The following is a 56,721-nucleotide window of genomic DNA, read 5'->3' on the forward strand; positions in this document are numbered from 1 at the left end:
CATCGGGGTGACGAACCGGCGGCCGTCCTTCTTCACGGTCAGCTTGTCGCCGTGGTACTCGTCGGTGACGGGGAGGATGCGGCGCACCAGGCGCATGAAGGCGTTGTTCGACGGGTCGCCGTGGTCGCCCTTGATCTGCTGGTAGGCCAGCACGAAGAGCAGGGCGCCGAAGAGGTAGAAGACCCAGGAGAAGTTCTCGATCAGGGCCGCGCCGACCGCGATGAAGCCGCCGCGCATGATCAGCGCGATGACGATGCCGATCATCAGCACCTTCTGCTGGTAGATCTTCGGCACCGCGAAGCCGGTCATGATGATGAGGAAGAGGAAGAGGTTGTCGAGAGACAGCGCCTTCTCGGTGAGATAACCGGCGAAGTACTCGCCGCCGTAGCGCCAGTCGGCGACGAAGCCGATGCCGACACCGAACAGCAGCGCGAGGCCGATGTAGAAGGCCGACCAGCGGGCGGACTCGCCGATGGTCGGCTCGTGCGGCTTCCGCACGTGCGCGAAGAACTCGTAGACGAAGAAGGCGATCGTCACGGCGATGGTGATCAGCCAGATGACGGGTGTGATCTGCACGGAGGTGCTCCAAGAGGGTCGGTCGATGAGGGACCAAGGTCTCCTCCACTCCGGCCGCGACCTCTTGGAGGTGGTGGCGGAGCCGATGGCCCGGGACGCTCATTCGCATCCGTCATGACGGGCTCACCGCAGTCGGGAGTACTCCCCTTGCTGTCTGCGATTCTACTCAGGGATCGCGAGCGCACCCTGGGAGAGTACCGACACGTCGCATCTGGATCCATACCGCTCTATATTGGATCCAGCGGCAGCGTGCCGCGCGGAGAGGCGTTGCATGGCGATCCAGACGGTCCTCGGCCCGATCGAGGCGGCGTCGCTCGGCGTCGTCTCGATGCACGAGCACCTGCTGACCGACGCGAGCGCGCTGCAGCGGCCCGGCGTCGAGGCGCTCGATCCCGACGCCCCCGTCACCGCCGAGCTCGCCGCCGCCATGCGCTGGAGCCAGCTCGCGCTCGCCGACAACCTCCGCCTCGACGACGTCGAGCTGCTCGCCGACGAGCTCCGCGCGGGAGCCGCCGCGGGACTCGCCCTCGCCGTCGACCTCAGCTCGCTCGGCTTCGGCCCCGATCGCACGCGGTTCCCCGAGCTGTCCGAGCGCGCCGGCGTCGCGCTCGTGGCCGGCTACGGCGCCTACCTCCCTCGCCTGCTGCCCGAGTGGTACCTCGCGCTCGACGTCGACGGCCGCACCGCGCTGTTCACGCGGGCGCTGACGGAGAGCGTCCCCGGCACCTCCTACCGCGCCGGACTGCTCGGCCTGATGGGCACGACCGGCGCCTTCGCGACTCCCGAGGGGGAGCAGGAGCGGATCAGCCTCACCGCCGCGGCCCGCGCGGCCGCCGCCACCGGCTCGGCGATCACCGTCCGGCTCGCTGCCGACGCCCGCAACGGACTCGAGGTGCTCGCGCACGTCGTCGCCGAGGGAGTCGATCCCGACCGCGTGGTCTTCAGCACCGTCGACGAGTTCCTCGACCTGCCCTACCTCCGCGACCTCGGTCAGGCCGGCGCCGTGCTCGAGCTCTGCTTCGGCAACGAGGGCGCGCACGTCGGCCGGATCCGCAACGCGAGCGACCCGCAGCGCCTGGACGCGCTGCTGGAGCTGCTCGGCACCGACCCCGGCATCCGCTGGGTGCTCGGCCACAGCACCTGGACGAAGGGCCAGCTGCGCCGCTTCGGCGGGCACGGCTTCGACCACCTCGGCGCGCGCGTCCTGCCGGGGCTCCGCGCGCTCGGCGTCGCCGACGACGTGCTGCTGCGGATGAGCGTCGAGGAGCCCGCCCGGCTGCTCGACCGGCACTGATCCGACCGGCCCTCACCGCCCCCTCCGGCCCCGACGACTCCGGCCCCGACCCGGCCCCCCCGACGAGAGAGACGCAGACCCCATGAGAGACACCCTCGCCCCCCTCGCGCCGATCGAGCCCTTCCTCGTCGACGGCGCGTGGCTCGCTCCCGAGGGCGCCGAGCTGCTCGACGTCGTCGACCCCGCCACGGAGGAGCTGCTCACCCGCGTCCCGCAGGCCGGCCCCGCCGAGATCGAGGCGGCCGTCACCGCCGCCCGCCGCGCACACGACGACGCGCGCTGGAGCGGGATGAGCCCGCACGACCGCAGCCGCATCCTGAACCGCGTGGCCGACCTCATCGAGGAGCGCCTCGAGGAGCTCGCGGTGCTCGAGACCCGCGACAACGGCAAGCCGATCGAGCGCTCCCGCGCCGACACCGCGACCTCGGCCCGCGTCTTCCGCTACTACGCGGGCGCCCCCTCGCGGCTGACCGGCACGGTCGTGCCCGTCGACGCGCAGCACCACGTCTACACGACGCTCGAGCCGGTGGGAGTGGCGGCGCTGATCCTGCCGTGGAACTTCCCGATCATGACGGCGAGCTTCAAGCTGGCGCCGGCGCTCGCCGCGGGCTGCACCGTGGTGGTGAAGCCGGCGGAGCAGACTCCGCTGACGATGCTGCGCCTCGCGGCCCTCTGCGAGGAGGCGGGCGTTCCCGCGGGAGTCGTCAACGTGCTCACCGGCGACGGCCGGGTCGGCGCGGCGCTCACCGAGCACCCGCTGGTCAGCAAGGTCTCCTTCACCGGCAGCACCGAGGTCGGCCGGAAGGTGATGCGCGCCGCGAGCGAGGACTTCACCCGCTTGACTCTGGAACTGGGCGGCAAGAGCCCGAACATCGTGTTCGAGGACGCGGACCTGGACGCCGTGGTGCTGACCGCGATGCGGGCGTCGTTCGGCCACTCCGGCCAGATGTGCACGGCGGGCAGCCGGCTGCTGGTGCAGCGCTCGATCCTCGAGGAGGCGACGGAGCGCCTGACCGCGGCGGTGCGGAAGGTCGCGCTCGGCGACGGGCTGGCCGGCGGCGTGACCGTCGGGCCGCTGGTGTCCGAGGAGCAGCGGCAGCAGGTGCTCGGCTACATCGCGCAGGGCGAGGCGGAGGGCGCGGTCGTCGCGGTGGGCGGCGGCGTGCCGGACCGGCCGGGCTACTACGTCGAGCCGACGCTGTTCACCGGCGTCACGAACACGATGACCATCGCGCGCGAGGAGATCTTCGGCCCGGTCGTCGGCATCATCCCCTTCGAGGACGAGGACGAGGCGGTGGCCCTCGCCAACGACCAGACCTACGGGCTCGCCGCCGGGGTGTGGACGAACGACCTGGCGCGGGCGCACCGGATGGGGCGGCGGCTGCGCGCGGGCACGGTGTGGGTCAACACGTACAACCTGTTCGACCCGGCGCTGTCGTTCGGCGGCGTGGGGGAGTCCGGGATGGGGCGCGACCTGGGCGAGGAGGCGCTGCGCTCGTTCTGCGAGCTGAAGAGCGTGGTCGTCGCGCTCTGACGCGGCGCCGGTTCGATCTGCCGGCGATCCGCGCGGGAACGCCATTTCCGCCGCGTCCGTGCGTCTCGTGCCGGCGTGATCGCCTGCACATCGGACAGCACGCCTCCGGAAGGGTGCTGGGCCGGCGTGCAAGTGCTCCTCCGTTGTGCAGGTGCTCGTCCGTTGTGCAGGTGATTCGGCGGGGAAGCCGCTTACCGGCGCGAGGGCGGGAGGGGCGGATCGCCTGCAGATCGGACGGGGTCGTGCCGGGCTCAGGCGTCAGATCCAGCCGATCTTGTGGGCCTCGATCACGGCGCGCTGACGGGTGTCGACGTCGAGCTTGCGCAGGATCGACGAGACGTGGTGGCGCACGGTGCCCGCGGAGAGGTGCAGCGCCCTGCCGATCTCGCCGGTGGTCTCGCCGCGGGAGCCGGCGCTCAGGACGTCGAGCTCGCGGTCGGTGAGCGGGCTGCGCGTGGTCGCGAGAGCGTCGGCGGCGATCTCGGACTCCTCTTCTGGCGCGGGTGGATCTCGATACGCCCTCTGCGAGGGCTACTCGATCAGCAGGAGAGGGGGAGCAGCCGGAGGCTACGTCGCCCTTCCGTCAGCCGCCCGCCTCATGCTGGTCGAGTAGCCGCGCAGCGGCGTATCGAGACCCGCCGTCACCAGAAGGGCGGGTCTGCAGACTCGTCCTTCTGACGGTGGTGGATCTCGATACGCCCGCTGTGCGGGCTACTCGATCAGCATGGAGTTCCCCGCACTGACGAGGTGGCCTCTCCTGGTCAGCATGGAGTTCCCCACTCACGAGGTGATCTCTGCTCGGAGCCCTCGGCGAGGATTCCGCGCCTGCGTCGGCAGCTCGTCCTCGGACTCCGGCACCCTCGTCACGTCTCCTCGTCGAGGAGAAGAAGAGGAGGGACGGAGCTGTGTGCATCGAGGAAGTCGGACCGGTCGAGGCCGTGCGGGCGTTCGTGACCGCCTACGACGAATGGGCCCAGCGGGGCTACACCCGGAGCGTTCCGGAGGAGCTGGCCGAGGCGGTGACCGAGAAGCTCTTCCCTGATCTCGACTCGGATGCTCGGTGGTACTCGCGGGGCAAGGTGAGGCAGGTCGGGAGCATGGTCGTCTCAGAGGTGGAACTGCTGTCGTACTCGAGCTCCGACGCCGTCGTCGGGGCGCTCCTGGACACGACGGGCATCCGCGTCCTCGCCAACGGCAAGGAGACGTTCCGCAGCACCGAGGAGAAGGATCTGATCCACCGCGTGCGGATCAGCCTCGTCTTCGACGGCCGCTGGCGGATCGACGTGATCGACACGGTGGAGTAGTGGCGGGCGCACGGCTCCGGCCCCTGCGCTCCGCAGAAGTCGTCGTAGTAGGTGGTCCGGTACGACGACTTCTGGAGAGTGAGGGCGGCGGCGGGGAGGCGCGCGGCCTCGGGTGCGCAGAAGTTGTCGTAGTGGGTGCTCGGGTACGACAACTTCTGGAGAGGGAGGGGGTCCGGCGGGCGGGGTCAGGGGGTCGGCGGGCGGGACGACGCCGTGAGGCGGCGGACGGCGTCTCCTGGGGCGTGGGCGACGCGGGGGGACTCCGCGAGGAGGAGGGTCGCGCGGGTCGGGGCGTACTCGGGCCAGTCGGGACCGGGGGCGCCGGTGGCGGCGAAGGCGGACCAGTGGCGGGTGAGGGCGTCGCGGAGGGAGGCGGGGGCGGCGTCGCCGACCTCGTCGCGGGCGAGGTCCGAGTCGTCGACGTGACGGAAGAGGAAGGGCAGCTCGAGGGAGTGGCCGGACCGCCGAGCGCCGGCGGCGGCGGGCTGCTCCCAGGTGAAGAGGTACGCGCGGGTGGAGCCGGTGGCGTCGGCGCGGGCGTCGAGGAGGCGCTGGCTGGGCTGCCGGTAGATCGTCTCGGCGAGGCAGGCCTCGAGCTGCTCGGCCGGGGAGGTCTCGCGGCCGAGGTCGGCGCGGAGGGCGGCGGCGAACGCCTCCGTCCGGCTGCCGCGTGACGAGGGCCACTGCGGCAGGAGCAGCGCCAGCTCGCGCTCGAGGAGGTCCGGCGACGGGTCCGGGCCGCCGGGGTCGACGAAGCCGGAGCCCTCGTTCACGTTCGTGCCGACGATCAGGTCCACCGTCGAGGACGCTCCGGCGGCGACCGCGTCCACCGGCGCCGCGGGCAGCACGCGGCCGTCGAGGCTCGGCCGGAAGGCGGGCGTCGGGTTCGGGTGGCCGGCCGAGCGGCGCTCGATCAGCCGCTGCTGGGCGGCGACCACCTCCTCCCACGGCAGCGTGAGCAGCCGCGACGGGTCGTCCTCGAGCCCCAGGAGCGCGAGCAGCTCGGCGGTGACGCCCTCGCCGAAGGTCCGCGTGCCGATCCGCTCCGGGTTCCCGCTCTGCAGCACCGCCCGCTGGAACAGACCGTCGGCAGCGGGCGCGGCGAGCAGCGCCGAGACCAGCACCGCTCCCGCGGACTGGCCGGCGAGCGTCACCCGCGACGGGTCCCCGCCGAACGCGGCGATGCCCGAGCGCACCCAGCGGAGCGCGCCGATCACGTCGAGCAGGGCGAGGTTCGCGGAGTCGGCGTACTCGGCGCCGAGGACGTGCTCGAGGGTCAGCAGCCCGAGCGCGCCGAGGCGGTGATTCACCGAGACGACGATCATCCGGCCCGCGGCGGCGAGGCGCGCGCCGTCGGAGAGCGGCTCCGCGTTCGATCCGACGATGTGCAGGCCGCCGTGCACCCAGACGAGCACGGGCAGGTCGCGGGCGGCGGGATCGGGCGTCCAGATGTTCAGGTGCAGGGAGTCGCGCTCGGAGACGGGCGCGTCGGCGAACGGCTGCGGCGCGACAGGTCCGCGCGAGATCGCCGGGCGCATCCCCGCCCACGGCTCCACCGCCGCGCCGGGCCGGAAGCGCTCGGCCACCCGCAGGTACGGCACGCCGAGGAAGGCGTGCACCGCGCCGTCCGGCGTCTCCAGCACCCGGCCGCGCACGTTGCCCCCCGGAGTCACGACCTCGGTCATTCGGGCTGGTGCAGCACGGGCCCGTGGCCGGGCGAGAGCGTGCTCTGCAGCACGAGGGAGGAGGCGCCGATCGCCGCGGCGTCGCGCGGGTTCGCCGACAGCTCGACGCTGATCGGGTGCGCGCGGCGGGCGAACCGGCGGCCCTCGAGCCGGGAGCGCAGCGCCCGCGTGTAGATCGAGCCGGCGATCGCGACTCCGGGGCCGGTGAGGACGAGCGCGTCGAGGTCGAACAGGTTGGCGAGGGTGACGGCGCCGTCGGCGAGGTGCCCGGCGGATCGCTGCAGCAGCGCCTCCGCGGCGGGGTGGCCGTTGATCGCGGCGAGGCTCAGCACGTCGAAGTCGCGGGCGTTCTGCTCCACCTCGAAGGTGAGGTCGAGGTCGGCGAACGAGCCGCGATCCGCTCCCGCGTCCTCGACCACGACGGAGGGCGCCGCGTAGCGCTCCAAGCAGCCGATGTTGCCGCAGAAGCACTCGCGGCCGCCCGGGGCGATGGTGATGTGGCCGATCTCGGCGGCGTTGGAGCTGGCTCCGCGGAAGAGCGCGCCGTCGAGCACGATGCCGGCGCCGATCCCGGTGCCGACGTAGATGCTGCCGAAGGTCTCGTGCCGCGAGACGCCGCGGCTCCAGAACTCGCCGATGGCGGCGGCCGCCGCGTCGTTGTCGAGCAGGATCGGGATGCCGAAGCCGGCACCGAGCTCCTCGCGCAGCGGGAAGTCGCGCCAGCCCTGCAGGGTGGGCGGGCCGAGGATACGGCCGGCGGCCTGGTCGATGGGGCCGGGGGCGACGACCGCGACACCGGCGATCGTGCGGCGGTCGAGGCCGGTGCCGCGGACGAACGCGGCGTAGCCGTCGACGATCCGCCGGGTGACCTCCTCCGGGGCCGCGAGGGCCGCGCCGCGGATCTGCTGGCGCGCGAGCACGCCGCCGCCGGCGTCCGTCGCCACGAAGGTGATCGACTCGAAGCCGAGCTGGACGCCGACGCCGATCCGCGCCCGGGTGTTGATCTCGAGCATCTGCCGCGGCTTGCCGCCGCTGGCGGTGGAGCCCGTCTCGCGGACGATGCCGTCGGTGAGCAGCTTCCGCACGATCAGCGAGATCGACGGCTGGGTCAGGCCGGTCGCCGAGGTGAGCTCGACGCGGCTGATCGGCCCGGAGGAGCGGATCAGGTCGACGACGAGGGCGCGGCTGCCCGGGGCCGCGGGGGTCGCCTCACGACGCGCCATGCCTGCTCCTCACCGCTCGACCGCCAGCGTACGGGACCGGGGGCCGCGGCCCGCGCCCGCGCCTACGCTGGTACCGCCCGTCCGAGAGAGAGCCGCCATGACCGATCCGAGACCGCCGCGGCCCCTCGGGCTCGCCCTCGTCCGCGCCACCGAGATCATGGGCGCCGAGCCCTACTTCCACGAGTTCATCGCGGGGGTCGAGCACGCGGTCCGCCCGGCCGGGCACTCGGTGCTGCTGAACGTGCTGCCCGACCGCGACGCCGAGATCGAGACCTACCGGCGCTGGGCCCGCGACGGCGAGGTCGACGGCGTCGTGCTCGTCGACCTGGAGGTGGACGACCCGCGGCCGGCGCTGGTGCGCGAGCTCGGGCTGCCCGCGGTGATCGTCGGCCCGCCCTCCGCGGCGCGGGAGCTGCGGGCGGTCTGGACGAACGACGACGACGCGATGCGCGACGCGGTGCAGTTCCTCGCCGATCTCGGCCATGAGCGGATCGCGCACGTCGGCGGGCCGGAGGAGCTGCTGCACACGCGGATCCGGCGCGAGTGCTTCCTCCGGGAGTGCGCCGACCGGGGGATCGAAGCGGTCGAGCGCTCGGGCGACTACTCGCGAGAGTCCGGCGGCCGCGCGCTGCGCTCGCTGGCGGCGGAGTCGCAGCCGGCGACCGCGGTGATCCTGGACAGCGACCTGATGGCGATCGGCGCGCTCGACGCGGCCCGTCAGCTCGGCCTCGACGTGCCGGGCGCGATGTCGCTGCTGGCCTGGGACGACTCCGCGCAGTGCCAGCTGAGCGAGCCGCCGCTCTCGGCGGTCTCGCACGACGTGCAGGTGATCGGCATGCTGACCGGCCAGGAGCTCCTGAGCGAGATCGCCGAGTCGGCGAGCGGATCCGTCGCCAGCCCGCCGGTCGTGGTGGTGGCGCGCGGCACGACGAGCGCCCTTGCGCAGCCCGCCGGGCACGTGGACTGACGCCCCGGGGGAGCCGCGACGGCGCTGATCCGTCATGCCTGATCTTTACATAAATTATTAATCTTTGTACTTGACGCGGGGCAGGAGCATCAGCGACTCTGGGCACGTCGCCGCGGTGATCGACTCCCGATCAGCTGCGGCGCGAGACACGTCACCGGTCGAAGGAGCCTGGCTAACCCATGACACGTGCCCACCCCACCCCCTCCGCGTTCTCGCGGGTCCCCCTGCGCCGCTCCCTCGCCGGAGCCGCGCTGCTGGCCGTCACGGCCGGCTCGCTGGTCGTCCTCGCGCCGGCCGCGGCGCCGACCGCCTCGGCAGCGGCGATCGCCGCCGACTGGACGAGCGAGAACACCGCCTTCGTCCAGCGCGACGGCAGCGCCCTGACCCTCGACGGCGAGCGGTTCCGCGCGAGCGGCACCAACATCTACTGGCTCGGCCTCGACGAGAACGTCGGCGGCGTCGACTACCCCACCTACTTCCGGATCAAGGACGCCCTCGACACCGCCGCGCAGATGGGCGTCACCGTCGTCCGCTCGCACATGATGACCTCGACGGGCCAGAACGACGAGGATCCGCTCGCCCTGATGCCGCGCCTCGGCGAGTACAACGAGGAGGCGTTCCGCACCATCGACTTCGCCGTCGCCTACGCGGGCACCCTCGGCATCCGCCTGGTGCTGCCCCTCACCGACGAGTGGGCGTACTACCACGGCGGTCACCGCGACTTCACGACTCCGCTCGGGCTGGAGTCGGCCGACTTCTACACCGACCCCGCGGCGATCGCCGCGTACCAGGACTACGTCGACGTGATCCTCGGCCACACCAACACGATCACCGGCACGCGCTTCGTCGACGACCCGACGATCATGGCCTGGGAGCTGGGCAACGAGCTCGAGGGGATGACCCTCGACTGGATCAACGCGCAGGTCGCCCACATCAAGGAGCAGGCGCCCGAGCAGCTCGTCGCCGCCGGCCGCCGCTTCGACATCGACCCGGACACCCTCGCGGCGCCCGACCTCGACATCGTCGACGTGCACTACTACCCGCCGACCGCCGAGCGCGTCTCGGCCGACGCCGCGACCGTCGCCGGCGCGGACAAGGTCTACATCGCCGGCGAGTACGCCTCGACGGCCGCGAGCGAGGACCTCCTCGGCGCGGCCGCGGCCGACCCGAACGTCTCGGGCACCTTCTTCTGGTCGCTCTTCGGCAACAACGACCGCGGCGGCTTCGTGCCGCACGACGACGGCTTCACCCTGCACTACCCGGGCGAGACCCCGCGCGAGCAGGAGAGCGTCGACGCGATCGAGCAGTACGGCACCGCGACGGGCAGCACGCCCGGCGAGCTCGAGCTCGGCGCCCCGCTGATCACCGCGATCGAGCAGGACTGCGGGATCAACGAGGTCTCCTGGCGCGGCACCGCGGGCGCCACCGGCTACCTGGTGCAGCGCTCGACCGGCGGCGAGTGGAGCGACGTCACGGACGGAGCCGTCTCCGCCTCGGCCTCGCCCGTCACCGACTACGACTCCCCGGCCGGCGCGCGCTACCGCGTCGTGCCGGTGGGTGACGACGACCAGCGCGGTCCCGCCTCCGACGCGGTCGCCGCCGCCGCCGGCGGTGCCGTGCTGGTCGACCCGCTGCAGAGCTGGCTGCTGACCGCCGGCCACGAGAACGCGGAGATCGCGCCGACCCCCGCCGGCGGCGTCGTCAGCGCGACCGGCGACGCGAGCGTCACCTGGCAGCGGGACGGGATCGGCGCGGCGGAGTTCGTCGTCTCGGACCCGTCCGCGGTCACCGTGGCGACGAGCAGCGACGGCGCGACCTGGACCGACGCCGCCACGACGACCACCGAGCGCGACGGCGCGAGCGTCGTCGCCGCGACCGGCCTCTCCGGCGACCGGGTGCGCGTCAGCTGGAGCACCGGCGTGCTGCAGCGGGCGACGATCACGAGCGCCGCCGCACAGGTCGCGCTCGTCGATCCGCTGGACGACTTCTCCCGGACGGCAGCCCACACCGGCAGCCTCTCCTTCGACACCGGAAACCCGGCGCTCTTCGGCGGCGACGCCTCCCGGGTCAAGCGCGACAGCGCCGACCCGGCGAGCCTCGAGTACACCTTCGACGACATCAGCGGCGCCGACATCACCGCCTGGTACTGGCCCGACCAGCCGGTCGTGCCGCTCACGGTCGAGGGATCGGCGGACGGCACCACCTGGGCGCCGCTCGCCGTCGAGACGCGCGGCGGCACCGGGAACTGGCGCGAGTACACCTACTCGGTCCGCGACCTGACCGGCGTGGACCGGCTGCGGATCTCCTGGCCGCAGGGCGCGGGCGAGGTGTGGACGCCGCAGATCGGCGCGGTGAGCCTCTCCTCCCCGAACGCGGCGCCGTTCGGTCTGCCCGCGGCCCCCGCGCTCGGGGCGCCCGTGGACGGCACGGCGGACGTCACCGCCACGCCGACCTTCTCGTGGGAGCCGGCCGCGGACGCCGCGTACTACCGCTTCGTCCTCTCCACCTCGAGCGACCTCGCGGATCCGCTGGTCTCCGCCACCGGGCTCTCGGCCACGAGCTACCGCCCGCCGGTGGAGCTCGACCCGGAGACGACGTACTACTGGCAGGTCTCCGCGGTGAACGGGCTCGGCGCCACGGCGTCGGCGACCCGGACCTTCAGCACGGCGGCGCTGCCGACCGAGCCGGTCGTGGTCGAGGACTTCGACGGCTACGCCGACGACGCCGCGCTGCAGGCCGCCTACGTCCGCAACACCGGCGGCGGATCCATCACGCCGACGCTGGTGCCGAGCCCCGCGAACGACACGAGCGCGGCTCGCTTCGACTACGACACTGGCACGGCCGGTTACGCCGGCACGGTGCGGACCTTCGCGGCCGCGCAGAACTGGTGGGGCTACTCCGGACTGTCGCTCACGGTCGACGCCGACCGGGCGGTGCCGCTCGCGGTGCAGTTCGTCGCGAACGGCGCGTTCTGGGAGGCGACGGTCACCCCGTCCGCCGATGGCGTGCAGCGGATCGAGATCCCATTCGAGGACTTCGCGCCGCCCTCCTGGGCGCCGCAGGCCGACCTCGACCTCACCTCGGTCACGCAGTACGCGCTGTACGTGAACGGCTCGGGCGCGGGCTCGCTGGTGCTCGACGACGTGGAGACCGTGGTGGCGGAGGCGACCACGCCGACGCCGACGCCCACTCCGACCGCTCCGCCCACCGCGACGCCGACGCCGACCGCGACGCCGACGGCCACGCCGACCGCGACTCCCACGGCCACCCCCACCACCCCGCCCACCGCGACCCCGTCGCCCACTCCGACCCCCGCGCCCTCCGTGCCCTCGTGGCTCGAGTCGCTGGTCAAGAAGTACCTGCCGAGCCTCTGGCAGTGGTGGCTCGGCCGCCACTAGCCGCGAGCCGCATCCCGCACCACCCCCGCACCACCCCTCCGTTCCCACCACCACCTCCCGTCGCCGAAGGCGGCGACGGCCCACCGAGGAGAACTCCTGTGCACCGACCCACCACCCGCCGCCCGGCGCCCGCCCGCCGCAGCACGCTGATCGGCCTCGCCGCCGTCGCCGCATCGGCCTCGCTCGTGCTGTCCGGCTGCTCCGCAGGCGCGAGCAACGACTCCGGCGAGCCCGCCGGCGAGATCACCGTGCTGACCAACCGCACCGACCTGGTCGACACCACGTTCGCGGACTACGCCTCGACCTTCGAGGAGCAGTACCCCGGCACCACCGTGAAGTTCGAGGCGCTCACCGACTACGAGGGCGACACCAAGATCCGCCTGAACTCGAAGGACTACGGCGACGTGCTGCTGATCCCGAGCTCGAACGTCACCAAGGACGACTACGCGGACTACTTCGAGCCGCTCGGCTCGACCGACGAGCTGTCCGAGAAGTACCGCTTCACCAACGAGGGCTCGTTCGACGGCACCGCCTACGGCATCTCGACCTTCGGCTCCGCGATGGGCTACGTCTTCAACCGCGACGTCTGGACCGCGGCCGGTGTCACCGACCCGCCGCAGACGGAGGAGGAGTACCTGGCCGACCTCGAGGCGATCAAGGCGACGGGCGTCACTCCCTATTACACGAACTACAAGGACGGCTGGCCGCTCGCGACCATCGAGGGCAACCTCGGCACGGTGCAGGGCGAGGACGTCCGCACCGAGATGATCGCCGACGACGCGCCCTGGACCGAGGGCAACGACCAGTACAACATCGACGGTCTGCTCTACGACACGGTCGCCGCCGGCCTCAGCGAGGACGACCCGACCACCACGAACTGGGAGGAGTCGAAGGACCTCCTCGCCCAGGGCGAGATCGGCTCGATGGTCCTCGGCTCCTGGGCCGTCTCGCAGATGCAGGACGCGGCCGAGAAGGCCGGGAAGCCGCGCGACACCATCGGCTTCTGGCCGATGCCGTGGGCGCAGGACGGCGCGTTCACCTCGGTGACCGCCTCGGACAAGTTCCTCGCGATCAACAAGAACTCCGACAACAAGGCGACCGCCCGCGCCTGGATCGACTGGTTCACCGAGGACTCCGGCTTCGCCGCCAGCCAGGGCGCGATCAGCCCGGTGATCTCGGACCCGGCGCCCGACACCCTGTCCGACTTCGACGCGCTCGGCGTGACCTACCTCGAGCTCGCTCCGGACCCGGTCGGCAAGGAGGCCGTCATCAACGACATCGCCAACGAGGCCGAGATCGACCTCTTCGGCAACTCCTACCGCCAGAAGCTGATCGACGCGGCCCGCGGCGCCGGCGACGGCGACAAGCAGTCGCTCTTCGACGACCTGAACTCGCGCTGGGCCGCGGCCCGCGCGGACGTCGCGGAGTAGCAGCCCCGCCTTCCGCTCCGGGGGCGACCCGCCACCCCGCGGGTCGCCCCTCCCCTCCCCCTCACGACCGCATTCCCCGGGATGCCGAAAGGATCGACATGGCGATCACCGACGCTCCGCCCCTCGAGGTCGGAGCGAGCAAGCGGGCCGGCGGTAGCCGCCGCGGCGACAGGCCCTCCGGCCGCCGCCAGAGGCTGACCGGGCGGCGCAGCACGCCCTGGCTGTTCCTCGCCGTGCCGCTGGCGTTCCTCGTCGTCCTGACCTACATCCCGGTCGCGAACATGTTCTGGTACAGCGTCACCGACTGGGACGGCCTCGACCCGGACAAGACGTTCGTCGGCCTGGAGAACTACGTCGAGATCTTCACCCGGCCCGAGATCTTCCAGGTCTTCTTCGTCAGCCTCTTCTACCTGGCGGGCGCCGTCGCGCAACTCGGGCTCGCGCTGTTCTTCGCGACGCTGCTCAGCTTCCAGACCCGGTTCCGCAACTTCTTCAAGGGCGTCATCTTCTTCCCGTACCTGATCAACGGCGTCGCGATCGGGCTGATGTTCCTCTACTTCTTCCGGCCCGACGGCACCCTCGACGCGGTGCTCGGCGCCTTCGGCGTGCAGGACACCCCGCAGTGGCTCGGCGACCCGTCGGTCGTCAACGTCTCGCTGGCGGCGACCTCGGTCTGGCGCTACATGGGACTGAACTTCGTGCTGTTCCTCGGCGCGATCCAGTCGGTGCCGGAGGAGCAGTACGAGGCCGCGGACATCGACGGCGCGACGTCCTTCGACAAGTTCCGCTACATCATCGTGCCGAGCATCCGCCGGATCCTCGGGCTGTCCTTCATCCTCGCCATCGCGGGCGCCCTGTCGGCGTTCGAGATGCCGTACATCATGACCGGCGGCGCCAACGGGTCGGAGACCTTCGTGATCCAGACCGTCGACACCGCGTTCCGCTACTCGAAGGTCGGCCTCGCCTCGGCGATGGCCGTCGTCCTGCTGGCGATCGTGCTGATCATCACCGCGGTGCAGCGCCGCGTGTTCCCCGACGAGAAGGCGGGCCAGGAATGACCACCACGCAGCCCCGCACGGAGGCCGTCACCGGCCTGCCCGTGACCCCTGCCCCGCGCGGCTCCCGGCGGCCCCGGCGCGGCTCGATGCTCGGTGCGATCGGCAAGTACACCTCGCTGATCGTCGCCTGCCTGTTCGCGCTGGTGCCGATCGTCACGATCTTCATGCTCGCCTTCAAGACGTCGACGGAGTACCGCAGCACCGGTCCGCTCGTCCCGCCGAGCAACTGGTTCAACTTCGAGAACTTCGCGATCGCCTTCAGCCAGGGCGGGATGGTGACCGGGTTCCTCAACACCGGCATCATCCTGCTGGTGTCGGTGGCGGGCACGATCCTGATCGGCACCATGGCCGCCTACGCGATCGACCGCTTCCGCTTCCGCGGGCGCCGACTCGTGACGGGGCTGTTCCTGCTGGCGACCCTCGTGCCGTCGGTGACGACCCAGGTGGCGACCTTCCAGGTGATCAACGCCCTCGACCTCTTCAACACCCGCTGGTCGGCGATCCTGCTCTTCACCGGCACCGACATCGTCGCGATCTACATCTTCCTTCAGTTCATGCAGTCGATCCCGGTCTCGCTCGACGAGGCGGCGATGCTCGACGGCGCCAGCCGCTTCACCGTCTACTGGCGGATCGTGCTGCCGCTGCTGAAGCCGGCGATCGCCACGGTCGTGATCATCAAGGGGATCGCGGTCTACAACGAGTTCTACATCCCCTTCCTCTACATGCCCTCGCAGGATCTCGGGGTCATCTCGACCTCGCTCTTCCGCTTCATGGGCCCCTTCGGAGCACAGTGGGAGGTCATCGCCGCCGGCACGATCCTCGTCATCGTCCCGACGCTCATCGCCTTCCTCTTCCTCCAGCGCTTCATCTACAACGGACTGACCTCAGGAGCCACCAAGTGACCCACACCAGCACCGAGCGCCTCTCGGCCACCCTCCGCCCCCTGCACGACGGCTGGAGCGTGCGCGCGCTCCGCGGCCCGATCCCCGCGGAGATCGCGGGCGCGACGTTCCCGGCGACCGTCCCCGGACTCGTGCACACCGACCTCCTCGCCGCCGGCCTCATCCCCGACCCGTATCTCGACCAGAACGAGAAGAAGGTCACCTGGATCGGCGAGACCGACTGGGAGTACGCGTCCGTCTTCGCCTGGTCGCCCGACGGGCACGACCGGCACGAGCTGGTCTTCGAGGGCCTGGACACGGTCGCGACGATCACGCTGAACGGGAGCGTCGTCGCGAGCACCCGCAACCAGCACCGCAGCTACCGCTTCGCCGTCGACGGGCTGCTGGTGGAGGGCGACAACGCGCTCGTCGTCCGCTTCGCCTCGCCGATCGCGGAGGCCGACCGGGCCAGCCTCGAGATCGGCTACCGCCCGCACACCTACTCGCACCCCTTCAACGCGCTGCGGAAGGCCGCCTGCAACTTCGGCTGGGACTGGGGGCTCGACGCGGCCTCGGTCGGGATGTGGAAGCCGGTCACGCTGCACGCCTGGAGCGAGGCTCGGCTGGCCGCCGTCCGGCCCGTCGTGACGGTCGACGGCACGACCGGCCGCGTCGCCGTGCACGTGGACCTCGAGCGGACGACGGAGGACGAGGTGGAGCTGACGGCGAGCGTCGACGGCGTGACCGCCTCCGTCACCGTGCCGGCCGGCGAGCGCTCGGCGGTGCTCGAGCTCGCCGTGGCGGACGCGGCGCTGTGGTGGCCGCGCGGCTTCGGCGAGCAGCCGCTGTCGCTGCTCGACGTCGAGGCGCGCGTCGGCGGCGCGGTGGTCGACGGGCGGACCCTGCGCATCGGCTTCCGCACGATCGAGGTGCAGCTGGACCGCGACGAGGAGGGCACCTCGTTCCGCTTCGTCGTCAACGGCGAGCCGGTCTGGATCCGCGGCGCCAACTGGATCCCCGACGACGCCTTCATCACCCGCGTCGACCGCGCCCGCCTCGCCCGCCGGATGGACCAGGCCGAGTTCGCGAACATGAACCTGCTGCGGATCTGGGGCGGCGGCTACTTCGAGTCGGACGACTTCTACGAGCTCTGCGACGAGCGCGGGATCCTCGTCTGGCAGGACTTCCTCTTCGCCTGCGCCTCCTACGCCGAGGAGGAGCCGCTCTGGAGCGAGGTCGAGGCGGAGGTGCGCGACAACGTGACGCGGATCATGCCGCACCCGAGCCTCGCCCTCTGGAACGGCAACAACGAGAACATCTGGGGCTACGAGGAGTGGGGCTGGGAGAAGCGCCTGCAGGGCCGCACCTGGGGCCTGGGCTACTACCTCGACCTGCTGCCGCGCCTGGTCGCCGAGCTCGACCCCGAGCGCTCGTACACGCCGGGCAGCCCCTGGTCGGGCGACACCGCGATCTTCGCGAACGACGTCGACCACGGCTCCGTGCACCTGTGGGAGCTGTGGAACCGGGTCGACTACCCCGCCTACCGCGACGTGCACGCCCGGTTCGTCGCCGAGTTCGGCTGGCAGGGCCCGGCCTCGTGGTCGACGATCCAGCGCTCGATCTCGGACTCGCCGCTGACCCCCGAGTCGCCCGGCATGATCCACCACCAGAAGGCGACCGACGGCAACGACAAGCTGACCGACGGACTCGTCGCGCACCTCCCGCTGCCCGACGACACGGAGGACTGGCACTGGGCGATGTCGCTCAACCAGGCGCTCGCCGTCACCCTGGCGATCGAGCACCAGCGCTCCGAGAGCCCGCGCTGCATGGGCTCGGTGGTCTGGCAGCTGAACGACTGCTGGCCCGTCACCTCCTGGGCCGCGGTCGACGGCGACGGGACAGCGAAGCCGCTGCTCTACGCGCTCAAGCACGTCTACGCGGACCGGCTGCTGACCGTGCAGCCGCGCGGCGAGGGGCTCGCTGTCGTCGCGGTGAACGACAGCGCCGTCGCGTGGGCGGGCGAACTCGTCGTGCGCCGGCTGCGCTTCGATGGCACGGTGCTCGCGGAGGAGCGGCAGGGGGTGTCGCTGGACGCGCGGTCCGTCGTCACCGTGCCCGTCGGAGTGGGTGCCGCGGACGACGTCGCGGGCGAGCTGCTCGTCGCCGAGCTCGCGGGGGAGCGCGCGTTCTGGTTCTTCGCCGAGTACCGGGAGTCGGCGCTCGAGGCGGCGCGGCTGACGACCTCGGTGCGCGCCGTCGAGGGCGGGGCGGAGGTGACGGTCACCGCCGAGAACCTCGTGCGCGACCTGACGCTGCTCGTCGACAAGGTCGACCCGGCCGCGGTCGTCGACGACCAGCTCGTCACGCTGCTGCCGGGGGAGTCGGTGACGTTCCGGGTGAGCGGAGCCGGGCTCGATCCTGCGGCGCTCGTCTCGCCGAGCGTCCTGCGCACCGCCAACCAGCTCGTCGCCGACTGGGGCTGACGACCCGCCCGCGGCGGTGATCGACGGAGCCGACCGGGACCGGCGCACGCCTCCCGGTCGGCTCCTCCGCGCCGCCACGACCCTCGTCGCTCACGACCCTCGTCGCTCACACCCTTGTCGCCCACACCCTTCCGGAGGAAGAGATGACCCCGCAGCTCGCGCTCGCCGTCGACGTCGGCGGCACCAAGATCGAGGCGGCGCTCGTGCGCGCCGACGGAGTGCTCGTGCCGGGCTCGCGCAGCCGGAGGCCGACCGGGCCGGCGCTGACCCCGGCGGAGTTCGGCGCGGCCGTGGAGGGGTGCGTCGCGGAGGCGCTCGCCGCTGCGGGCGGGTGCTCGGTCGTCGGCGCGGGCATCGGCTCCGCCGGCCCGCTCGACCTCGCCGAGGGGCGGATCCGGCCGAAGAACCTGCCGCTGCTGCACGGGTTCGCCCTGCGCGGGGCGGTCGAGCGGCTGCTGCCCGGGCGGCCGGTCGCCCTGCGGCTCGACGGCACCTGCATCGCGCTGGCCGAGCACTGGGTCGGCGCCAACCGCGGCGCCGCGTCCTCGGTGAGCCTGGTGGTGTCGACGGGGGTCGGCGGCGGGATCGTGCTCGACGGCCGCACGGTCGCGGGGCGCTCCGGGAACGCCGGGCACATCGGGCAGATCCACGTCGGCGACGCGGACCCGGGGGAGGGGAGCGACGGGACGCTGGAGAGCATCGCCTCCGGACCCAGCAGCGTCGCCTGGGCGCGGCGCCGCGGCTTCGCGGGGACGACCGGCGAGGACCTGGCGCGGGCGGCCGCTGCGGGCGATCCGGTGGCGCTCGCCGCGGTGGCGCGCTCGGCGGCGGCCGTCGGCACGGCGATCGCCGACGTGGCGACGCTGCTCGACGTGCGGGACTTCGCGGTCGGCGGCGGCTTCTCGGCGGTCACGGCGTCCTACCTCGACCTGGTGTGCGAGGCGGCCTGCGAGCGCGCGGTCTTCGACTACGCCCGCGGCCTGTCGATCCGCGCCTCCGGCCTCGGCGGCGGCGGCCCGCTGATCGGCGCGGCGGCCCTGGTGCACCTGCCGGCGGGACACGTCGGCCCCCTTCATGCTGATCGAGTAGCCGGCTCCGCCGGCGTCTCGAGATCCACCCGCATGCACTCCCGGCCCGGCTCCCGGTGACCGCCGCACCCGCGATCGACGCCGAGCACCCGCTCCGCTCGGCCCTCCGCCCCTCGCGGGGCCGGCTGGTCGTCGCCGCGCTCGCGTTCGCCGTCAAGGACAGCCCGCTCTGGATCCTCCCGCTCGTCACCGCGGCCGTGGTCGACGCCCTCGTCGCCGGCGATCCGCCCGAGGCGCTCCTCGCCCCCGCCGCCGCGGGCGCAGCGACGATTGCCGTCAACATCGCCGCGAACGGCGTCTTCGTGCGGCTGTTCTCCTCCTCCGTGCGCTCGATGGGCGCCCGGCTGCGCGAGGCGCTGGCGGTGCGGCTGCAGCTGCTGTCCTTCGGCTACCACTCCCGCGGCAGCGCGTCGGTGGTGCAGACCAAGATCGTGCGCGACGTCGAGAACCTGGAGCTGATGCTGCAGCAGGCGTTCGGCCCGCTGCTCAACGCCCTGGTGATCCTCGTCGGCGCCGGCGTGGCGACCGCGGTGCGGGTCCCGCAGTTCCTGCCCGTGCTGGCGCTGACCCTGCCGCTCGCCGCCGGGCTCATCCTCTGGCTGCGCTCGCGCACCGCCGCGAGCAACGAGACCTTCCGCCTCGACGTCGAGACCATGTCCTCGGCCGTCGGCGAGATGTCCTCGCTCCAGGAGGTCACCCGTGCGCACGGACTGGAGGAGGTCTCCGTGCGGCGGGTCGTCGAGGCCGCGCACCGGGTCGAGCGGGCGGGCACCCGGCTCGACCGGCTGAACGGGCGCTTCGGCGCGCTGTCCTGGAGCAGCTACCAGGTGATCACCCTGGGCTCGCTCTTCGCCGCGGCGTGGGCGAGCGCGACCGGCGCCCTCCCGATCACCGTCGGCGAGGTGGTGCTGCTCAGCTCGTACTTCGCCCTGCTGACCGGGGCGATCACCGGCGCGTTCCAGACGGCGCCGCTGATCACCCGCGGCCTCGCCTCGCAGCGCTCGATCGCCGGCGTGCTCACCGACCCGGACGTGGAGTGGAACGAGGGCCGCGCCGCCGTCGACGCGCTGGAGGGGAGCCTCGCCTTCGAGGACGTCTCCTTCTCCTACGGCGAGCGGCCGGTGCTGTCGGACGTGAGCCTGCGCGTCGCCGCCGGCGAGACGGTGGCGCTCGTCGGCGCCTCCGGTTCGGGGAAGTCGACACTGACCCGGCTCGCGCTGGGCTTCCTGCGCCCCTCGGCGGGCCGGGTCCTGCTCGACGGCCGCGACATCGCGACCCTCGACATGCGCACGGTGCGGCGCTTCGTCTCGGTGGTGCCGCAGGAGTCGGTGCTGTTCCGCGGGAGCATCCGCGACAACATCCTCTACGGCGCCGCGGAGCCCGCCCCCGGGGAGTCGGGCGACGACCGGCTCGAGGCGGCGCTGCGGGCGGCGAACGCCGGCTTCGTCCTGGAGCTCCCCGACGGCTGGGACACGACCGTCGGCGAGCGCGGCGCGCAGCTCTCCGGCGGCCAGCGCCAGCGGCTCGCCATCGCCCGCGCGCTGATCCGCGACCCGCGGCTGCTGATCCTCGACGAGGCGACCGCCGCCCTCGACCCGCGCGCCGAGGCCGAGGTGCGCGGCGCCCTGGAGCGGCTGCGCGCCGGCCGGACGACGCTGATCGTCGCGCACCGCCTCAGCACCGTCCGCTCCGCCGACCGCATCGTCGTCCTCGACGCCGGCCGCGTGCTCGAGCAGGGCACCCACGAGGAGCTGCTCGCCGCCGGCGGCCGCTACGCCCGCATGACCGCGGCGACCTGACCGCTCGCGCCCCGGACGCGATCGATCCGTCACGAACGGCTGCCTGGGAGGGCGGGAGGCAGCCGTTCGTGACGGATCGGCGGGCGCCGCAGGGGTCCCGCGGGGTCAGGGCAGCGTCAGCTCGCCCTGGTTGAGGACGCGGGGGTGGAAGTAGGCGCTCTGGATGGCGGCGTTCGTGTTGCTGCCGCGCAGCTGCTCCGACCAGATCATGAAGTACGACCAGCGCGTCTGGCTCTGCAGCAGCGACGCGTCCGGCACCTTCCCCATCTCGGCGATCGCGATCGGCTTGGAGCCGGCGATCGACTGCAGCTGCTGGTAGTCGCCGGAGCTCGGGAAGCTCTTGTACCAGACGTCCAGCGACACGACGTCGACGTAGTTCGCGCCCGGGTAGTAGCCCGCCCAGCCGCCCGCGGGGTTGTCCTGCACGTTCCAGACCCAGATCAGGTTGGTCAGGCCCTGGGAGTCGAAGTAGTCGCGCATCTGCTGGTAGATCTTCGCGCCGCCGTTCGCGCCGGAGCGGCCGCCCCACCAGTTCCAGGTCTCGTTCATCTCGTGGAACGGCCGGAACAGCACGGGGACGCCGGCGTCCTTCAGCTGCCGCAGGTACGGCACGACCTCGCTCATGCGCTGCTTCCACGTCGCATTGAGCGCCGTGCCGCCGGTCACGATCTGCTGGAACTGCGCGTCCGTGATGCTGCTCTTGACGCCGCCGTCGAACGCGCAGGTGCTCGGCCCGGTCGGCGGGCACGCGTGCCAGGCGAGGGTGACGAGCGAGCCGTTGGCCCACTCCGTCTTCGCCTGGTCGACGACGCGCTGGCGGTTCGCGGCGTCGGCGGCGGTGAAGAACAGATCGCCGCCCCAGAGGCCCGGGTACTGCCCCGTGATGTCCTTCACCTGCTGCGTGTACTGGGCGGGGGAGCTCGCGGGCTCCTTGTTGTGCTGGCCCGAGACGATGCTCGTCCCGGTGATCGACTGCAGGTACTGCAGGACGGCGGCCTTCGACGTCGCCGGGAACGCCTGCGCCGCGTCGGGCGACGGCGTGACCAGCGGAGCGAGCAGCGCAGCCCCGAGGGCGGCGGCCAGGAGGGTGCGGCGCAGCGGGCTGCGGCGGACGCGGGATGCGCGGGTGGTGACTCCTCGTCGAGTCATGGTGGTCCTCTCCGCGGACCCTCGTCGGTGAGCGCCCGCACGGTCACCCTGAGCCCTCCGCGCGGCCTCGTCAACCCTTACATCGATTACTTATGATATCCACGCGATCCACTGCGAGAGGAGTTGTCGTCCTCGGCGGTCGAGCACGACGACTTCTGGAGAGCGGCAGGTGGGAGTGAGCGCCCGGCTCCCCCGCACCCCGCCGACGGCCCCCGCGCAGGCGCCGCTCGGTACTGTGGAACGGTTCCCCGCACCACCCGCCCCCGCCGAAGGAGCCCCCATGCCCACCACTGTGAGCGGCGTCATCGCCCGGTCGAAGGGGGCTCCCGTCGAGCTCGTCGACATCGTCGTCCCCGATCCGGGACCCGGCGAGGCCGTCGTCGACATCGAGACCTGCGGTGTCTGCCACACCGACTACCACTACCGCGAGGGCGGGATCAGCGACGACTTCCCGTTCCTGCTCGGCCACGAGGCCGCGGGCCGGGTCAGCGCGATCGGCGAGGGCGTCACCCACGTCGCGGTCGGCGACTTCGTCGTGCTCAACTGGCGCGCCGTCTGCGGCGAGTGCCGCGCCTGCGTCCGCGCCGAGCCCTGGTACTGCTTCAACACCTTCAACGCCTCGCAGAAGATGACCCTCACGGACGGCACCGAGCTCAGCCCGGCGCTGGGCATCGGCGCCTTCGCCGAGAAGACGCTCGTGCACGCCAAGCAGTGCACGAAGGTCGACCCGGACGCCGACCCCGCCGCCGTCGGCCTGCTCGGCTGCGGCATCATGGCGGGCCTCGGCGCCGCGATGAACACCGGCAACGTCACCCGCGGCGACTCCGTGGCCGTCATCGGCTGCGGCGGAGTGGGCACCGCGGCCGTCGTCGGCGCGAAGCTCGCCGGCGCGAGCACGATCATCGCGATCGACCGCGACCCCAAGAAGCTCATCAAGGCCGAGGAGCTCGGCGCCACCCACGCGATCGACTCCAGCGGACTCGACGAGGTCGGCGTGGTCGCCGCCGTGCAGGCGCTGACAGACGGCTTCGGCGCGGACGTCGTGATCGACGCGGTCGGCCGCCCCGAGACCTGGCGCCAGGCGTTCTACGCCCGCGACCTCGCCGGCACCGTCGTGCTCGTCGGCGTGCCGACGCCCGAGATGACCCTCGAGATCCCGCTGCTGGACGTCTTCGGCCGCGGTGGCTCGCTGAAGTCGAGCTGGTACGGCGACTGCCTGCCCGAGCGCGACTTCCCGATGCTCACCGACCTGTATCTGCAGGGCCGCCTGCCGCTCGACGAGTTCGTGACCGAGCGGATCGGCATCCGCGACATCGAGCAGGCCTTCACCACGATGGCCGGCGGCGACGTGCTCCGCTCGGTGGTGGTGCTCTGATGGGCGCCCGCATCGACCACCTCGTCACCAGCGGCACCTTCGCCCTCGACGGCGGGACCTGGGACGTGGACAACAACGTCTGGATCGTCGGCGACGACACGGAGTGTGTCGTCATCGACGCGGCGCATGACGCGGAGGCGATCCTCGCGGCCGTCGGCGACCGCACGCTGCGCGCGGTGCTGCTCACGCACGCGCACACCGACCACATCGACGCGGTCGCCGCGCTGCTGGAGTCCGTCGACGTGCCGGTGCTGCTGCACGAGGGCGACCGCGTGCTCTGGGACGCGTTCTACCCCGACTCCGCGCCGAGCGGCGCGCTCGAGGACGGCCAGCGGATCAGCGTCGGTGGCACCGATCTCGAGGTGCGGCACACGCCCGGGCACACGCCGGGAGCCGTCTGCTTCGTGGCGGCCGAGCTGGGCACCGTCTTCACCGGGGACACGCTGTTCCAGGGCGGACCCGGCGCGACCGGCCGCTCCTACAGCTCCTTCCCGACGATCATCGACTCGATCACGGACCGGCTGCTGACGCTGCCGGACGACACGGTCGTCCGCACCGGCCACGGCCCGACGACCACCATCGGTGCGGAGAAGCCCGACCGCGAGGCCTGGATCGCGCGCGGTCACTGACCGGCGCTCGCGTGTTCATGCTGATCGAGCAGCCGGCGTCGCGGGCCCCCGCATCCTGATCGAGTAGCCAGCGGAGCGGGCGTATCGAGATCCACCCTTCGAACGGCGTGGGTCTCGATACGCCGCGTTCCGCGGCTACTCGACCAGCATGGCTGCGCGCGGTCGCGCTTTCTCCTGCCGATGGAGCAGCCCGCTGAGCGGGTCCCTCTCATGCTGATCGAGTAGCCCGCGGAGCGGGCGTATCGAGATCCGCCAGCGTCAGCAGGTGAGTCTGCAGACCGGCTCTGCTGACGACGGTGGGTCTCGATACGCCCCTGCGGGGCTACTCGACCAGCAAGGGGGACGCCACCAAGCGGCGGGCCAGGGGGAGCGACGCGCTCAGCGGCGCACGCGGCGGCGCAGCACGGCGCCGAGCGCGGCGAAGGCGGCGGCCATGACGAGGCCGCCGATCAGGAACGGGGTGCCGCCGCTCACCGCGCCCCAGGCGGCGAGGACCGCCCACAGCGCGGCGAGGACGAACGCGGTCGGGGGAGTCATCGTCGTCCTCATTCGTCGATCCAACCCCCTCCGTCCCGGATCCGCGACGTCCGGCGACATCGATTCGTCGGGAACGGCGGTGTCCGCAGGATGCGGGCGGCCGTTCGTGACGTATCGCGGGGCGCGGCGGCGAGTCGGGCGACCGTTCGTGCCGATCGGCGAGAAGCGGCGGCGGGTCAGCCGACGGTGACCGGGGCGGCCGACGGGCGGCGCCCCTCCTTCATCCAGACGAAGAAGCCGAGCAGGGTGAAGGCGCCGTAGAAGACGTACATCAGGCCGGAGGCGTAGTAGCCGGCCGAGAAGAGCAGCGGGACGCCGACGATGTCGACGGCGACCCAGATCAGCCAGAACTCGACCCAGCCCTTGGCCATGCCGTAGGTGGCGAGCAGCGAGCCGACGAAGATCCAGGCGTCGCTCCACACGGGCTCGTAGGAGCCGAGCGCGCGGAACACCGGGGTGAGGATCGCGGTGCCGCCGATCATGCCGAGCACCAGCAGTCCGCGGGTGCGCCAGGAGGCCCAGCGCGGCGAGATCAGCGTGGTCGCGTCGCTGGGGCGGTGCGTCCAGCGGTACCAGCCGTAGATGCTCACGATGATGAACATGATCTGGCGGCCGGCCTGGCCGAGCAGGTTCACGGGGTTCGGGGTGTCGAACAGCGCGCCCATGAAGACGGTGAAGAGCAGTGCGTTGCCGAAGATGCCGACCGGCCACGCCCAGACCTTGCGCCGCATGCCGCCGAGGGCGCTCAGCAGACCGAAGACGTTGCCGATGACCTCGCGCCAGAGCACTGTCTGGTCGCCGATGACGATCTGCGCGTCGAACAGCCAGTCCACGATCTGCACGGGGAGCCTCCATCGGGCGTGTCGGAGCCCACCCATGCAACCGCGGCGGGGGCGCCGCCATTCCTCAGCGGCGCCGACCGGTGGGGTGGCGGCGCGCGGTGTCGGTTCGCGGGCTACGCGGCGACGAGCGAGTGCGCCTCCGCCAGCAGGGCGACCGAGCGCAGGCGGGCGGGTGTCGCGAGCGAGGCGTGGGCGACGATGACCTCGTCGGCCTCGGCCGAGCGCGCGAACTCGGCCACGTAGTCGGCCACCTGCTCGCCGGTGCCGACGCCGGTGTAGTGGGTCATGCTCGCGACGTGCGCGCCGACGGGGGCGGTCAGCAGGTGGTCGAGCTCCTCCTCGGAGAACTGCTGGTCGACGGGGATCTGGCCGCTCTGGCGCAGCAGCATCATCAGGCGGGCGCGCTTCATCTGCGCGAACTGCTCCTGCGCGTCCTCCTCGCTGTCGGCGGCGATGGCGTTCACTCCGGCGATCACGTAGGGGGCGTCGAGCTGCTCCGAGGGACGGAAGCCGCGGCGGTACTCCGCGACGGCCTGGTGCAGCGCGTCGGGGGCGAAGTGCGAGGCGAAGGCGTAGGGCAGGCCGAGGGCGGCGGCCAGCTGGGCGCCGAAGAGCGACGAGCCGAGGATGTAGAGGGGGACGCGGGTGCCGGCGCCGGGGGTCGCGCTGACGCCCGGGACGCGGGACTCGCCGGCGAGGAAGCCCTGCAGCTCGAGGACGTCCTGCGGGAAGCGCTCGGACGAGTCGTGCTCGCGGCGCAGGGCGCGGAAGGTGGCCTGGTCGCTGCCGGGGGCGCGGCCGAGGCCGAGGTCGATGCGGCCCGGGTGCAGCGTCTCGAGGGTGCCGAACTGCTCCGCGATGGTCAGCGGGGAGTGGTTGGGCAGCATGACGCCGCCGGAGCCGAGGCGGATGGTCGAGGTCTGCGAGGCGACGTGCGCGATCAGCACGGAGGTGGCGCTCGACGCGATCGAGGCCATGTTGTGGTGCTCGGCGTACCAGACCCGCCGGTACCCGCTCCGCTCGGCCTGCTGCGCCAGAGCGACGGAGGCGGCGAAGCTGTCGCGCGCGGTCTCTCCGGGTGCGATGGGGGCGAGGTCGAGGATCGAGAGGGGAACGGTCATGAGAGAGCCAACGCGGGCGGCGGCCTCCGTGTTCCCGCGGCGGCGGGATCGGGCGTGTGCGGGCCTGCCGGAGGTGCGGAGGCGGCAGGGGCGGCGGCGCGGGGCTCGCGCAGAACATCAGCTGGGCGACGGTCTCATCTCCCCTCAGCGATGAGACCGGCTCTCAGCTGATGTCGTGCGGAGGACGCGGCCGCACCCCCGCCGCCCGCCCGGTCAGCCCTCGATCGGCAGCAGGATGCCCTTCACCGTCTCGTCGGTGGCGAGGAACTCCTGCACGGCCGGGTCCTGGAAGGCGGCGACGAGCTTCTCGATGTTGGCGGTGTCCTTGTACTTCGAGCCGATGGTGAGCTGGCCGGCGAAGTCATCAGGGGCCTGGGGCGCGAAGATCTGCTTCTCGATCGGGATGTCGGCGGCGAGGTAGTACTCGGTGTAGCCGACGGCCGCGTCGAGGTCGGGCAGGGCGCGGGACTGGGCGGCGAAGTCGAGCAGGGTGAACTGCAGGTTCTTCGGGTTCGAGGCGATGTCGTCCTGGGTCGCGGTGCCGGGCTCCGTGCCCTCCTTCAGCGTGATCAGGCCGGCCGACTGCAGCAGCCAGAGGCCCTGGGCCTCGTTCGCCGGGTCGGAGTAGAGCGAGATCGTGCCGCCGTCGGGGATCTCGGAGACGTCGGCGTACTTGTCGCTCCAGAGGCCGAAGCCCCAGCGGAAGACGGGGGTCGCCGCCTCCTCCTCGAAGTCGGGGTTGGCCTCGAGCACCTGGCCGAGCCAGAGCTTGTGCTGGTAGACCGTCGCGGCGACCTCGCCCTCGCTGACGGCGCGGTTGATCGTGTTGCTGTCCGAGAGGCCCTTGAAGGCGACCGTGATGCCGTAGCGCGGCGCCACCTCCTCCGCCACGAAGTCCACGAGCGCCTGCTCCGAGGCGTTGCCCTCGGCCGTCGCGACGTAGAGGGTCGCGCCCTCCTGCTCGTTCGCCGAGACGGCGGGCGAGAGCAGCGGCACGGCGACGACCGCGCCGACACCGACGACGACCACCGCGGCTCCGGCGATCCAGGGCCAGCGGCGCTTCTTCTTCAGCTCGAAGCCGAGGTTCTCGGGGCCGGACTTCTCGGGACCGGACTTCTCGGGGCTGGACTTCTCAGGGCCGTGGTTCTCAGTGGACATGGCAGTGCCTTTCGAGCGGTCGCGGCCGGACGGCGGCGCGCGGGAGGGACGCCCGGGCGGAGGGCCCGGGCGGGATCAGGGGGGTGAGTGCGGCTACACGGCGACGGCGGTGCGCGGTGCCCGCCGGGACCGGGAGGCGCTCGGCGTGGTCGCGCGGACCAGGGCGTCGCCGGTGAGCTGCACGACGGCGACGGTCGCGACGAGGAGGACGATGGTCGCGAGCATCACGGTGGTGTCGAAGCGCTGGTAGCCGTATGTGACGGCGACGTAGCCGATGCCGCCCGCGCCGATCGTGCCGGCGATGGCGGAGTACTCGATCATCGCGATGGTGTTGATGGTGAGGCCGCCGAGGATCTGCGGCACCGCCTCGCTGAGCTGCGCCGAGCGGATCACCTGCAGCCGCGACGCTCCGGAGGCGCGGGCGACCCGGGTCAGCGCGAGCGGCACGCTGCGCAGCGCGTTCTCGACGATGCGGGTGAAGAAGGCGATGCCGGCGATCGACATCGGCACCACGGCGGCCGCGATGCCGATGTTGGTGCCGGTGATCAGCCGGGTGAACGGCATGATCGAGGCCATCAGGATGAGGAACGGCAGCGACCGGCCGATGCTGATGATCCAGCTGAGGCTCTGGTGCGCGGCGCGGTTCTCGAACAGGCCGCCCGGAGCGAGGTTGTGCACCGCGGCGCCGAGCGGGACGCCGACGAGCACGACGATCAGCATCACGATGCCGACCATGATCAGCGTCTCGCCGAGCGCGGGCAGCACGAGCGCAGGGATGTCGGCGAGCGGGACCTTGTTGTCGAGGTGCAGCGGGCCGAGGGCCGGCAAGGAGACGAGCGCGCTCATGCCGCCGCCTCCTCGACGAGCGCGTCCGACCGGACCGCGCCCCGCCGCACCGACAGCCCGAGAGCGTCGGCGGCCTGCGCGAGCCGGTGCTCCTCGACCCTTCCGAGGCCGATCGTCGCGTGCCCGACGGCCCGTCCGTCGACCGTCTCGATCGCCGCGCCGAGCAGCGCGACCGGCCCGACGGCGTCGGACAGCCGCGTCACCCAGTCGGCCGGAACTCCGTCGCGGGCGTAGCCGACGACCCACTCGTCGAGTCCGGCGCCCGGCAGCGCCGACGGGCGCACCGGGTTCAGCGCGCGGCCGAGGGGCGAGGACGCGTCGCGCAGCAGGTCGACGAGGCGGCCCGACTCCACGATGCGGCCGTGATCGAGGCGCGCGACGGAGTCGGCGACCTGGCGGACCGTCTCCATCTCGTGCGTGATGAAGAGGATCGACAGGCCGAGGTCGTCGCGCAGCTCCTTCAGGAGCGTGGTGATCGCGGTGGTCGAGGCGGGATCGAGGCCCGAGGTCGCCTCGTCGGAGAGCAGGACGGAGGGGCGCAGCGCGAGCGCGCGGGCGATCCCGACGCGCTGGCGCTGGCCGCCGGAGAGCTGGTGCGGGTAATAGCGGGCGCGGTCGCCGAGGCCCACGCGCTCGAGCAGCTCGGCGACGCGGCGCTTCGTCTCGGCCGCGGTCACGCCGAGGTACTCGAGCGGGAGCGCGACGTTCTGCTCCGCGGTGCGGCGGCTGAACAGGCCGTCGGACTGGAAGACCGTGCCGATGCGACGGCGGGCGACCCGCAGCTCCCGCTCCGACAGCTGCGAGAGCGCGTCACCGTTGACGACGACGGTGCCGGAGGTGGGCCGCTCGAGCAGGTTGACGCAGGCGGCGAGGGTGCTCTTGCCGGCGCCGCTCGGCCCGACGACGGCGAAGATCTCGCCGGTGCCGACCGAGAAGTCGAGGCGGTCGAGCACGGTCACGGCGTCGGCGCCCTGCCCGTAGACCTTGGTGAGCTGCTCGAGGCGGATCATGGCGTCGGTCCTTCCGGGAGGGTTCGCGGGCGCGCCGGACAGCGCCCGGTGCGGTGAGGGAGAGGGTCGCGGAGGGGCTCGGAGGAGGCGTCCGCGTCGGTGTGCTGATGATGATGGCGCGGTGCAGCGGGCGGGCGCGACGGCGGCCGACGCTCGCCGTAACAGAAGGTGCTCGCGGCGCCCGATCGGCGCCGATCCGCGGCTTTTCGCCGACGGGTGTCGGCGAACGAGGGGGCGGAGCGGGGCGGACTCGCGCACAACATCAGCTGAGAAGGGGAGGCCTCCTCTGTGGGGCGAGGCCCACCCGTCTCAGCTGATGTTGTGCGGCGGCGGCGAGCGGACGGGCTCGCCGAGGGCGCCGGTCAGCGCAGTGCGTCGAGGACGGCCCGCTCGTCCCGAGGCTCCAGGCCGGATTTGCGGGGGCGGTCCAGTCCGCGGGCGCGCTCGTCGTCGAGGACGCGGCGCAGCGTCTCCACCGGTGGACGGTGGCGGCCGCCGGCGCGGAAGTACGAGGCGGTGCTGCGCCGGCTGAAGCCGACGGCCTCGGCGGGCAGCCACAGCGGGAGCGACCGCGGGCCCGCCCAGTAGCCGACGCCGTGCGCGAGCAGGGTCTCGTCGTCGGCGCGCACGACGTCTCCGCGGAAGGCGGCGAGCTCGGCGGCGGTCGCGAGGAGGTCGCCCAGGGGCACGGCCGGGCCGACGGCGTCGACGGCTCCGGTCACTCCCGCCGAGCCGGCCGCATGCAGCCAGTCGGCGAGGTCGTCGACGTCGATCGCCTGCGCGAACCGGCCGTCCGTCTCGGGCGCCAGGACCGTCCCGCCCCGGGCGAAGCGGGCCGGCCAGTAGCCGAGCCGGTCGCTCGGGTCGCCGGGCCCGGCGATCAGCCCGGGACGCGCGATCAGCAGCCGGTCCCCGAGGGCATCGGCGGCGGCGCGCTCGGCCAGGACCTTCGCGTCCGCGTACTGCCCGGGGTCGGCCGGCTCGACCAGGGCGGCGGACTCGTCGGCGTCGGGCTGCTTCACGTCGGCGTAGACGGAGACGGAGGAGACGAGCGTCCAGTGCGCGGCGGCCGGCGCGAGGCGGTCGAGAGCCGGCCGGGCGAGCTCGGGTGCGTGCGCGAGCTCGACGACCTCGTCCCACTCGCCGCGCAGTCCGTCGTAGGCGTCCGGATCGCGCCGGTCGACGCGCAGATGTCGCGCACCGTCGGGCACCGCTCCCGCCTCGCCGCGGGCCACGCAGGTGACCTCGTCCCCCGCCTTGATCGCCCGTTCCGCGACACGGCGCCCCAGCCATCCGCTGCCACCCAGGACCAGGACTCTGCGCATGCCCCCACTGAACCGGATCACCGCTCCGCTCCGCAGCGCTGTCCGCCGCGAGCGCAACGACCGGCGCACAGGGCTCAGCGCGCGAGCAGCTCGCCGTGGGGCATCGAGAGCCAACCGTCCTCGTCGGCGGCCCAGGCGCGCCAGGCGTCGCTGATCGCCTCGAGCTCGGCCCGGGTGGCGAGGCCGCGCTCGAGGGCGACGGTGGCGAAGGAGGAGGAGACCGCCCGGTCCGCCCACATGCCGCCCCACCAGGCGCGGTCCTCGGCGTTCTCGAACACCCAGAGCGACGCGGTGACCTCGACGCTCTCGAAGCCGGCCTCCCGCGCCCAGGCCTTGAGGCGCCGGCCCGCGTCGGGCTCACCGGCCGAGGCGCGGTGCACCCGCTGGTAGAGCGCGGCCCAGGCCTGCAGGCCCTCGGTGAAGGGGTGGATCAGCACGCCGGCGTAGTCGACGTCGCGGGCGGCGACGAGCCGGCCGACCCGGCCCCACTCGCGCAGCGCGTCGACCGGCCGGGTGAGGTGCTGGAGGACCTGGTGCGCGTGCACGACGTCGAAGGAGTCGTCCGCGTACGGCAGCGCGTAGGCGTCCGCGACCGCGAACTCTGCGGGGGAGTCGACGGCCGCCGCCTGGGCGATCACCTCGGCCGAGGCGTCCACGCCGAGCACCCGGCCCGGGGCGACCCGCTCGGCGAGGTCGACGGTGATCGTCCCCGGGCCGCAGCCCACGTCGAGGACCGAGACGCCGGGCGCGAGGTGCGGCAGCAGGTATCCCGCGGAGTTCTCGACGGTGCGCCAGCGGTGCGAGCGCAGCACGCTCTCGTGGTGGCCGTGCGCGTAGCGGCCGGTCGCGGTGGCGGGTGCGTCGGGCGTGCGGGTCTCGGAGTCCATGCCCGCCATTGTGGCGGGCGATGCGCCGTCGACGCGCCGGACGCTCCTGCTGGCGGAGGCGAGCAGCGACGCGAGCACGATGACCGCCGCGCAGCCGAGCAGGACGGCCCGCGTGCCGACGAGGTCCGCGAGCGGCCCGACGAGCGCCTCGCCGAGCGGAACAGCGAGGAACGAGCCGACCATGTCGTAGGAGTAGACCCGGGCCAGCGCCTCGCGCGGCACGTGGGTCTGCAGCGACTGGTCCCAGGCGATGGCGAACACCTCGAGCGCGACGCCGCCGAGCGCGAAGGCGACGATCAGGGCGGGGAGCGCGGGGACGACTCCGAGGGCCGCGACCGGGACGGCCGTCACCGCCATCAGGGCGACGCCGATGGCCAGCGCCCGCCGCGGCCGCCAGCGCAGCGCGATGACGGCGCCGATCGCGAGGCCGACGGTCTGCGCGGCGACGACCAGCCCCCAGGCCGCGCGGCCGAAGGACCCGTCGGCGATCACCGGCCCGAGCACCGTGGTCGCGCCGACGAAGGCCGCGTTCAGCACCGTGAACTGGGCCACGACGATCCAGACCCAGCGCCGGCCGGAGAACTCCCGCCAGCCCTCGCGGAGGTCGCCGAGCACGGAGCCGGGGGCGCCGGACCGGGTCGCCGCGGGCAGGCGCAGCCTGGAGTAGAGGAGAGCGGCGAGTGCGAACCCGGCCGCGTCGATCACGAGCCCCCACCCCGGACCGACGAGCGCGACCACGGCCGCCCCGCCGGACGCGCCCACGATCGTCCCGGCGGTGAGGCCGAGGCGGAGCAGCGCGTTCGCGGTGCGCAGCTCGCCCACGGGGACCGTCTCCGGGACGAGGGCAGACGCGGCAGGCAGGCTCACCGCCGCGACGGCGCCGTTCAGCACGCCGAGCACGACGAGGGCGGGGATGCTCGCGGTCCCGCTGATCACCAGGGCGGCGACGACCGCCTGGGTGCCGGCGGCGGCGAGCGAGCTGCCGACCAGGATCACGGAGCGCGGCAGCGATCGGCGAGGACGCCGCCGAGCAGCAGCACGGCGACGTTGGCGAGCGAGCGCGCGGCGACGACCAGGCCGAGGTCGGTCGCCGAGCCGGTGAGATCGAGGACCGCGAAGGCGAGGGCGATCGGGGCGACGGCGTTGCCGAGCACGGCGGTCGTCCGGGCGGCGAGGAGCCACCGGAACGGGCGGTGCGCGAGGGGGCCGGGCCGGAGAGTCCCGCGCGGAGTCACGGCCGCCGCAGCGGGAACAGTGCGGTCGTCATCGACACCGGCACCGTTCCCGGGCTCCGGGGCGGTCGGGCCGCCGCGTGCAGCAGCGCGGACGCCTCGCCGACGTGCCGGACCACCCGCCGCCAGGTCTCCGGATCGACCCAGAGCTCGGCGTCCGTCGAGAGCTGCGGGCCGTCGGCGCGGGCCGCGGATCGGCGCCGCAGCTCCTCGATCAGCGCCTCCAGGTGCAGCTGCCGGTCCTCCGCCGGCCCGGCGTCGACGGCCGAGGTCACGTCGAACGGCCGCCCGGAGGACTCGTGCCGGTAGCGCTTCGCCTCGCCGCCGCGCAGCCGCACCGTCTCCACCACCCGCACCAGCCCGGCCCGCTCGAGCACGCGGAAGTGGTAGCTCGCGGTCGCCTGCGAGAGGCCCAGCTCGCGCGCGGCCTCGGCGGCGCTCGCCGCGGCACCGGTCACCAGGGACAGCAGCCGGAGCCGGATCGGGTGGGCGGTGGCGCGCAGCTCCTCGAGAGTGGACATGCGGCCATCGTCACGCCCGGTCCCGCGGACCGTCAAACGGGTCTTTGGGGGTCGCCGCACCCCGCGGAGCAGCGAGGGCTACTGCGAGAGCTCCCGGTCGAGCCGGTCGAGGAGCACCTCGAGCGAGATCTCGAACTCCTCGTCGCTGTGGTCCTCGCTGAGCAGGCCGCGCAGCCGCCGGACCTCGGGTGCGACGTCGAGGGAGACGTTCCCGTCGCCCTGCGGGATGGTCGCGTCGCCCTCGTCGAGGGGGAGGTCGGTCGGCGAGGTCTCGGCGCCCTGGACCACGGCCTGCAGCAGCAGCTGGCCGAGCAGGAAGCTGCTGAACGAGCGGTAGGCGCCGACGGCCTGCGCGTCGGTCAGCCCGCTGCCGGTCAGCGAGCGGAGGAAGGTGTTGACGGCCTCGATGCTGCGCAGCGGCGGGCGGAGCCACGGAGCCGCGGGGTGCCGGGTCGCGACCAGCGGGAAGGCCTTCGGGTGGTCGGTCGCGATGCGCCGGACCTCGTGGGCGGCCGTCTGCAGGAACTCCTGCCAGTGCCGGCTCTCGGCCTCGTCCAGGCGCACGGTGAGCTCCTGCATCAGCAGCGCGATGACGCCCTCGAGGAGGTCCTCCTTGCCGTGCACGTAGCGGTAGAGCGACATCGCCTCGACGCCCAGCTCCTGCGCGAGGGTCCGCATCGAGAGCGCCTCGGGGCCGGTGCGGTCGATCATCGCGAGAGCGGTCTCGACGATGAGGTCGCGGTTGAGCTTGCGGGCGGGGGAGCCGCTCCGCTTCGGCTTGTCACCGCGGGCCCTGCCGCCGTCGGTCCTGCCGCCGTCGCCGCCGGAGTCCGTGTCGCTGTCGGTCATGCACCGCGCCTTCCTGCAGTGCTCGCCCGCCCGGATACCAGGTGCGGTCCCGCGAAGGCAAGCACTTCCACCGTAACAACGCTTACGCCGTAAGCTCCGACGAGGCTTACGCTGTAAGTGTGCCGCTGCCGGACCGTGCCCCTCGCGGATCCCGCGCCGGTCCGCCTCCCCGAGGAGCACCCGCCGCCCCGCAGAACCCGCTGCGCAGGCGGCGCGGCTCCGCTTCGCCTCCGCACCAGCGACCCCCGCACCAGCGATCCCCGCGGCACCGTCCCGGGAGAGAAGAGAGAGCACCATGATCGACAGCAGCAGCATCGACAGCCTGATCGGCGCCGACGTGCACGGCAGCGACGACGCCAAGATCGGCACCGTCGGCCAGGTCTACGTCGAGGACAGCACGCAGACCCCGACCTGGGTCACCGTCCGCACCGGCCTGTTCGGCTCCTCGGAGTCGTTCGCGCCCCTCGCGGACGCGAGCTATGAGGGCGGCGTCCTCCGCGTCGGCTACGAGAAGTCCTTCGTCAAGGACGCGCCGCGCATCGAGGACGACGGCCAGCTCTCCGCCGACGAGGAGCAGGCCCTCTACTCGTACTACGGCCTGGGCGGCACCGCTGCCGCGCCGACCGAGGCGCCCCTCTACGACCAGGACGCCGACCGCGGCGCCGACGCCGACCGCGACGTCGACCGCAGTGCCGGCATCGACCGCGACCGCGGCACCGAGGGCCACGACACGTCGGGCCCGACGACCGACGACGCGATGACCCGCTCCGAGGAGCGCCTGCGCGTCGGCACCGAGCGCGTCGAGGCCGGCCGCGCCCGCCTGCGCAAGCACATCGTCACCGAGCAGGTCTCGAAGACGGTCCCGGTGAGCCACGACGAGGTCACCCTCACCCGCGAGCCGATCACCGAGGCGAACGCCGGCGACGCCCTCGCCGGTCCCGACCTCAGCGAGGAGGAGCACGAGGTGGTCCTCACCGAGGAGCGCGTCGTCACCGCGAAGGAGACGGTCCCCGTCGAGCGCGTGTCGCTCGGCACCGAGACCGTGACCGAGCAGCGCACCGTCGACGCCGACGTCTCGCACGAGGAGATCGAGCTCGTCGAGCCCGAGGACACCCGCACCGGCACCCGCTCCGGCGCCGAGGAGACCGTCGTCGACCGCGACGCGCGCTCCTAGCGGGACCCGCGGCGGCCGGTGAGCAGCACCGCTCGCCGGCCGCCGCACCCGCACCACCCCGCACGACCCCCTGCACCACCCTCACCTGTCCTGCTCCGGACCGTGCCCGAAAGGCTCCCCCATGGATCTCCCCGCCGCTCTGCAGAACGGACTGGCCGCGGTCATCGCGTTCGTCCCGCTCGCGCTGCTGTTCCTGCTCATCCTCATCGTCGGCCTGATCGTCGCCAAGCTCATCGAGAAGGGCCTCTCGCGCCTGCTCACCAAGGTCGGCTTCGACCGCGCCGTCGAGCGCGGCGGCATCAAGAAGGCCCTCGCGAACTCGACGCTGGACGCGTCCGACATCGTGTCGAAGATCATCTACTACACGCTCGTGCTCTTCGTGCTGCAGTTCGCCTTCGGTGTCTTCGGCCCCAACCCGGTCAGCGATCTGCTGCAGGGCATCATCGGCTTCCTGCCGAAGATCATCGTCGCGATCATCATCGTCGTGCTCGCCGCCGCGATCGCCGCCGGCGCGAAGGGCCTGATCCAGAACACCCTGGGCGGCCTCTCCTACGGCAAGGTCCTCGGGAACATCGTCGCGGTGTTCATCCTCTTCCTCGGGGTCACCGCGGCTCTGAACCAGATCGAGGTCGCGACCACGGTCACCACGCCGATCCTCATCGCCGTCCTCGCGATCATCGCGGGCGTCATCATCGTCGGCGCGGGCGGCGGCCTGATCAAGCCGATGCAGCAGCGCTGGGAGGCGATCCTCACGAAGGCCGAGGAGGAGGCGCCGAAGATCCAGCAGGAGGCGCAGAACGCTCCCTCCGTCACCGAGCAGGCCAAGCGCGCCGCCGACCAGGCGAAGCAGGCCGCCCCGGCGACCACCGCGCGCCGCCCCCGCTAGGCGCACGACCGCACCACCCGCACCATCCGCGGCCGGCTCCGCTCGCTCCGAGCAGGGCCGGCCGCGTCCGCGTCAGACCGAGGGGACCCCATGAGCGCGACACCGTCCGAGCCGACCGCGTCCGAGCCGACCGCGACCGAGCCGGGACCGGCGCCGACCGCCGAGGTGGTCCTGCACGAGGAGCGCCTCCTCGTCGGCACGCGCAGGCACGCCACCGAGCGCGTCCGCGTCCGGCGGGTCGTCGTGACCGAGCAGCGGACGATCACCGTGGACGTCCGCCGCGAGGAGCTGCGCGTCACCCGCGAGCCGATCCTCGACGGGCCGCCGCTGCCCGACGCGATCACGGCGGCCCCGCAGGAGCCGATCGTCGTGATCCTGCACGAGGAGCGGATCGCGATCACCCGGACCGTCGTCCCCGTCGAGCGCGTGACGCTCCGGGTCGAGTCCGTCTCCGGCGCCCGCGACGTCACCGCGTCGCTGCGCCACGAGGTCGCCGAGGTCGACTCGTCGACGGCGCGGGAGCAGGAGAATCCCGACCTGTTCTGATGTCGGCCCCCGCCGCTACGGTCGAGCGATGACCCCGCCCCGCCCCACCTCTCCGGTCCCCGCCGTCACCCCCGAGGAGTGGGCCGAGCTCCGCGAGCGCGTCCGCCGGACCCGCTGGTCGCCCGACTGGCCGGTCGAGGGCTGGGCGGCCGGGACCGATCAGGCCGAGCTGCGGCGGCTGGCCCGGCGCTGGGCCGAGGGGTTCGACTGGCCGGCGCAGGAGCGGCGGATGCGCGCGCTGCCCTGGGCGCAGGCCGACCTCGACGGGACGCCCGTGGCCTACCTCCGCTTCGAGGCCGAGACACCCGGTCGCCTGCCGATCGTCCTGACGAACGGCTGGCCCAGCACCGCGCTCGAGCTGGTGGCGCTCGCCGAGCGGCTCGCCACGCCGTCGCGCTTCGGCGGCGACCCGGCGGAGGCGGCCACCGTCGTCGTGCCCGCCCTGCCGGGCTTCCCGTTCTCGCCGCAGCGGCCCGGGCTGGACGAGCAGACGCACGAGCTCTGGCACCGGCTGATGACCGAGGAGCTCGGCTTCGCGCGCTACGCCGCGCACGGCGGCGATCTGGGTGCCGGCATCACCTCGCGGCTGGCCGAGAGCCACCCGGAGGCCGTCGCGGGCATCCACCTGCTCGCCGTCGCCTCGCCGCGGCACGTCGAGGAGGACTCCCTCACCGCCGAGGAGCGCGAGCACGTCGAGGAGCAGCGCACCTGGTTCGCGGACGAGGGCGCGTACGAGCACCAGCAGCAGACCCGGCCGCTCACCCTCGCGCCCGCGCTGTCCGACTCGCCGGTCGGCCTGCTCGCCTGGATCCTCGAGAAGCACCGGGCCTGGAGCGACTGCGGCGGCGATCTCTCGACCCGCTTCGACGACGAGTACCTGCTCACCCTCGCCTCGCTCTACTGGTTCACCGACTCGATCTCCACGTCGCTCCGGCCCTACTGGGAGTACGCGACCGGGCGGACGGCGCGGGTCGGCCGGGTCGCCGTGCCCACCGCGCTCGCCGTCTTCCCCTTCGATCTCACGCACCCGCCGCGCAGCTGGGCCGAGCGCAGCTACGACGTCGTCCGGTACACGGCCATGCCCCGCGGCGGCCACTTCGCCCCGCACGAGGAGCCGGACCTGCTCGCCGCGGACATCCGCGCGCTGCTGGCGCTGGTGCAGTAGCGGAGATCCGCGACGCGACAATCGGCCAACAGGCTGTTGGCCGATTGGTCGTCGGCGGATAGGGCGGCCGTCACGCCCCACCCTTGCGGCCGCCCCCGGTCCGCGCGTAGCGTCGACGCGTACCTCGTCGCGAGCCGCGACGTCGGGGCGGCCACCTCACCGGCCGGCCGATCGGCTCGCGGACACGGGGGCTCCCCGCAGGAAAGACGGTCTCGTGCGCACCAGCACCGGTACTGCGTCCACGACGCAGCAGCTGCCCTCGCACTGACGACCCCTGCTCCCGCCCGCTGAACCGGGAGGACGCGCGCTCCCGCCCCGGCGGAGAGCGGTGGTCGTCGTGCGCCGACGCGACCACCGGGAGCACCGTGCCCTTCTCTTCACCGCCCCCTCCGTCCCTCGTCCTCACCGACTGCTCGTTCGCCTGGCCCGACGGCTCGATCGTCCTCGACCGCGTCACCGCCGCCTTCGGCCGCGGCCGCACCGCGCTCGTGGGAGCCAACGGCGCCGGCAAGTCGACGCTCGTGCGGCTCGTCGCCGGCGACCTCGCGCCGACCTCCGGAACCGTCAGCGCGACCGGCGCGGTCGACCTGCTGCCGCAGCGCCTGCCGCGCGGCGCCGACGACACCGTCGCCGATCTGCTCGGCGTCCGCGGCAGGCTCGACGCCCTGCACGCGATCCTGGCCGGCGACGCCGGGGCCGACCGCTTCGAGGCGCTCGCCGACGACTGGGACGTCGAGGCCCGGGCCGTCGCCGCGCTGAGCACGGCCGGCCTCGATCTCGACGCCGCCGACCTGCTCCGGCCCGTCTCGATGCTCTCCGGCGGGCAGGCGGTCCTCGCGGCCGTGACGGGAGTGGCGCTGCGCGGCCGGCCGATCGCGGTCCTCGACGAGCCGACGAACGACCTCGACCGCCGCTCCCGGCAGCTGCTGCTCGCGCTGGTCGACGGCTGGCGCGGCACCCTCGTCGTCGTCAGCCACAACCGGGAGCTGCTCGAGCACGTCGACGAGATCGCCGAGCTGCGCGACGGCGACCTGCGGACCTCGGCGGGCACGTTCTCGGACTTCGAGGAGCGGCTCGCCGTCGAGCGCGCCGCCGTCGAGCGCGACGTCCGGGGCGCCGAGCAGGTGCTGCGCGCCGAGAAGCGCCAGAGGATCGAGGCGCAGACCACGATCGCCCGCCGCGCGAAGGCGGGCGAGAAGTCGGGGCGGTCGATGCCGAAGATCGTCGCGGACTACCGCCGCGGCCGCGCGGAGGGGACCGCGGGCCGGCTCCGCTCCGGTCACGCCGAGGCCGAGGCGCGCGCGAAGGACCGGGTCGACGAGGCGGCCGGGCGCCGGCGCGACGACGACGCGGTGCGGCTCGACCTGCCCGACCCGGGAGTGCCCGCGACGCGGCGGCTCGCCGAGCTGACCGTCCGCGGCCGGACCACGGTGCTCCAGGGCCCGGAGCGCCTCGCCCTGATCGGCGCGAACGGCACCGGGAAGACGCTGCTGCTCGAGCGGCTCGTCGGCGCGGAGCCGGCCCGCCCGCATCCCGTGCCCGGCACGGACGCGCGGGCGCTCACCGAGCGCGTCGGCTACCTCGCTCAGCACCGCGAGGACATGCTCGACGACGACCGCACCGTGCTCGAGCACGTCGCCCGGGCCGCACCGGACCTGCCGATCCCGGCCCTGCGCGACGCGCTCGCGCGGCTGCTGCTGCGCGGCGCGATCGTCGACCGACCCGCGTCGACGCTCTCGGGCGGGGAGCGCTTCCGGGTGGCGCTCGCCGGGGTCGTCCTCGCGCGCCCGGTGCCGCAGCTGCTCGTGCTCGACGAGCCGACCAACGACCTCGACCTGGCGACGGCCGACCACCTGGTCGAGGTGCTGCGGGCCTGGCGCGGCGGACTCCTCGTCGTCAGCCACGACGACGCGTTCCTGGATCGGCTGGCGCTGGACGGGCGGGTGGTGCTGGATGCGCCGGAGGTGACGGACGCGCCGTGAGCTCAGCCGGCGGGGGTGCCGAGGTCGAGGGCGGCGACGACCTCGGCGACCCGGGCGCGCGCTCGCGCGTCGAGGCCGCGGATCGGGCGGGGCAGGCAGTCCGGGGCGGCCAGGCCGAGCTGCTCGGCGATCGCGGCGATCACCCGGTAGCTGCCGCCGTGCTCGGCGAAGACGTCCCAGAGGGGCTGGAGCCGGGCGGACTCGGCCTGGGCGGCGGCGTGGTCGCCGGACTGCGCGGCTCGGAGGATCGTGCGAGCGGGGCCGGGGAGCGTGCCGCCGATCACCGAGTACCAGGCGTCGCAGCCGGCGAGCAGGCCTCGGGCGGCGGACGCGTCACCGGAGACGCCGATCGTGACGCCGGCGGGGACCTGCGCTCGGATCGCGGCCACCCGCTCGGCCGCGGCGGCCGGATCGGCGGGGACCCCGGGGATCTTGATCGAGGCGACCCAGGGCAGGTCGGCGATCGCGCCGTACAGCTCGTCGGTCAGCGCGACTCGCGTGGTGGTGGGGTTGTCGTAGACGACGAGCGGCACGGACAGCTGCGCGGTGACGTCCTCGTAGAGGCCGAGGACGTCGTCGTCGGTCAGCGGCTGGTAGCTCACCGGGGCGAGGAGCACTGCGGCGGCACCCGCCTCCTGCGCGTCCTCCGCGAGGGCCAGCACCTGCGAGGTGCGCAGCGCGCTGATCCCGACGACGACCGGCACCGAGCCCGCGTGCCGGACGGCGAGCGAGGCGACCCGGCGCCGCTCCCCGCGATCGAGGTAGGCGGCGGAGCCGGTCGAGCCGAGCGCCCCGATCGAGTCGACGCCGGCCGCGGCGAGGCGCTCGACGAGCGCGGCGAACGCCGGCTCGTCCACGGCGTCGTCGCGGAGCGGGGTGAGGGGGAAGGCGCTGAGTCCGGTGAGCACGGTGATCCGTCCGAGGGGTCGTCGCGGGAGGGGGACCCGGCCAGTGTGCGCCGGGCGGGCGGGCGCCTGCGACTCCAGAAGCGCGGGTGGGCGCTGGTCCACGGCGGTGCCCGAGGTCGTCCCGTGCCCTCCATGCCGCCTGAGGATCGAGACCAAATGAATAAAATAAATAAGGTTTCGAGATCCGGCGACTCTGCGAAGGCGAGGAGGCGGAGCCCGCCGGCGCGTCACCGCTGGGGCCCCGGTGAACGCGAAGACGTTGGGCGCTGTCGGTAGATTCGGTCGCGCCGGTGTCGATCGACGCGGGCAGCCCCCTCACCTTCAGGAGCCCGGGATGACCGCCCCCACCGTCCTCTTCGTCTGCATCCACAACGCCGGCCGCTCGCAGATGGCCGCCGGCTACCTGCGCGAGCTCTCGGGCGGTGCCGTCTAGGTGCGCTCCGGCGGCTCCGAGCCGGGCGAGAGCATCAACCCGGTCGCGGTCGCGGCGATGGCGGAGGAGGGCATCGACATCTCGCAGGCGGTCCCGCAGCTGATGACGACCGAGCAGGTGCAGGCCTCGGACGTCGTGATCACGATGGGCTGCGGCGACGTCTGCCCGGTCTTCCCGGGCAAGCGCTACGAGGACTGGGACCTCGCCGACCCCAAGGGCCGCCCCCTCGAGGAGGTCCGCCCGATCCGCGACGACATCCGCGCCCGCGTGCAGGCGCTGGTGGCGGAGCTGCTGCCGGCGGAGTAACCGCCTCAGGCGGTGCCCGCATGCTGGTCGAGTAGGCGCCTCCGGCGGTGCCTTCCATGTTGGTCGAGTAGGCGCCGGAGGCGGCGTATCGAGACCCGGCGTCCTGGCGACGGTGGATCTCGATACGTCCGCTGCGCGGGCTACTCGATCAGCATGAAGGGGCCCGAGGCGCGGTCGGCGATGGGCTCGTACTCGCTGAAGGAGGCCTCGGGCGTCCGCAGCCACTCCATGATCTGCAGGCGGGTGGGGTTGCCCAGCGCCTTCAGCACTTCGACGGTCCGCATGTCCACCGGGCCATTCTCCTCCCCGGGCAGCGCGTCAGCGGAGGGCGTGCCCCGGGTTCTGCTCGTCGTAGCGGTCGCGGGCCGCGGCGATCGCCGGCCGCTGCTCGAGCGACCAGTCGGCGAGGGCCTTCACGAGGTGGGTGAGGCTGCTGCCGGAGGCGGTGAGGGCGTAGGACACCTGCGCCGGCACCGTCGGGAAGACGGTACGCGCGACCAGGCCGTCCCGCTCGAGGCGGCGGAGGGTCAGCGTCAGCATGCGCTGCGAGATCCCGTCGATCGCGCGCTGGAGCTCGCGGAAGCGCCGCTCACCGCTCGCGAGCTCGACGATCACGAGCACCGACCAGGTGTCGCCGACCCGGGTCAGGACGTCGCGGATCCCGCAGTCGGGATGGTCCTCCCGGCCGCAGGGCTCGAGGTCGGCGGTTACTCCGGTGTGCGTGAGTGACACGAGAGTGCCTCCTTGTCGGGGCTGACGGGGCGCAGCACGATCAGAGCGTAGTCATCCCGCAGAACCACGAAAGGTGAGACCGTGATCCTCGTCACCGGCGCGACCGGGCAGCTCGGCTCCGCGATCCTCGACACCCTCCTCCGGCGCGGAGTCCCCGCGATCGGCAGCAGCCGCCAGGAGAGGCCGGGTCTGCGCAGGATCGACCTCGACGATCCGTCGACCGTCTCCTTCGCCGGCGTGGACACCCTCGTCCTCGTGTCGGCGGGCGAGGCGGAGGACGACGTCGTCGTCGCGCGGCACGAGACGGCGCTCGCCGCGGCGGAGCGCGACGGCGTCCGGCACGTCGTCTACACGAGCGTCACCACGGCCGGCGACCACCTCGCCTTCGCCCTCGCGCACCGCTGGACCGAGCGCCGCCTCGCCCGCGGGTCCCTCCGCTGGACGGTCCTCCGCAACGGCCTCTACGCTGACCTCTTCGGCTCGCTCCTCACCTGGTCCGGGCCGCGGCTGGTCTCGGCGTTCGGCGAAGGAGCGCTGGCCGCCGTCGCCCGCGAGGACCTGGCGGACGTCGCCGCGACGGTCGCTGCGACACCGGGGGAGCACGAGGGCCGGTGCTACGACCTGGTGGGGCCGGGCATCACCGCGGGCGACGTCGCAGGCCGACTGGGCGTCCCGCTCGACGACCTCGACCTCGCGGAGCGCCGGGCGTCGTACGGGTCCGCGGGACTGAAGCCGTTCCAGCCCGCGATGCTGATGTCGATCCACACGGCGGTCCGCCACGGCTTCCTCGGGGAGCCGGGCGGCGACTTGGCCGCACTCCTCGGCCGGGAGCCGGTCGACACGGTCGGCGTGGCGGCCGCCGCCGCGCTGGCGACGCGACTCGAGCGTCGTCAGGAGGCCTGAACGCCGTCGAGCACGGCCAGGCCGAGGGCGGCGAGGGTCTCCTCGTTGCGCCGGTAGTGCGACCACGGACCGATCCGGGTGCAGGTGACCAGGCCGGCCCGCTGCAGGGTCGCCATGAACTGCGACGCCGTGGACTGCGACACGTCGGCGCGGGCCTGGATGTGCTTGAGGCACACGCCGACATCCTCGGCCGGCCTGTCCTGCGGGGGGAAGGAGCCGGGCTCCTTCAGCCAGCCGAGGATCGCCAGACGCGTCGGATGCCCGAGCGCCTTGAATGCCGTCACCAGTTCCTCGTCGCTCAGCTCCGTCATGCCGCCAGCTTATCGCCACATCGCGATATCCCGATGTCTGCTAGACAGGCATCGTGAAAACACGATGTGAGGAGAGAGCCGCATGACGAGGACAGCACTGGTGATCGGAGCGCGAGGAGTGATCGGGGGGAATCTGATCCGGCACCTCGAGCAGGAGGGCGACTGGGACGTCGTCGGCGTCTCGCGGCGCGGCGGCGCGGACACCGCTCGGGTGCGGCAGATCGCGGTCGACCTGCTCGACCGGGAGGCGACGGCGGCGGCCCTCGCGGAGGAGACGGCGGTCACGCACGTCTTCTACGCCGCGTATCAGGACCGGCCGACCTGGGCGGAGCTGGTCGCGCCCAACCTGGCGATGCTCACCCACGTCGTCGACGCGATCGAGCCCGTCGCCCCGGGTCTCGAGCACGTCTCGCTGATGCAGGGCTACAAGGTCTACGGAGCGCACCTCGGGCCGTTCGCCACGCCCGCGAGGGAGGACGACCCGCCGCACATGCCGCCGGAGTTCAACGTCGACCAGCAGCGCTTCCTCGAGAACCGGACGGCGGGCGCCCGGTGGTCCTGGTCCGCGCTGCGCCCGTCGGTCGTCGCCGGCGTCGGCCTCGGCAACCCGATGAACCTCGCGATGGTGATCGCCGTCTACGCCTCGATGAGCCGGGAGCTCGGGATCCCGCTGCGCTTCCCCGGGGCGCCCGGCGCGTACACGAGCCTGATCGAGATGACCGACGCGGATCTCCTCGCGAAGGCCACCGTCTGGGCGGCGACCGATCCGGGCAGCCGCGATCAGGCGTACAACATCACGAACGGCGACCTGTTCCGGTGGTCGTCGATGTGGCCGAGGGTCGCCGCGTTCTTCGATCTCGAGGTCGCCCCGCCGCTGCCGATGAGCCTGACCGAGGTGATGGCCGACAAGGGCGCCCTCTGGCAGGCGATGATCGAGCGCCACGGGCTCGTGCCCACCCCGTACGAGGACGTGTCGTCCTGGCGGTTCGGCGACTTCGTCTTCGGCTGGGACTACGACGTCATCGCCGACACCTCCAAGTCGCGGCGCGCGGGCTTCCACGAGTACGTCGACACCGAGGCGATGTTCCTGCGCCTCTTCCAGGACCTCCGCGACCGGCGGCTGATCCCCTGAGCGGCGCGGCCGTGCGGGGTGCGGGGATCTCGATGCGCCCGCTGCGCGGGCTGCTCGATCAGCAGGGGTCCTCGAACGGACCCGTGAGGGGCGCGCAGTTTCGAGCAGGCCCCGGTATGCGTCCAGTCGTAGGCGCTGAGGCGCGCGAGGGGACGCGTATCGGGGTCCGGCGCTCGGCCGGGTCCCGTTCCGGGTCCACTCGCGGGAGGGCCCCGGCTGGTCGAGTAGCCGCCGGGGGCGGCGTATCGAGACCCGGCGGCGTCAGCAGTCGGGTCTGCAGATCCGCCGTCCGATCACGTGGATCTCGATACGCCCGCTGCGCGGGCTACTCGATCAGCATGGGTGCGCGGGCTGCGGGGGCAGCCTGGTGCGCGGGGTGCGGGGTCAGCGCGGCGGGGCCGGGTCCGGGCGGTGGACGCCGCGGGGGCGGTAGCCGAGGGCGTCGGAGGCGCCGAGGAGATCGGCGAGGTACCAGAGGACGGCGAGCCACATCTCGGTGCCCTGCAGGCCGGCGTCGGCGGCGTCCAGGCGGAAGGCGAAGCCGCGGCCCGGGCGCCAGCGCGCGAGGACCTGCGCGAGCAGGGTCCGCGCCAGCGGCTCGACCTCGGCGGCGCGGTAGGTGCTGCCGCGGGTGAGCCAGAGCGGGTGGACGAGGTCGAGGGCGGCGCAGGCGTCGACGCGCTCGGGCCGGAACCAGCGGTCGTCGCGGGCGTGCCGGAGCACGGTGTCGCGGACGGCGTCAGGGTAGGGGAGCGGGCGTCCGTGCTGAGCGAAGGTGCCGCGGGTCGCGCGGTACGCGCCGTTGACGAGCAGGAGCAGTCTGCGATCGGCTGAGGCCTCGCCCCACATGCCGCTGCGGGGATCGGCGCGGGTGAGCAGCCAGCCGAAGAGCGCCTCCTCGAAGCCGACCGGCACCGGATCGCCGCGGCGGCGGGTCCAGTGCAGCGCGGTGCCGAGGGCGTCGACGTGGTGGCCCGCGTTCCACGGATCGTCGCGCCAGCGCAGCCCGTCGAGCCGCGCGACGAGGCCCGCGGGGGTCTCCTCGGTCACGGCGGTCAGCGGCCGGGCGAACTCCGACCCGAGGAGGTCGAGCGCGTAGCCCGCGCTCAGCACGCGGTACGCGGCCTCCGGATCGGTCCACACGTCCATCCCCGGGACCGGCAGTCCGCGCAGCCGCGCGACGACCGCGGCGGGGTCGACGCCGGGAGGCGGCGTGCCGAGCAGGAGGTCGGCGAGCTCGACCGCGTCGCCGAGCGCGCGGTCGGTCGGGGCGGCGCCCGGCCGGTCGCGGAAGGCGGGCCCGTCGTGGAGTGCGGGCCCGGCGCTGAGTGCAGGTCCGGCGCTGAGTGCAGGCCCGTCGCTGAGTGCAGGTCCGTCGTGGAGTGCAGGTCCGCCGCGGAAGGCGGGTCCGTCGTCGGGTGCCGGCCCGGCGTCCACGAGCGCTCCGCGGAGGATCCCCTCGATCTCCTCGCGGGCGCGGTCCGCCAGGCGCGCGGCGTCCGAGACCTCCGCGGCGACGGGCGGCACCCGCCAACGCAGCCGCCGCGCGGGGTTGCCGCCGACGACCGCGCCGGCCGCCACGTCCTTCGTCACGACCGCGCCGGCCGCCAGCACCGCGTGGTCGCCGACCGTCACCCCGTCGAGCACCACCACGTGCGAGCCGATCCAGACGTCGTCGCCGATGTGGACGCCGCGGGAGGTCAGCGGCTGGCGGAACACCTCCGTGCCGGGCTCCATCGAGTGGTTGAAGCCGAGGATCGACGTGTGCGCGCCGACCCGCACGGCCGAGCCGAGGACGACGTCGCCGCGCACCACCGTGTACGGGTTGAGCGAGCAGTCGGCGCCCACCTCGACGTCGCCGGTCAGGTAGGCGCCCGCGGCGATGTACGAGCGGTCGCCCAGCACCAGGCGCTCCGGGTCGAGCGCGGCGGACTCGGAGACGAAGCAGTCCGCGCCGAGGCTCCAGCCGGGGTGCGCCGCCAGGAGCTCGCGCTGGAGGCCGAGCTGGTGCTCCCGCCGCTCCGGCGAGGCCTCGGCCCAGAACGACCACGGCGAGTGCTCGTGGCGGTCGATCACCGCGCGTCGTCCGCGGGCCGCCCGTCCCCAGCCCGCCCGTCCGCGTGCCGCCCGGGCGCCGCGGTGGACGCCCGCACGATCAGGCTCGGGCTGAGCTGCACGCGGTGCACGGGCCGCGCCGGGTCCTCGATCCGCTGCACGAGCAGGCGAACGGCGGCCTCGCCGACCCCAGCGCGCGGTGGGCTCACCGCGGTCAGCGCCGGGGTGAAGAGCTGGGCCACCTCGTCGTCGTACGCGATCACGGAGAGGTCGCCGGGCACGGAGATGCCGCGGTTGAGCGCCAGATCGACGAAGGCCATCGCCTCGGGGTCGGAGTGCACGAGCAGCGCGGTGACGCCGGTCTCGAGGGCCGTCTCGAGGGCGGCGTTCACGACCTCGGAGAAGTCGGCGCTGGCCCGGTCGGGCAGCGTCTCCTCGAAGTGGTCGGCGGGGGTCAGGCCGAGCTCCTCGCAGGCGGACAGCCAGCCGGCGGTGATCTTGCGCGAGGTCGGCGAGTTGCGCGAGAGGATCAGGCCGACCTTGCGGTGCCCGAGCTCGGCGAGGTGCCGGGCGGCGAGGACGGCGCCGAGCGCGTGGTCGGTGGTGACCGACTCCGCGGGCGTGCCCTCCGGCTCGAGGACGGCGTCGCGCTCGACCAGGACCGAGGGCACGCCGCAGTCGGCGAGCCAGCGGAGGACGTCGCCCGAGTGCGCGGTGTCGGTGTTGGGGGCGACGATCAGCCCCCGCACGTCGCCGGAGCGCAGCAGGCGCTCGAGCACGGGGCGCTCGTCCTGGAGCTCGTAGGAGGCGCCGCGCAGGACGACGTCGTAGCCGAGACTGCGGCCGGTCGCCTCCATCCCGTGCAGCACTCCGGGCCAGTAGTAGTTCAGCGAGGGGACCAGGACGGCGATCGAGCCGAGCTGGACCTCCTCCGGCTCCGGGGCGGGCGCCTTCTGGCCGGCCGAGCCGGAGAGGACGACCGCGCCGCCGTGCACGCGGCTGAGCAGGCCCTCGCGCTCCATCTGCACCAGGTCGCGGCGGAGCGTGACCGTCGCGACGCCGAGCGCCTCGGTCAGCTGGGAGATGCGGACGGCGCCGTCGACGCCCAGCGCCGCGAGGATGTGCGCCCGTCGCTCGGCGGCGAGGGGTGGTGACTGGGTCTGGTCGCTCATCGTTGCTCTCCGATCGGTGGGTCCAGGTCTATCGCGATCCGCAGGTCTCTGCGCGCCGTGGCGTCGATCTCGAGCAGCGTGAGCCGCTCGCCCCAGACGCTCGAGAGCATCGGATCCTCCAGCGGCCGGACGGTCTCGCGGTGCTCGCAGGACGGATCCCAGGAGATTCGGAGCGGCCGGGCGCCGGCGAGCGGACGGACGCGGGCGGCTCCGCGCTCGATCACGACGTCTCCCGCGAGGAGCAGGCGGATCGTGGTGCCGGGCTCATCGTCCTGATCGTCCCACGGGGCGAGGTCCCAGCGGTCCTCGAGGACGACCCTTGCGGACGGGCGGTCGAGGGCGACGGTGCGGCGCCAGGAGCGCAGGCCCGTCCCGGGGTAGGCGGCGGCGAGCTCGGCGGAGAAGCCCGCGGACGCCTCGCCCAGGGCCACCGAGACGTCCGCGGCGGCCGCCTCCCGCCCGGGCGGCTGCCCGATGCCGCGGACGACGGGCAGGTTGTGCCACTCGCTCCGCATCGTCCAGATGCGGTAGCGCTCCGGGCCGAAGGTGGCGGCGGTGTAGGTGGGCCGGCCGGCGTCGACGACGACGGGCACGCCGTCACTCGCCACCTGGAACGCGCCGACGTCGTTGTGGTTGTGGTGCTCGGCGTTGTGCCCGCCCTTGGCGACGAGGGTCAGGCCGGCCGGCGATCCCTCGACGGTGCGGGCCAGGAGCACCTGCACGGACTCGAGCCAGACCTCGCGGGGGAGCGGCGGGAGCGCCGCGGGGGCGGAGGTCCAGAGCGGGTCTGTCGCCCCGCGCAGCAGGCGGCCGAGCCCCTCCTTCTCGGAGGCGGCGGGCTCGCCGGGGGAGCGCTGCGCCGCCGCGTGCGCCATCGCGGCGGCGTCGCCGACCCGTCGGCCGGCCCGGTGCACCGCGTGCCAGGGCTGGTCGCGCGACTGCAGCGCCTGGCCGTCGGCGTGCGCGACGTACCAGTCGCCGCCGAGGTGCGAGCGGTGCGGGAAGGCGACGGTCGCGCGCAGGGCGGGCACGGCCGAGGCGTCCCAGGCGCCGCCGGTCGCGTGCGCGAGGACGTCGAGGGCCTCGAGGGCGCGGCAGGCGCCGTTCCACCAGTAGGCGTAGCCCTCGTCGATCGCGCCGTCGGCCGGGAGCACGGCGACGTAGCGGTCCAGGGCGGCGACGGCGCGGGTGACGACGGCGGCGCGCTCGTCCTCCTCGCCCGGAGCATCGAGCAGGCGCAGGGCGGCGACCAGCACGTTGCCGGTGATCCAGGGGTTCCAGTTGTGCACGTCGCCGTCGAGGCCGAGCCAGTGCCAGTCGTCGCGGGCGAGGAACGGGGCGAGCACGCGCTCGCGGGTCTCACGGCGGATCCTGCGGCGCAGCCCGGGATAGCGGTCGTCGAGGCGCTCGCCGAGGACGTGGTCGAGCCAGGCGAGCTGGCCGACGACCTCGCCGGCGCCGAGGTCGAGGAAGGGGTCGGCGACGTCGGCGAGGACGGAGCCGTGCCGGCGGAGCGCGTCGTCGTGGGCGGGCCAGCACCAGGAGCTCTGCTCGCAGAGCAGCTGCACGCCGTCGGCGACCTCGTCGAGCCAGGAGTCGGCGTCGGAGCCGGCGTCAGAGTCGGAGTCGGAGCCGTCACCCGTGCCGTCGCCCGCGGAGCCCCCGGTGCTCGCCGCCAGCAGCACCGCGCGGCTCAGCCGCCGCTGCCGCTCGAACGCGCTCCGCTCCCAGCGGTCCCGGTTCCCGTCGCGGTGCACGCGGACGGCCTCGCTCGCGAGCGGCTGCGGCCAGGGCACGAGCAGGTCGGCGGCGGCGCGCTCGGCGACCGCGGCGAGGGTCGGCGCGTCGGCCGCGGCCCAGGCGCCCCGGTCGGCGGCGGTCGGCACCGGCAGCGACCGGTCGGGGTCGACGAGGAGCCCGCGCGCGGACAGCGGGCGGTCCGGCGAGAACGCGGCGGCGAGCGGGCCGCGGAAGGACTCGATCGGGCCCGGCGACGATGCCGGGTCGGGGTGCTGAGGCATGCAATCGATCATAATCAATCAATTTGCTTCAACCAAAACATTGAAGTGATCGATTTCCGTATGTATGCTCCTGTTCTGTTCAGTCCCGGTCGCTCAGAGCAGCGCACGGCGCCGGGATGACACGATTCAAAGGAGAACCACCGTGAACGAGGGGAACCTCCGCGCCGACTGGACGCGCGAGCACTGGCTCGCCGTCGCCGACGCGCTCCTCGCCGCCGTGGTCCCCCACGCCAGCGCCGGCCACGGCCGGATCACCCTCCCCGGCGCCGAGGGCGGCTACGGCCGCGCGGTCGACGGCCTCGAGGGCTTCGCTCGCACCTTCCTGCTCGCCGGCTTCCGCATCGCCGGCGCCCGCGGCGAGGGCGTCGACGACCTGATCGACTTCTACCGCCGCGGCGTCGAGACCGGCGTCGACCCCGACGCGGAGGACCGCTGGGTGCGGATCGACGAGCACGCCCAGGCCAAGGTCGAGGCCGCGTCGATCGCGCTCGTGCTCGACCTCACCCGCCCCTGGATCTGGGACCGCCTCGACGCGCGGACCCAGCAGCGCGTCGTCGACTACCTCGCCCCCGTCGTCGGCGACGACAGCTACCCGCAGACCAACTGGGTCTGGTTCCGCCTGGTCGTCGAGACCTTCCTCCGCTCGGTCGGCGGCCCGTGGTCCGCGCAGGACGTCGCCGCGGACCTCGCCCGGCACGACTCCTTCGTCCGCGAGGACGGCTGGCTCGCCGACGGCGCGGAGCGCGCCTTCGACCACTACGTCGGCTGGGCCCTGCACGTGTACCCGGTGCTCTGGGCGCGGATGTCCGGCGCGGCCGAGCTGGCCGCCCCGCGTGCCGCCGCCGACGTCGCCCGGCTCGACCGCTACCTCTCCGACGCCCTCGCGCTGGTCGGCGGCGACGGCTCGCCGCTGCTGCAGGGCCGCAGCCTGATCTACCGCTTCGCCGCCGCCGCGCCGTTCTGGGCCGGTGTGATCGCCGAGGTGCCCTCGCACTCCCCGGGCCGGCTCCGCCGTGCCGCGAGCGCGATCGTCGGGCACTTCGCCGAGAACGGCGCCCCCGGCGAGGACGGTCTGCTCTCGATGGGCTGGCACGACCCGTGGCGCGAGCTCGCGCAGTCCTACTCCGGCCCCGGCTCGCCCTACTGGGCGGTCAAGGGCATGCTCGGCATCCTGCTCCCGGCCGAGCACCCGGTCTGGGCCGCGCCGACCGAGCCGCTCCCGGCCGCCCTGCTCCCGATCGAGCAGGGCGAGGACCTCCGCGCGATCGTCTCGCCCGGCTGGATCGTCTCGGGCACGCGGGCCGACGGCGTCGTCCGCGTCGTCAACCACGGCACCGACAAGGCGCTGCCCGGCGCGACGACCGGCGACTCGCCGCTCTACGCGCGCCTGGGCTACTCCACCGTGACCGCGCCGCTGCTCGACGAGCGCGGCTGGTCGGAGGCACTCGAGCAGAGCGTCGCGCTGGTCGACGCCGCGGGCGACGCGACCCACCGCACCGGCATGACGCTCACCGAGGTCCGCCTGGATGCGGACGGCCGCGTCGGCGTCGCCGGCTCGAGCGGGGACGCGCACTGGATCACTCCGGAGCGCAGCAGCCACCGGCACGGCGAGGGCCTGCGCGGAGCCGTCCGCGTCGCCGGCCGGATCAGCGTGCACTCGCTGGTGCGCGGCCCGTGGGAGGTGCGGCTCGCGCGGATCGACGAGCTCGCCGAGGGCGTGCGGCCGGAGGAGATCGCCCTGCGGATCGGCGGCTGGCCGCTGGCCGGCGCCGAGATCGCCGCGGACACGACCGCCGAGACGGCCACGGCCTCGAACGGCCGCCTCACCAGCACGCTGTCCCTTCTCCCGCACGCCTCCCTCACCCCCGGCGCCGTCGCCGAGGTCGTCGCCCGCGACGGCGCGAGCCCGCTCGGCCCCGCGGTCGGCGTGCCGATCCTCACCGTCCCGGCGGAGGTCGACGCGCTCGTCGTCGCGCTGGTCGGTCTCACCGCCGGAGCGACGGCCGGAGCGGAGGCCCCTGTCGCGGCCGCCTCCGTCGACGTCGCCCTCGACGGCGACGCCCTGTCCGTGACGGCGACCTGGCCCGACGGCCTCGTCACCGAGCACCGACTCCCAGATTCCGGACGCGCCGCTCGGCAGCTCCGGTACCCGAGGACCCGAGGTGGAGTCCCGGACGCAGATGCAAAGGAGCAGCACGCATGAAGAGAAGACTGACCGCCGCCGGAGTGGCCCTGGTCGCCGCACTGTCCCTCACCGCCTGCTCGAGCGGGGGCGGGGGCGGCGACGCGCCCGCCGCCGACGGCCCGATCACGCTCAGCCTCTCGGGCTGGAGCCTGAGCACGACGCCGGAGTTCCAGGCGCTCGCCGACGCGTTCCACGAGAAGGACCCCGACGTCACGATCGAGGTCAAGGAGTACGACGCGACCAACTACGACACCCTGATGACCGCGGACCTCGCGGCCGGCAGCGGTCCGGACATCGTCACGCAGAAGAACGTCAAGAACGTCGTCACCTACCAGGCCGGCGGCCAGCTCCTCGACGTCTCCGACATCGAGCTGCCCGACGACCTCGGCGGCGTGGAGGCCTACCAGGTCGACGACAAGCAGTGGGCGGCGCCCTACCGCCAGGACTCCTGGGTCCTCTTCTACAACAAGGCCCTCTTCGACCAGGCCGGCGTCGCCTACCCCGACGGCTCCTGGACCTGGGACGACTACGAGGCCACCGCCGAGCAGCTGACCACCGCGCTCGCCGCGGCCGGCAGCAGCGCCGTCGGCACCTACGAGCACAGCTGGCAGTCGACGGTGCAGGGCTTCGCGAGCGCGCAGACCCCGGACATCGACATCCTCGACGCCGACTACGGCTACCTCGAGCCCTACTACGAGCGCGCCCTCGCGCTCCAGGACGCGGGTGCGCAGGCGGAGTACAACACGATCGTCGCGAACAAGCTCACCTACCAGGCCGAGTTCGGCAAGCAGAACGCCGCGATGATGCCGATGGGCACCTGGTTCGTCGCGTCGCTGATCGCCCAGCAGGCGTCCGGCGACTCGGACACCTTCGAGTGGGGCTTCGCGCCGATCCCGCAGTTCGACGAGTCGACGACCGGCATGGACCAGACCCCCGTGACCTTCGGCGACCCGACCGGCTTCGGCATCAACGCCGGCATCGACTCGGGCAAGCAGGCCGCGGCCAAGGAGTTCCTCGAGTTCGCGTCGAGCGAGGAGGGCGCGGAGGTCGTCGCCTCCCTCGGCATCACCCCCGCCCTGACCAGCGACGCGGTCGCCGAGACCTACTTCGCGGTCGACAGCGCGCCGACCGACGAGGTCTCGAAGTTCGCCTGGTCCACGCACGACACCAAGCCGGAGAACCCGACCTCGGCCAAGACGGCCGCCGTCCAGAACGTGCTCCTCGACCTGCACACCGCCGTCATGTCGGGCTCCACGAGCCTCGACGACGCCGTGAAGAGCGCCGAGGACCGCGTGAAGAACGAAGTCGGCACGAACTGACTCCCCGCGGCGGCCGGCCTCGCGCGGGCCGGCCGCCGCCCCCTCTTCTTCCCCCCTCGGACCCTGGAGGTCTCATGACGACCCTCGCCGCCGCGGACGCCGGCCCGTCGACTCCGCCGACGCCGTCGCCCCTGCCGCCCCGACGACGACGCTCCGCGTACGCCGTCCGGAACATGCTGATCGGCTGGACCTTCATCCTCCCGAACTTCCTGGGCTTCGCCGCGCTCACGCTCGTGCCGGTGATCACCCTCTTCTACATGTCGATGACCGACTGGAACGTCTTCGGTCAGGCGAACTGGGTCGGCATCGCGAACTTCCAGCGCCTGATCGGCGACGCGAGCTTCCGCATCGCGCTGCTGAACACGCTTTACTACGCGGCGCTGCACATCCCGCTGACGCTCGTCGTCTCGCTCGGGCTCGCGCTGCTGCTCAACAACAAGCTCCGCGGCGTCGCCTTCTTCCGCACGGCCGCGTTCTTCCCCTACATCACCTCGATCGTCGCGATCGCCGTGGTCTGGAACCTGCTCTTCAGCCCGGAGTACGGCCCGATCAACCAGCTGCTCGGGCTGATCGGCATCTCCGATCCGCCCGGCTGGCTGACCTCGTCCGAGTGGGCGATGCCCGCGGTCGTCATCATCAGCACCTGGCGGGACATGGGCTACTACATGATCCTGTTCCTCGCCGGGCTGCAGACCGTGCCGCGCGAGCTGCACGAGGCCGCTCGCGTGGACGGCGCGAACGTCTGGCAGCGCTTCGTCAACGTGACGATTCCGGGGCTGCGGCCGACCACGTTCTTCGTGACGGTGATGCTCACCATCAACTCGTTCAAGATCTTCGACCTGATCCTCGTGATGACCCAGGGCGGACCGGGCCAGGCGACGCTCGTCCTCTCGCAGTTCATCTACCAGAAGGGCTTCCAGGAGAACCAGTTCGGCTACGCGTCGGCGGTCTCGGTCGTGCTCTTCCTGCTCTGCATCCTCGTGACGCTCGTCCAGTTCTTCCTCAACCGAAGGAGCGAGTCCCGATGACCGGACTTCTCATCCCGGACGGCGCCCCCACCGTCGTCGGCGTGAACGAGCCGCTGCCGCCGCGGCGCAAGGAGGCCGGCAGCTCCCCGGCGCGCAGGGCGGGCCGCGTCCTCGGCTACGCGGTGATGATCATCGCCGCCGCGGCGCTGCTGCTGCCGTTCTTCTGGATGATCACGAGCTCGGTGAAGACGCCGAACGAGGTCTTCTCAGTGCCGGTGAAGTGGTTCCCGGAGACCTGGGTCTGGAGCAACTACGTCGAGATCTGGACCCAGTCGGGCATGCTCACCTGGATCCGGAACACGCTGCTGCTCGCGGTCGTGGTCACCGTCCTGCAGGTGCTCACCGGCTCGTTCGCGGCCTACGGCTTCTCGCGGATGCGCTTCCCCGGCCGGGACGTGCTCTTCCTGGTCTACATCGGGACGATCGCGGTGCCGTGGCAGTCGTACATGATCCCGCAGTTCATCCTGCTGTCGAACCTCAAGGTCTCGAACACGCTCTGGGCGATCATCCTGATCCAGGCCTTCGGGGCCTTCGGCGTGTTCCTGATGAAGCAGTTCTACGAGACGATCCCCGAGGAGCTCTCCGAGGCCGCGCGGCTGGACGGCCTGAGCGAGTACGGGATCTGGGCGCGGATCATGGTGCCGCTGTCGATCCCCGCGATCGCGAGCCTCACACTGCTCACCTTCGTCGCCACCTGGAACGACTACCTCGGACCGCTGATCTACCTGCGGAACCCGGACCTGTGGACGATCCAGCTGGGGCTGCAGAGCTTCGTCAGCACGCTCTACGACGCCAACTACGCGCTGCTGTTCGCGGGCCTGGTCATCTCGGTGGTCCCGATCGCCGTGATCTTCCTCCTCGGCCAGAAGTACTTCGTCGAGGGCATCGCGACCAGCGGACTGAAGGGCTGATCGTGCGCCGCATCCCGAACGGCCTCTACGCCTCGCTCTTCGGCGTCGCCTACCTGATCCTGGTGACGAACGTGCTGCTCCTGGTGGCTTGCCTGCCGCTCGTGCTGCTGCTGGTGACGACGGATCCGGTGCTGTCCTGGCCGCTGCTCGCGGCGGCGCTGCCGCTCTGCGCGCCGGCGCTGATGGGTGCGGCCGCGGTCTTCGCGGCGCACTCCCGCGGCGAGACCGCGGTCGTGCGGACGTTCTGGCGGGCGTGGCGCGCGAGCTGGCGCCGCCCGGTGTGGCTGCTGGCCGCCGCCACCGCGGTCGTCGTCCTGGTGCTCGTCGACGTGCGGTTCCTCGCGCCGATGCAGATCGGCGTGGTCGTCATCCCGTTCCTCGCGATCATCGCCCTGCTCGTGGTCGGCTGCGTCCCGGTGGCGCTCGTCGCCCTCGCGGAGGCGAGTGGATCGACGCTCCGGCAGGCCGTGAAGGCGGCGGTGTTCCTCGCCGCCCGCCGCTGGCACCTGTCGGTGGTCTCGCTGCTGGTGCTCGCGTTCCAGGCGTACCTCTTCACCGCCTCGCCCGCGCTCGCCCTCGGCGTCTCGGCCGCTCCCGCCCTCTACCTGGTCTGGGCGAACGCCCGGTTCACCCTCCGCCCCGCCCTCGCCGCCGACCAGCCGGTCGCGGCCTGACCTCCCACGAAGGACTCCCGTCATGACGACCACTCCACCCACCACGGGGAGGACGACCACCGAGCAGGCCGTGGCGGACGCCCTCGAGGTCGTCCGCCGCATGATCGCGGCCTTCGGCTCGACCTACCCGGACGACACGACCACGGACGGCCGCTACCCGGTCCGCCCCGCGACGCAGGGCTTCGCGGCCGGTGCCAACCGCGGCTGGACGACGAGCTTCTGGCCGGGGATGCAGTGGATCGCCTGGGAGGCGACCGGCGAGGAGGTCTTCCTCGACGCTGCCCGCGGCCACCTGCAGGACTTCGCCCGCCGCGTCCGCGAGGGCGAGGACCTGGAGACGCACGACCTCGGCTTCCTCTACACGCTCTCCTGCGTCGCGCCCTTCCGGCTCCTCGGCGACGAGACCGGCCGCACCGCGGCGCTCGAGGCCGCCGACCACCTGATGACGCGCTTCCTGCCGACGGCCGGCATCGTGCAGGCCTGGGGCGACCTGCGCGATCCGAAGCAGCGCGGCCGGACGATCATCGACTCCCTGATGAACATGCCGCTGCTGACCTGGGCCGGCGAGCAGACCGGCGACCCGCGCTACCCCGAGGCGGTCGCCCGGCACGTCGAGGCGCTGCGGGCGAACATCCTCCGCCCCGACTCGTCCACCTTCCACACCTTCTACTGGGACG

49 protein-coding genes and 2 pseudogenes (2 of these 51 running past the window's edge) are annotated in these 56,721 nt (G+C 73.1%); 27 read left to right on the forward strand and 24 right to left on the reverse strand.

The window, feature by feature from the left end; translation table 11 throughout:
• Positions 1-576 carry the 5' portion of a TerC family protein gene (locus GTU73_RS01080; RefSeq protein ID WP_160086213.1) on the reverse strand. The gene continues 462 nt to the left of window position 1, outside the view, so the window shows 576 of its 1,038 coding nt (coding positions 1-576); the start codon lies at positions 574-576; its stop codon lies beyond the left edge, outside the window.
• 271 nt (positions 577-847) lie between these two features.
• Here GTU73_RS01080 and GTU73_RS01085 point away from each other — a divergent pair, with 271 nt between their 5' ends.
• Both GTU73_RS01085 and GTU73_RS01090 read left to right on the forward strand, forming a co-directional pair.
• Complete coding sequence (locus tag GTU73_RS01085) at positions 848-1,870, forward strand: phosphotriesterase (RefSeq protein ID WP_160086215.1); 1,023 nt, start codon at positions 848-850, stop codon at positions 1,868-1,870.
• An 82-nt stretch (positions 1,871-1,952) separates the two neighbouring features.
• Positions 1,953-3,404 (forward strand): aldehyde dehydrogenase family protein, encoded by a 1,452-nt coding sequence (locus GTU73_RS01090; RefSeq protein WP_160086217.1) that lies wholly within the window; start codon positions 1,953-1,955, stop codon positions 3,402-3,404.
• A gap of 258 nt (positions 3,405-3,662) precedes the next feature.
• Here the strand turns inward: GTU73_RS01090 and GTU73_RS01095 are convergent, their stop codons facing one another.
• Positions 3,663-3,884 carry a LuxR C-terminal-related transcriptional regulator gene (locus tag GTU73_RS01095; protein WP_160091157.1) on the reverse strand — a complete coding sequence of 74 codons (222 nt, stop codon included), beginning with the start codon at positions 3,882-3,884 and terminating at the stop codon, positions 3,663-3,665.
• Between the two features lie 425 nt (positions 3,885-4,309).
• On the opposite strand from GTU73_RS01095, the gene GTU73_RS01100 reads away from it, so the two are divergent.
• Complete coding sequence (locus GTU73_RS01100; protein ID WP_160086219.1) at positions 4,310-4,708, forward strand: hypothetical protein; 399 nt, start codon at positions 4,310-4,312, stop codon at positions 4,706-4,708.
• Between the two features lie 185 nt (positions 4,709-4,893).
• Here GTU73_RS01100 and GTU73_RS01105 read toward each other — a convergent pair whose 3' ends face one another.
• Complete coding sequence (locus GTU73_RS01105) at positions 4,894-6,381, reverse strand: carboxylesterase family protein (RefSeq protein ID WP_160086221.1); 1,488 nt, start codon at positions 6,379-6,381, stop codon at positions 4,894-4,896.
• Positions 6,382-6,389: 8 nt separating this feature from the next.
• The gene (locus GTU73_RS01110) at positions 6,390-7,616 is read right to left on the reverse strand and encodes an ROK family transcriptional regulator (protein ID WP_160086223.1); all 1,227 of its coding nucleotides are present in this window, start codon (positions 7,614-7,616) and stop codon (positions 6,390-6,392) included.
• A gap of 97 nt (positions 7,617-7,713) precedes the next feature.
• Between GTU73_RS01110 and GTU73_RS01115 the strand changes: the two genes are divergently transcribed.
• The 8 genes from GTU73_RS01115 to GTU73_RS01150 all read left to right on the forward strand — a co-directional run bounded on the left by GTU73_RS01115 (position 7,714) and on the right by GTU73_RS01150 (position 20,720).
• Complete coding sequence (locus GTU73_RS01115; RefSeq protein WP_160086225.1) at positions 7,714-8,583, forward strand: substrate-binding domain-containing protein; 870 nt, start codon at positions 7,714-7,716, stop codon at positions 8,581-8,583.
• 179 nt (positions 8,584-8,762) lie between these two features.
• The gene (locus GTU73_RS01120; RefSeq protein ID WP_160086227.1) at positions 8,763-11,981 is read left to right on the forward strand and encodes a carbohydrate binding domain-containing protein; all 3,219 of its coding nucleotides are present in this window, start codon (positions 8,763-8,765) and stop codon (positions 11,979-11,981) included.
• A gap of 98 nt (positions 11,982-12,079) precedes the next feature.
• Positions 12,080-13,411: an ABC transporter substrate-binding protein gene (locus GTU73_RS01125; protein ID WP_244231723.1), complete on the forward strand. Its 1,332-nt coding sequence runs from the start codon at positions 12,080-12,082 to the stop codon at positions 13,409-13,411.
• A 98-nt stretch (positions 13,412-13,509) separates the two neighbouring features.
• Positions 13,510-14,469: a sugar ABC transporter permease gene (locus tag GTU73_RS01130; protein WP_160086229.1), complete on the forward strand. Its 960-nt coding sequence runs from the start codon at positions 13,510-13,512 to the stop codon at positions 14,467-14,469.
• Between the two features lie 86 nt (positions 14,470-14,555).
• Positions 14,556-15,371 (forward strand): carbohydrate ABC transporter permease, encoded by an 816-nt coding sequence (locus GTU73_RS01135; protein ID WP_208543761.1) that lies wholly within the window; start codon positions 14,556-14,558, stop codon positions 15,369-15,371.
• The gene (locus tag GTU73_RS01140) at positions 15,368-17,833 is read left to right on the forward strand and encodes a glycoside hydrolase family 2 protein (protein WP_160086233.1); all 2,466 of its coding nucleotides are present in this window, start codon (positions 15,368-15,370) and stop codon (positions 17,831-17,833) included. The genes GTU73_RS01135 and GTU73_RS01140 overlap by 4 nt, the downstream gene beginning before the upstream one ends.
• A gap of 143 nt (positions 17,834-17,976) precedes the next feature.
• Complete coding sequence (locus GTU73_RS01145; RefSeq protein WP_160086235.1) at positions 17,977-18,981, forward strand: ROK family protein; 1,005 nt, start codon at positions 17,977-17,979, stop codon at positions 18,979-18,981.
• Positions 18,978-20,720 carry an ABC transporter ATP-binding protein gene (locus tag GTU73_RS01150; protein ID WP_160086237.1) on the forward strand — a complete coding sequence of 581 codons (1,743 nt, stop codon included), beginning with the start codon at positions 18,978-18,980 and terminating at the stop codon, positions 20,718-20,720. Before GTU73_RS01145 ends, GTU73_RS01150 begins: the two co-directional genes overlap by 4 nt.
• Before the next feature lie 105 nt (positions 20,721-20,825).
• On the opposite strand, the gene GTU73_RS01155 is transcribed toward GTU73_RS01150, so the two are convergent.
• Positions 20,826-21,869: a glycosyl hydrolase gene (locus GTU73_RS01155; protein ID WP_160086239.1), complete on the reverse strand. Its 1,044-nt coding sequence runs from the start codon at positions 21,867-21,869 to the stop codon at positions 20,826-20,828.
• 280 nt (positions 21,870-22,149) lie between these two features.
• On the opposite strand from GTU73_RS01155, the gene GTU73_RS01160 reads away from it, so the two are divergent.
• Positions 22,150-23,244, forward strand: coding sequence for an S-(hydroxymethyl)mycothiol dehydrogenase (locus GTU73_RS01160; protein WP_160086241.1), 1,095 nt, complete (start codon positions 22,150-22,152; stop codon positions 23,242-23,244).
• Positions 23,244-23,873 carry an MBL fold metallo-hydrolase gene (locus tag GTU73_RS01165; RefSeq protein ID WP_160086243.1) on the forward strand — a complete coding sequence of 210 codons (630 nt, stop codon included), beginning with the start codon at positions 23,244-23,246 and terminating at the stop codon, positions 23,871-23,873. The genes GTU73_RS01160 and GTU73_RS01165 overlap by 1 nt, the downstream gene beginning before the upstream one ends.
• 378 nt (positions 23,874-24,251) lie before the next feature.
• Here GTU73_RS01165 and GTU73_RS01170 read toward each other — a convergent pair whose 3' ends face one another.
• The 12 genes and pseudogenes from GTU73_RS01170 to GTU73_RS01220 all read right to left on the reverse strand — a co-directional run bounded on the left by GTU73_RS01170 (position 24,252) and on the right by GTU73_RS01220 (position 34,201).
• Entirely contained in the window at positions 24,252-24,410 is a 159-nt protein-coding gene (locus tag GTU73_RS01170; protein ID WP_160086245.1) for a hypothetical protein, read from the reverse strand.
• Positions 24,411-24,586: 176 nt separating this feature from the next.
• On the reverse strand, positions 24,587-25,252 hold the full coding sequence (gene pnuC, locus GTU73_RS01175; RefSeq protein ID WP_160086247.1) for a nicotinamide riboside transporter PnuC: 666 nt from the start codon (positions 25,250-25,252) through the stop codon (positions 24,587-24,589).
• A gap of 113 nt (positions 25,253-25,365) precedes the next feature.
• On the reverse strand, positions 25,366-26,373 hold the full coding sequence (locus GTU73_RS01180) for an LLM class flavin-dependent oxidoreductase (RefSeq protein ID WP_160086249.1): 1,008 nt from the start codon (positions 26,371-26,373) through the stop codon (positions 25,366-25,368).
• A gap of 213 nt (positions 26,374-26,586) precedes the next feature.
• Positions 26,587-27,531 carry a MetQ/NlpA family ABC transporter substrate-binding protein gene (locus GTU73_RS01185; RefSeq protein WP_160086251.1) on the reverse strand — a complete coding sequence of 315 codons (945 nt, stop codon included), beginning with the start codon at positions 27,529-27,531 and terminating at the stop codon, positions 26,587-26,589.
• A 93-nt stretch (positions 27,532-27,624) separates the two neighbouring features.
• A complete protein-coding gene (locus GTU73_RS01190; protein WP_160086253.1) occupies positions 27,625-28,377 on the reverse strand; it encodes a methionine ABC transporter permease in 753 nt (250 codons plus the stop codon).
• Positions 28,374-29,387 carry an ATP-binding cassette domain-containing protein gene (locus GTU73_RS01195; protein WP_160086255.1) on the reverse strand — a complete coding sequence of 338 codons (1,014 nt, stop codon included), beginning with the start codon at positions 29,385-29,387 and terminating at the stop codon, positions 28,374-28,376. Before GTU73_RS01195 ends, GTU73_RS01190 begins: the two co-directional genes overlap by 4 nt.
• Positions 29,388-29,749: 362 nt before the next feature.
• On the reverse strand, positions 29,750-30,712 hold the full coding sequence (locus GTU73_RS01200; RefSeq protein ID WP_160086257.1) for an NAD-dependent epimerase/dehydratase family protein: 963 nt from the start codon (positions 30,710-30,712) through the stop codon (positions 29,750-29,752).
• Between the two features lie 74 nt (positions 30,713-30,786).
• Positions 30,787-31,599: a methyltransferase domain-containing protein gene (locus GTU73_RS01205; RefSeq protein ID WP_160091159.1), complete on the reverse strand. Its 813-nt coding sequence runs from the start codon at positions 31,597-31,599 to the stop codon at positions 30,787-30,789.
• Positions 31,600-31,683: 84 nt separating this feature from the next.
• Positions 31,684-32,595 (reverse strand): annotated as a pseudogene (locus GTU73_RS01210) (MFS transporter); the annotation flags it as partial.
• Positions 32,592-32,834, reverse strand: coding sequence for an MFS transporter (locus tag GTU73_RS19160; protein ID WP_244231724.1), 243 nt, complete (start codon positions 32,832-32,834; stop codon positions 32,592-32,594). The gene GTU73_RS19160 and the pseudogene GTU73_RS01210, both read right to left, overlap by 4 nt.
• Positions 32,831-33,352, reverse strand: coding sequence for a helix-turn-helix domain-containing protein (locus tag GTU73_RS01215; protein WP_160086259.1), 522 nt, complete (start codon positions 33,350-33,352; stop codon positions 32,831-32,833). The genes GTU73_RS19160 and GTU73_RS01215 overlap by 4 nt, the downstream gene beginning before the upstream one ends.
• Positions 33,353-33,430: 78 nt before the next feature.
• Complete coding sequence (locus GTU73_RS01220; RefSeq protein WP_160086261.1) at positions 33,431-34,201, reverse strand: TetR/AcrR family transcriptional regulator C-terminal domain-containing protein; 771 nt, start codon at positions 34,199-34,201, stop codon at positions 33,431-33,433.
• A gap of 295 nt (positions 34,202-34,496) precedes the next feature.
• On the opposite strand from GTU73_RS01220, the gene GTU73_RS01225 reads away from it, so the two are divergent.
• The 5 genes from GTU73_RS01225 (at position 34,497) to GTU73_RS01245 (ending at position 39,954) form a co-directional block, all read left to right on the forward strand.
• On the forward strand, positions 34,497-35,375 hold the full coding sequence (locus GTU73_RS01225) for a PRC and DUF2382 domain-containing protein (protein WP_160086263.1): 879 nt from the start codon (positions 34,497-34,499) through the stop codon (positions 35,373-35,375).
• Between the two features lie 121 nt (positions 35,376-35,496).
• Complete coding sequence (locus GTU73_RS01230) at positions 35,497-36,261, forward strand: hypothetical protein (RefSeq protein WP_123706183.1); 765 nt, start codon at positions 35,497-35,499, stop codon at positions 36,259-36,261.
• 90 nt (positions 36,262-36,351) lie between these two features.
• Positions 36,352-36,807 carry a YsnF/AvaK domain-containing protein gene (locus GTU73_RS01235; RefSeq protein ID WP_160086265.1) on the forward strand — a complete coding sequence of 152 codons (456 nt, stop codon included), beginning with the start codon at positions 36,352-36,354 and terminating at the stop codon, positions 36,805-36,807.
• A 28-nt stretch (positions 36,808-36,835) separates the two neighbouring features.
• Positions 36,836-37,972 (forward strand): epoxide hydrolase family protein, encoded by a 1,137-nt coding sequence (locus tag GTU73_RS01240; RefSeq protein ID WP_160086267.1) that lies wholly within the window; start codon positions 36,836-36,838, stop codon positions 37,970-37,972.
• Between the two features lie 365 nt (positions 37,973-38,337).
• Complete coding sequence (locus GTU73_RS01245; protein WP_160086269.1) at positions 38,338-39,954, forward strand: ATP-binding cassette domain-containing protein; 1,617 nt, start codon at positions 38,338-38,340, stop codon at positions 39,952-39,954.
• A gap of 2 nt (positions 39,955-39,956) precedes the next feature.
• Here GTU73_RS01245 and GTU73_RS01250 read toward each other — a convergent pair whose 3' ends face one another.
• Positions 39,957-40,862 (reverse strand): dihydrodipicolinate synthase family protein, encoded by a 906-nt coding sequence (locus GTU73_RS01250; RefSeq protein WP_160086271.1) that lies wholly within the window; start codon positions 40,860-40,862, stop codon positions 39,957-39,959.
• Between the two features lie 334 nt (positions 40,863-41,196).
• Here GTU73_RS01250 and GTU73_RS01255 point away from each other — a divergent pair.
• A pseudogene (locus GTU73_RS01255) lies at positions 41,197-41,601 on the forward strand (arsenate reductase ArsC).
• A gap of 140 nt (positions 41,602-41,741) precedes the next feature.
• Here GTU73_RS01255 and GTU73_RS01260 read toward each other — a convergent pair.
• Positions 41,742-41,891: a helix-turn-helix transcriptional regulator gene (locus GTU73_RS01260; RefSeq protein WP_208543711.1), complete on the reverse strand. Its 150-nt coding sequence runs from the start codon at positions 41,889-41,891 to the stop codon at positions 41,742-41,744.
• A 28-nt stretch (positions 41,892-41,919) separates the two neighbouring features.
• Complete coding sequence (locus GTU73_RS01265; RefSeq protein WP_160086273.1) at positions 41,920-42,333, reverse strand: helix-turn-helix domain-containing protein; 414 nt, start codon at positions 42,331-42,333, stop codon at positions 41,920-41,922.
• An 81-nt stretch (positions 42,334-42,414) separates the two neighbouring features.
• On the opposite strand from GTU73_RS01265, the gene GTU73_RS01270 reads away from it, so the two are divergent.
• On the forward strand, positions 42,415-43,236 hold the full coding sequence (locus GTU73_RS01270; protein ID WP_160086275.1) for an NAD(P)H-binding protein: 822 nt from the start codon (positions 42,415-42,417) through the stop codon (positions 43,234-43,236).
• Here the strand turns inward: GTU73_RS01270 and GTU73_RS01275 are convergent.
• Positions 43,224-43,547 (reverse strand): metalloregulator ArsR/SmtB family transcription factor, encoded by a 324-nt coding sequence (locus tag GTU73_RS01275; RefSeq protein ID WP_160086277.1) that lies wholly within the window; start codon positions 43,545-43,547, stop codon positions 43,224-43,226. The two genes, GTU73_RS01270 and GTU73_RS01275, sit on opposite strands and share 13 nt — an antisense overlap.
• A gap of 82 nt (positions 43,548-43,629) precedes the next feature.
• Here GTU73_RS01275 and GTU73_RS01280 point away from each other — a divergent pair, with 82 nt between their 5' ends.
• Positions 43,630-44,679 (forward strand): SDR family oxidoreductase, encoded by a 1,050-nt coding sequence (locus GTU73_RS01280; protein ID WP_160086279.1) that lies wholly within the window; start codon positions 43,630-43,632, stop codon positions 44,677-44,679.
• 384 nt (positions 44,680-45,063) lie between these two features.
• Here GTU73_RS01280 and GTU73_RS19440 read toward each other — a convergent pair whose 3' ends face one another.
• Genes GTU73_RS19440 through GTU73_RS01295 form a run of 3 tightly spaced genes read right to left on the reverse strand, consistent with a single transcriptional unit; the run spans position 45,064 to position 49,927 of the window.
• Entirely contained in the window at positions 45,064-46,755 is a 1,692-nt protein-coding gene (locus GTU73_RS19440; RefSeq protein WP_160086281.1) for an acyltransferase, read from the reverse strand.
• Positions 46,752-47,906, reverse strand: a complete 1,155-nt coding sequence (locus tag GTU73_RS01290) for a substrate-binding domain-containing protein (RefSeq protein ID WP_160086283.1) — start codon at positions 47,904-47,906, stop codon at positions 46,752-46,754. Before GTU73_RS01290 ends, GTU73_RS19440 begins: the two co-directional genes overlap by 4 nt.
• Complete coding sequence (locus GTU73_RS01295) at positions 47,903-49,927, reverse strand: heparinase II/III family protein (protein ID WP_160086285.1); 2,025 nt, start codon at positions 49,925-49,927, stop codon at positions 47,903-47,905. The genes GTU73_RS01290 and GTU73_RS01295 overlap by 4 nt, the downstream gene beginning before the upstream one ends.
• A gap of 142 nt (positions 49,928-50,069) precedes the next feature.
• Between GTU73_RS01295 and GTU73_RS01300 the strand changes: the two genes are divergently transcribed.
• The 6 genes from GTU73_RS01300 to GTU73_RS01325 all read left to right on the forward strand — a co-directional run.
• Complete coding sequence (locus GTU73_RS01300; RefSeq protein ID WP_244231725.1) at positions 50,070-52,130, forward strand: DUF2264 domain-containing protein; 2,061 nt, start codon at positions 50,070-50,072, stop codon at positions 52,128-52,130.
• Positions 52,127-53,431: an extracellular solute-binding protein gene (locus GTU73_RS01305; protein WP_160086289.1), complete on the forward strand. Its 1,305-nt coding sequence runs from the start codon at positions 52,127-52,129 to the stop codon at positions 53,429-53,431. Before GTU73_RS01300 ends, GTU73_RS01305 begins: the two co-directional genes overlap by 4 nt.
• Before the next feature lie 74 nt (positions 53,432-53,505).
• The gene (locus GTU73_RS01310) at positions 53,506-54,459 is read left to right on the forward strand and encodes a sugar ABC transporter permease (RefSeq protein ID WP_160086291.1); all 954 of its coding nucleotides are present in this window, start codon (positions 53,506-53,508) and stop codon (positions 54,457-54,459) included.
• Entirely contained in the window at positions 54,456-55,370 is a 915-nt protein-coding gene (locus GTU73_RS01315; RefSeq protein WP_160086293.1) for a carbohydrate ABC transporter permease, read from the forward strand. Before GTU73_RS01310 ends, GTU73_RS01315 begins: the two co-directional genes overlap by 4 nt.
• Before the next feature lie 2 nt (positions 55,371-55,372).
• Positions 55,373-56,044 (forward strand): ferredoxin-NADPH reductase, encoded by a 672-nt coding sequence (locus GTU73_RS01320; protein ID WP_160086295.1) that lies wholly within the window; start codon positions 55,373-55,375, stop codon positions 56,042-56,044.
• A 22-nt stretch (positions 56,045-56,066) separates the two neighbouring features.
• Positions 56,067-56,721: the 5' portion of a glycoside hydrolase family 88 protein gene (locus GTU73_RS01325; RefSeq protein ID WP_160086297.1), read on the forward strand. The gene runs 524 nt beyond the window's last position; only the first 655 of its 1,179 coding nucleotides appear in the window; the start codon lies at positions 56,067-56,069; the stop codon falls past the right edge of the window.

Origin of the sequence: Rathayibacter sp. VKM Ac-2804 (assembly GCF_009866655.1) — a bacterium.
GTDB lineage: Bacteria > Actinomycetota > Actinomycetes > Actinomycetales > Microbacteriaceae > Rathayibacter.

What these genes read in the sequence shown, in the direction of transcription:
- GTU73_RS01190 (WP_160086253.1), bottom strand. Translation starts at nt 28,377, where the DNA reads ATGAGCGCGCTCGTCTCCTTGCCGGCCCTCGGCCCGCTGCACCTCGAC.
- GTU73_RS01120 (WP_160086227.1), top strand. Translation starts at nt 8,763, where the DNA reads ATGACACGTGCCCACCCCACCCCCTCCGCGTTCTCGCGGGTCCCCCTG.
- GTU73_RS01215 (WP_160086259.1), bottom strand. Translation starts at nt 33,352, where the DNA reads ATGTCCACTCTCGAGGAGCTGCGCGCCACCGCCCACCCGATCCGGCTC.
- GTU73_RS01290 (WP_160086283.1), bottom strand. Translation starts at nt 47,906, where the DNA reads ATGAGCGACCAGACCCAGTCACCACCCCTCGCCGCCGAGCGACGGGCG.
- GTU73_RS01280 (WP_160086279.1), top strand. Translation starts at nt 43,630, where the DNA reads ATGACGAGGACAGCACTGGTGATCGGAGCGCGAGGAGTGATCGGGGGG.
- GTU73_RS01160 (WP_160086241.1), top strand. Translation starts at nt 22,150, where the DNA reads ATGCCCACCACTGTGAGCGGCGTCATCGCCCGGTCGAAGGGGGCTCCC.
- GTU73_RS01235 (WP_160086265.1), top strand. Translation starts at nt 36,352, where the DNA reads ATGAGCGCGACACCGTCCGAGCCGACCGCGTCCGAGCCGACCGCGACC.
- GTU73_RS01185 (WP_160086251.1), bottom strand. Translation starts at nt 27,531, where the DNA reads ATGTCCACTGAGAACCACGGCCCTGAGAAGTCCAGCCCCGAGAAGTCC.
- GTU73_RS01155 (WP_160086239.1), bottom strand. Translation starts at nt 21,869, where the DNA reads ATGACTCGACGAGGAGTCACCACCCGCGCATCCCGCGTCCGCCGCAGC.
- GTU73_RS01130 (WP_160086229.1), top strand. Translation starts at nt 13,510, where the DNA reads ATGGCGATCACCGACGCTCCGCCCCTCGAGGTCGGAGCGAGCAAGCGG.
- GTU73_RS01165 (WP_160086243.1), top strand. Translation starts at nt 23,244, where the DNA reads ATGGGCGCCCGCATCGACCACCTCGTCACCAGCGGCACCTTCGCCCTC.
- GTU73_RS01205 (WP_160091159.1), bottom strand. Translation starts at nt 31,599, where the DNA reads ATGGACTCCGAGACCCGCACGCCCGACGCACCCGCCACCGCGACCGGC.
- GTU73_RS01275 (WP_160086277.1), bottom strand. Translation starts at nt 43,547, where the DNA reads ATGACGGAGCTGAGCGACGAGGAACTGGTGACGGCATTCAAGGCGCTC.
- GTU73_RS01180 (WP_160086249.1), bottom strand. Translation starts at nt 26,373, where the DNA reads ATGACCGTTCCCCTCTCGATCCTCGACCTCGCCCCCATCGCACCCGGA.
- GTU73_RS01230 (WP_123706183.1), top strand. Translation starts at nt 35,497, where the DNA reads ATGGATCTCCCCGCCGCTCTGCAGAACGGACTGGCCGCGGTCATCGCG.
- GTU73_RS01240 (WP_160086267.1), top strand. Translation starts at nt 36,836, where the DNA reads ATGACCCCGCCCCGCCCCACCTCTCCGGTCCCCGCCGTCACCCCCGAG.
- GTU73_RS01145 (WP_160086235.1), top strand. Translation starts at nt 17,977, where the DNA reads ATGACCCCGCAGCTCGCGCTCGCCGTCGACGTCGGCGGCACCAAGATC.
- GTU73_RS01090 (WP_160086217.1), top strand. Translation starts at nt 1,953, where the DNA reads ATGAGAGACACCCTCGCCCCCCTCGCGCCGATCGAGCCCTTCCTCGTC.
- GTU73_RS01220 (WP_160086261.1), bottom strand. Translation starts at nt 34,201, where the DNA reads ATGACCGACAGCGACACGGACTCCGGCGGCGACGGCGGCAGGACCGAC.
- GTU73_RS01135 (WP_208543761.1), top strand. Translation starts at nt 14,556, where the DNA reads ATGCTCGGTGCGATCGGCAAGTACACCTCGCTGATCGTCGCCTGCCTG.
- GTU73_RS01110 (WP_160086223.1), bottom strand. Translation starts at nt 7,616, where the DNA reads ATGGCGCGTCGTGAGGCGACCCCCGCGGCCCCGGGCAGCCGCGCCCTC.
- GTU73_RS01195 (WP_160086255.1), bottom strand. Translation starts at nt 29,387, where the DNA reads ATGATCCGCCTCGAGCAGCTCACCAAGGTCTACGGGCAGGGCGCCGAC.
- GTU73_RS01305 (WP_160086289.1), top strand. Translation starts at nt 52,127, where the DNA reads ATGAAGAGAAGACTGACCGCCGCCGGAGTGGCCCTGGTCGCCGCACTG.
- GTU73_RS01115 (WP_160086225.1), top strand. Translation starts at nt 7,714, where the DNA reads ATGACCGATCCGAGACCGCCGCGGCCCCTCGGGCTCGCCCTCGTCCGC.
- GTU73_RS01170 (WP_160086245.1), bottom strand. Translation starts at nt 24,410, where the DNA reads ATGACTCCCCCGACCGCGTTCGTCCTCGCCGCGCTGTGGGCGGTCCTC.
- GTU73_RS01225 (WP_160086263.1), top strand. Translation starts at nt 34,497, where the DNA reads ATGATCGACAGCAGCAGCATCGACAGCCTGATCGGCGCCGACGTGCAC.
- GTU73_RS01085 (WP_160086215.1), top strand. Translation starts at nt 848, where the DNA reads ATGGCGATCCAGACGGTCCTCGGCCCGATCGAGGCGGCGTCGCTCGGC.
- GTU73_RS01200 (WP_160086257.1), bottom strand. Translation starts at nt 30,712, where the DNA reads ATGCGCAGAGTCCTGGTCCTGGGTGGCAGCGGATGGCTGGGGCGCCGT.
- GTU73_RS01295 (WP_160086285.1), bottom strand. Translation starts at nt 49,927, where the DNA reads ATGCCTCAGCACCCCGACCCGGCATCGTCGCCGGGCCCGATCGAGTCC.
- GTU73_RS01315 (WP_160086293.1), top strand. Translation starts at nt 54,456, where the DNA reads ATGACCGGACTTCTCATCCCGGACGGCGCCCCCACCGTCGTCGGCGTG.
- GTU73_RS01310 (WP_160086291.1), top strand. Translation starts at nt 53,506, where the DNA reads ATGACGACCCTCGCCGCCGCGGACGCCGGCCCGTCGACTCCGCCGACG.